The 54,182-nt window shown below is 60.0% G+C and carries 37 protein-coding genes and 1 pseudogene; 22 read left to right on the top strand and 16 right to left on the bottom strand.

Annotated features, from left to right (window positions below; all coding sequences use genetic code 11):
- On the bottom strand, positions 1–2,017 hold a 2,017-nt coding region (secA, locus tag VFU66_RS10235; RefSeq protein ID WP_326446149.1), incomplete at its 3' end, for a preprotein translocase subunit SecA.
- 139 nt (positions 2,018–2,156) lie between these two features.
- Entirely contained in the window at positions 2,157–2,990 is an 834-nt protein-coding gene (locus tag VFU66_RS10230; RefSeq protein WP_326446146.1) for a rhamnogalacturonan acetylesterase, read from the bottom strand.
- Between the two features lie 357 nt (positions 2,991–3,347).
- Here VFU66_RS10230 and VFU66_RS10225 point away from each other — a divergent pair, with 357 nt between their 5' ends.
- The 4 genes from VFU66_RS10225 (at position 3,348) to VFU66_RS10210 (ending at position 17,850) form a co-directional block, all read left to right on the top strand.
- Complete coding sequence (locus VFU66_RS10225) at positions 3,348–5,042, top strand: molybdopterin-dependent oxidoreductase (protein ID WP_326446145.1); 1,695 nt, start codon at positions 3,348–3,350, stop codon at positions 5,040–5,042.
- A 185-nt stretch (positions 5,043–5,227) separates the two neighbouring features.
- Complete coding sequence (locus VFU66_RS10220; protein ID WP_326446144.1) at positions 5,228–5,839, top strand: HPP family protein; 612 nt, start codon at positions 5,228–5,230, stop codon at positions 5,837–5,839.
- Between the two features lie 472 nt (positions 5,840–6,311).
- Positions 6,312–17,207, top strand: a complete 10,896-nt coding sequence (locus VFU66_RS10215; protein ID WP_326446143.1) for a pectinesterase family protein — start codon at positions 6,312–6,314, stop codon at positions 17,205–17,207.
- Positions 17,208–17,319: 112 nt separating this feature from the next.
- Positions 17,320–17,850 (top strand): PEP-CTERM sorting domain-containing protein, encoded by a 531-nt coding sequence (locus VFU66_RS10210; RefSeq protein WP_326446142.1) that lies wholly within the window; start codon positions 17,320–17,322, stop codon positions 17,848–17,850.
- A gap of 237 nt (positions 17,851–18,087) precedes the next feature.
- On the opposite strand, the gene VFU66_RS10205 is transcribed toward VFU66_RS10210, so the two are convergent.
- Genes VFU66_RS10205 through VFU66_RS10195 form a run of 3 tightly spaced genes read right to left on the bottom strand, consistent with a single transcriptional unit; the run spans position 18,088 to position 19,617 of the window.
- Positions 18,088–18,432 carry a DUF488 domain-containing protein gene (locus VFU66_RS10205; RefSeq protein WP_326446148.1) on the bottom strand — a complete coding sequence of 115 codons (345 nt, stop codon included), beginning with the start codon at positions 18,430–18,432 and terminating at the stop codon, positions 18,088–18,090.
- Between the two features lie 28 nt (positions 18,433–18,460).
- A complete protein-coding gene (locus VFU66_RS10200) occupies positions 18,461–19,180 on the bottom strand; it encodes an FAD-dependent oxidoreductase (RefSeq protein ID WP_326446141.1) in 720 nt (239 codons plus the stop codon).
- 29 nt (positions 19,181–19,209) lie between these two features.
- The gene (locus tag VFU66_RS10195; RefSeq protein ID WP_326446140.1) at positions 19,210–19,617 is read right to left on the bottom strand and encodes a cupin domain-containing protein; all 408 of its coding nucleotides are present in this window, start codon (positions 19,615–19,617) and stop codon (positions 19,210–19,212) included.
- Between the two features lie 259 nt (positions 19,618–19,876).
- On the opposite strand from VFU66_RS10195, the gene VFU66_RS10190 reads away from it, so the two are divergent.
- The 9 genes from VFU66_RS10190 to guaA all read left to right on the top strand — a co-directional run bounded on the left by VFU66_RS10190 (position 19,877) and on the right by guaA (position 32,800).
- Positions 19,877–21,280, top strand: coding sequence for a dipeptidase (locus tag VFU66_RS10190; RefSeq protein WP_326446139.1), 1,404 nt, complete (start codon positions 19,877–19,879; stop codon positions 21,278–21,280).
- Positions 21,280–21,870, top strand: a complete 591-nt coding sequence (gene mobA / locus VFU66_RS10185) for a molybdenum cofactor guanylyltransferase (protein ID WP_326446138.1) — start codon at positions 21,280–21,282, stop codon at positions 21,868–21,870. The genes VFU66_RS10190 and mobA overlap by 1 nt, the downstream gene beginning before the upstream one ends.
- A 25-nt stretch (positions 21,871–21,895) precedes the next feature.
- Entirely contained in the window at positions 21,896–22,813 is a 918-nt protein-coding gene (locus tag VFU66_RS10180; RefSeq protein WP_326446137.1) for an ABC transporter ATP-binding protein, read from the top strand.
- 433 nt (positions 22,814–23,246) lie between these two features.
- Complete coding sequence (locus tag VFU66_RS10175; RefSeq protein ID WP_326446136.1) at positions 23,247–24,644, top strand: sugar transferase; 1,398 nt, start codon at positions 23,247–23,249, stop codon at positions 24,642–24,644.
- A gap of 157 nt (positions 24,645–24,801) precedes the next feature.
- On the top strand, positions 24,802–26,478 hold the full coding sequence (locus VFU66_RS10170) for an NAD+ synthase (RefSeq protein WP_326446135.1): 1,677 nt from the start codon (positions 24,802–24,804) through the stop codon (positions 26,476–26,478).
- Positions 26,479–26,519: 41 nt separating this feature from the next.
- The gene (locus VFU66_RS10165; protein ID WP_326446134.1) at positions 26,520–27,563 is read left to right on the top strand and encodes a DsbA family protein; all 1,044 of its coding nucleotides are present in this window, start codon (positions 26,520–26,522) and stop codon (positions 27,561–27,563) included.
- Between the two features lie 122 nt (positions 27,564–27,685).
- On the top strand, positions 27,686–30,271 hold the full coding sequence (gene leuS / locus VFU66_RS10160; RefSeq protein WP_326446133.1) for a leucine--tRNA ligase: 2,586 nt from the start codon (positions 27,686–27,688) through the stop codon (positions 30,269–30,271).
- Positions 30,271–31,215, top strand: a complete 945-nt coding sequence (locus tag VFU66_RS10155) for a hypothetical protein (RefSeq protein ID WP_326446132.1) — start codon at positions 30,271–30,273, stop codon at positions 31,213–31,215. Before leuS ends, VFU66_RS10155 begins: the two co-directional genes overlap by 1 nt.
- A 25-nt stretch (positions 31,216–31,240) precedes the next feature.
- Entirely contained in the window at positions 31,241–32,800 is a 1,560-nt protein-coding gene (gene guaA / locus VFU66_RS10150; RefSeq protein WP_326446131.1) for a glutamine-hydrolyzing GMP synthase, read from the top strand.
- A gap of 199 nt (positions 32,801–32,999) precedes the next feature.
- Here the strand turns inward: guaA and VFU66_RS10145 are convergent, their stop codons facing one another.
- Positions 33,000–34,256, bottom strand: coding sequence for a TraB/TrbI/VirB10 family type IV secretion system protein (locus VFU66_RS10145; RefSeq protein ID WP_326446130.1), 1,257 nt, complete (start codon positions 34,254–34,256; stop codon positions 33,000–33,002).
- A gap of 228 nt (positions 34,257–34,484) precedes the next feature.
- Positions 34,485–35,495, bottom strand: a complete 1,011-nt coding sequence (locus VFU66_RS10140; protein ID WP_326446129.1) for a tagatose 1,6-diphosphate aldolase — start codon at positions 35,493–35,495, stop codon at positions 34,485–34,487.
- Positions 35,496–35,804: 309 nt separating this feature from the next.
- On the opposite strand from VFU66_RS10140, the gene VFU66_RS10135 reads away from it, so the two are divergent.
- The 3 genes from VFU66_RS10135 to VFU66_RS10125 all read left to right on the top strand — a co-directional run bounded on the left by VFU66_RS10135 (position 35,805) and on the right by VFU66_RS10125 (position 38,073).
- A complete protein-coding gene (locus VFU66_RS10135; protein ID WP_326446128.1) occupies positions 35,805–36,239 on the top strand; it encodes a YciI family protein in 435 nt (144 codons plus the stop codon).
- Between the two features lie 106 nt (positions 36,240–36,345).
- A complete protein-coding gene (locus VFU66_RS10130) occupies positions 36,346–36,702 on the top strand; it encodes a YciI family protein (protein ID WP_326446127.1) in 357 nt (118 codons plus the stop codon).
- Positions 36,703–36,801: 99 nt separating this feature from the next.
- Positions 36,802–38,073 carry an RNA polymerase sigma factor gene (locus VFU66_RS10125; protein WP_326446126.1) on the top strand — a complete coding sequence of 424 codons (1,272 nt, stop codon included), beginning with the start codon at positions 36,802–36,804 and terminating at the stop codon, positions 38,071–38,073.
- Between the two features lie 52 nt (positions 38,074–38,125).
- Here VFU66_RS10125 and VFU66_RS10120 read toward each other — a convergent pair whose 3' ends face one another.
- The 4 genes from VFU66_RS10120 to VFU66_RS10105 all read right to left on the bottom strand — a co-directional run bounded on the left by VFU66_RS10120 (position 38,126) and on the right by VFU66_RS10105 (position 40,698).
- Positions 38,126–38,539 (bottom strand): VOC family protein, encoded by a 414-nt coding sequence (locus VFU66_RS10120; RefSeq protein WP_326446125.1) that lies wholly within the window; start codon positions 38,537–38,539, stop codon positions 38,126–38,128.
- Between the two features lie 93 nt (positions 38,540–38,632).
- The gene (locus tag VFU66_RS10115) at positions 38,633–38,941 is read right to left on the bottom strand and encodes a MoaD/ThiS family protein (RefSeq protein WP_326446124.1); all 309 of its coding nucleotides are present in this window, start codon (positions 38,939–38,941) and stop codon (positions 38,633–38,635) included.
- 105 nt (positions 38,942–39,046) lie between these two features.
- Positions 39,047–40,162, bottom strand: a complete 1,116-nt coding sequence (locus tag VFU66_RS10110; RefSeq protein ID WP_326446123.1) for a WD40/YVTN/BNR-like repeat-containing protein — start codon at positions 40,160–40,162, stop codon at positions 39,047–39,049.
- Positions 40,159–40,698: a winged helix-turn-helix transcriptional regulator gene (locus VFU66_RS10105; protein WP_326446122.1), complete on the bottom strand. Its 540-nt coding sequence runs from the start codon at positions 40,696–40,698 to the stop codon at positions 40,159–40,161. Before VFU66_RS10105 ends, VFU66_RS10110 begins: the two co-directional genes overlap by 4 nt.
- 54 nt (positions 40,699–40,752) lie before the next feature.
- Between VFU66_RS10105 and VFU66_RS10100 the strand changes: the two genes are divergently transcribed.
- Positions 40,753–41,406 carry a dihydrofolate reductase family protein gene (locus tag VFU66_RS10100; protein WP_326446121.1) on the top strand — a complete coding sequence of 218 codons (654 nt, stop codon included), beginning with the start codon at positions 40,753–40,755 and terminating at the stop codon, positions 41,404–41,406.
- 53 nt (positions 41,407–41,459) lie between these two features.
- Positions 41,460–41,849 (top strand): nuclear transport factor 2 family protein, encoded by a 390-nt coding sequence (locus VFU66_RS10095; RefSeq protein WP_326446120.1) that lies wholly within the window; start codon positions 41,460–41,462, stop codon positions 41,847–41,849.
- Between the two features lie 192 nt (positions 41,850–42,041).
- On the opposite strand, the gene VFU66_RS10090 is transcribed toward VFU66_RS10095, so the two are convergent.
- The gene (locus VFU66_RS10090; RefSeq protein ID WP_326446119.1) at positions 42,042–42,302 is read right to left on the bottom strand and encodes a tetratricopeptide repeat protein; all 261 of its coding nucleotides are present in this window, start codon (positions 42,300–42,302) and stop codon (positions 42,042–42,044) included.
- A gap of 431 nt (positions 42,303–42,733) precedes the next feature.
- Here VFU66_RS10090 and VFU66_RS10085 point away from each other — a divergent pair, with 431 nt between their 5' ends.
- Both VFU66_RS10085 and VFU66_RS10080 read left to right on the top strand, forming a co-directional pair.
- Complete coding sequence (locus tag VFU66_RS10085; protein ID WP_326446118.1) at positions 42,734–44,434, top strand: CRTAC1 family protein; 1,701 nt, start codon at positions 42,734–42,736, stop codon at positions 44,432–44,434.
- Positions 44,435–44,531: 97 nt separating this feature from the next.
- The gene (locus VFU66_RS10080) at positions 44,532–48,236 is read left to right on the top strand and encodes a TonB-dependent receptor (protein WP_326446117.1); all 3,705 of its coding nucleotides are present in this window, start codon (positions 44,532–44,534) and stop codon (positions 48,234–48,236) included.
- Between the two features lie 120 nt (positions 48,237–48,356).
- On the opposite strand, the pseudogene VFU66_RS10075 reads toward VFU66_RS10080, so the two are convergent.
- Both VFU66_RS10075 and VFU66_RS10070 read right to left on the bottom strand, forming a co-directional pair.
- Positions 48,357–48,449 (bottom strand): annotated as a pseudogene (locus VFU66_RS10075) (IS1595 family transposase); the annotation flags it as partial.
- A 62-nt stretch (positions 48,450–48,511) separates the two neighbouring features.
- Positions 48,512–50,920, bottom strand: a complete 2,409-nt coding sequence (locus tag VFU66_RS10070; protein ID WP_326446116.1) for a phosphoketolase family protein — start codon at positions 50,918–50,920, stop codon at positions 48,512–48,514.
- Positions 50,921–51,142: 222 nt separating this feature from the next.
- Here VFU66_RS10070 and VFU66_RS10065 point away from each other — a divergent pair, with 222 nt between their 5' ends.
- Positions 51,143–52,336, top strand: a complete 1,194-nt coding sequence (locus VFU66_RS10065) for an acetate/propionate family kinase (RefSeq protein WP_326446115.1) — start codon at positions 51,143–51,145, stop codon at positions 52,334–52,336.
- A 44-nt stretch (positions 52,337–52,380) separates the two neighbouring features.
- Here VFU66_RS10065 and VFU66_RS10060 read toward each other — a convergent pair whose 3' ends face one another.
- Positions 52,381–53,319 (bottom strand): universal stress protein, encoded by a 939-nt coding sequence (locus VFU66_RS10060; protein ID WP_326446114.1) that lies wholly within the window; start codon positions 53,317–53,319, stop codon positions 52,381–52,383.
- A 180-nt stretch (positions 53,320–53,499) separates the two neighbouring features.
- Positions 53,500–53,811 carry a hypothetical protein gene (locus VFU66_RS15770; RefSeq protein ID WP_414649407.1) on the bottom strand — a complete coding sequence of 104 codons (312 nt, stop codon included), beginning with the start codon at positions 53,809–53,811 and terminating at the stop codon, positions 53,500–53,502.
- Between VFU66_RS15770 and VFU66_RS10055 the strand changes: the two genes are divergently transcribed.
- Positions 53,810–54,001, top strand: coding sequence for an ATP dependent DNA ligase (locus VFU66_RS10055; protein ID WP_326446147.1), 192 nt, complete (start codon positions 53,810–53,812; stop codon positions 53,999–54,001). The genes VFU66_RS15770 and VFU66_RS10055 overlap by 2 nt on opposite strands.
- The last annotated feature ends 181 nt before the right edge of the window (positions 54,002–54,182 follow it).

Below are 54,182 nucleotides of genomic sequence, written 5' to 3'. Positions count from 1 at the left end.
AGTTCTGGCTCTCGACTGCCTCCTGTGCCGAAGCGATGCGCTTCGAGATCATGCGGCTCTCGATGGGAACGCCTTCTTCCATGCCGAGGCGCTGGGGTAGGGTCGAGACCCACTCGCGGGCGAAGATGCGCATGAGGTCGTCTTCGAGGGAGAGGAAGAAGCGCGAGGAGCCGGGGTCGCCCTGACGTCCGGCGCGTCCGCGAAGCTGGTTGTCGACGCGGCGTGACTCGTGTCGCTCGGTGCCGAGGATGTGGAGGCCGCCGGCTTCGATGACGGCATCGTGTTCTTTTTTCGCGGCGGCTTCGTGGGCGGAGATGGTCGAGTCCCACTGGGCCTGCGTGGTTTCAAACTCCTGGCTGGCGTAGTAGAAGCGGACCATGCCGGGGCCGGCGACGGGCGAGATGGCTCCTTCGGCGGCGGAGACGGCGCGGGCCTGGGATTTTTTGACCAGCTCCTGACGGGCCATGAACTCGCTGTTGCCGCCGAGGAGGATGTCGGTGCCGCGGCCTGCCATGTTGGTGGCGATGGTGACCATGCCGAGGCGGCCGGCCTGCGCGACGATCTCGGCTTCCTTCTCGTGGAACTTGGCGTTCAAGACGACGTGGCGGACGCCTTTGCGCTTGAGGATTTCGGAGAGCAGCTCGGATTTTTCGATGCTGGTGGTGCCGACCAGGACGGGCTGCTTGTCGGCGTGGAACTTGGCGATTTCGTCGGCGACCGCGAAGTACTTTTCCTTCGACGTGCGGTAGACGACGTCGGGGTTTTCTTTGCGGAGCAGCTTGCGGTTGGTGGGGATGACGACGATGTCGAGCCGATAGATGCTGCCGAACTCGGCGGCTTCGGTCTCGGCGGTGCCGGTCATGCCGCTAAGCTTTTTGTACATGCGGAAGTAGTTCTGGAAGGTGATGGTGGCGAGCGTCTGGTCTTCCTTGCGGATTGTGACGCCTTCCTTGGCTTCGACGGCCTGGTGGAGGCCGTCGGACCAGCGGCGTCCGGGCATGAGGCGGCCGGTGAACTCGTCGACGATGATGACTTCGCCGTCTTTGACGACGTACTCGACGTCGCGCTTGTAGAGGGCGTGGGCCTTGACGGCGACTTCGACGTGGTGCTTGAGGTCCCAGTTTTCGGGGTCGGCGATGTTGCCGATGCCGAGGAGCTTTTCGATTTTTTCCCAGCCCTCGTCGGTGATGGTGATGGCGCGGGCCTTCTCGTCGACGACATAGTCGCCGGACCAGGTTTTGGTGTCGATGGTTTCGACGAGCTCGCCTTCTTCGAGATTGGGGATGATGACGTTGACGCGGGTGTACTTGTCGGTGGTCTGGTCGGTGGGGCCGGAGATGATGAGCGGGGTGCGGGCTTCGTCGATGAGGATGGAGTCGACTTCGTCGACGATGCAGAAGTAGTGGCCGCGCTGGACCTGATCTTTGAGCTCGAACTTCATGTTGTCGCGCAGATAGTCGAAGCCGAACTCGTTGTTGGTGCCGTAGGTGATGTCGGCGGCGTAGGCCTCGCGGCGCTGCTCGTCGGAGAGGTCGTGGACGATGACGCCGACGGTGAGGCCGAGGAAGCCGTGGATCTTGCCCATCCATTCGGCGTCGCGTTTGGCGAGGTAGTCGTTGACGGTGACGACGTGGACGCCGCGGCCTGCGAGCGCGTTGAGATAGCAGGGCAGCGTGGCGACGAGGGTCTTGCCTTCGCCGGTCTTCATCTCGGCGATGCGTCCGCCGTGGAGGACGATGCCGCCGATCATCTGCACGTCGAAGTGGCGCATGCCGACGGTGCGGCGGCCTGCCTCGCGGACGACGGCAAAGGCTTCGGGCAGGATGTCGTCGAGCGCGGCGGTTTCGGCGGCGAGGCGGAGCTTGTCTGCGTCGGGATCTTCGGGGTCGAGGTTCTCGGCGGCGACGGCGTCGGCGACGCGCTGGCGGAACTCGACGGTTTTGGCGCGGAGTTGGTCGTCGGAGAGCGCCTGCATGGCAGGCTCAAGATCGTTGATCTTTCTGACGGTCGGCAGCATCCGCTTGACGATGCGGTCGTTGGGGGTGCCGAAGATCTTATGGAATGGGTTCTTTATCAACTCAGGCGTCCTTCGGGGTGCGTTTGCCCCAAAGACTAGTGTAAATGTTCTGGCGGCGCCGTGGGTGGCGGGGAAGGCCTTACTCTGGTTTCAGATACGCGGCGAGCGGAGAGTGGGCGTTGCGCAGGGCGATGGCTACGGACTGGGCGTTGAGTTCGGCACCCTGGGAGCTGGTGTGGGTGTGGTCGATGGGGAAGAGGAGCGCGGTTTTTTCGGGGCCGGTGGCTTCGAGGCGGTCGGCTTCGACGGTGGCCATGTCGACGTAGGCTACGTGCTCTTGCTGGGCGAGCTGTTTGAGGCCGGCGTCGTAGCCCATGTCGCGCTCGATGTGCTGGCGACCGTCGGGGCCGGGCTTCCAGATGTTGCGGATGGTGAGCGAAAGCAGGATGGGTGTGGCTCCTTTGGAGCGCGCGTCGGCGATGTATTTGCGGATGTACCAGCCGTAGGTGTGGACGGTTTCGGTGCGGCCGTTGGGGAGGGTGACGTCTTTGGTTTCGTCGCCGAGACCGTGGAGCGAGCCGCGCGCTTTGGGGCCGTCGAGCGCGCCGCCGTCGTTGTGGCCCATCTGGATGAGGACATAGTCGCCGGGCTTGATCTGAGCCAGCACGCGGTCCCAGGAGCCTTCGGTGATGAAGGTGCGGCTGGAGCGTCCGGCGCGGGCGCGGTTGGCGACGTTGATGCGTGTGGTGTCGAAGTAGTGGGCGAAGTGGTCGCCCCAGCCAAGGTCGGCCTGGTTGCGTGCGGTGGAGTCGCCGACGATGAAGACGGTGGGGAGCGCGGGGTTGAGCGGGGTGGATGGCGCGACGGATGTTTGCGCGGGTGTGGGCGGCGGCGCGAGCGGATTTTGGGCCCGGGCAGCGGCGGTGAGGGCGGCGACGAACAGGACGAGGAGTGTGAGGTGCAGGCGGCGCATGGGCGTAGGGTAGCACCATCGTATTTCAACTGGGAAATAAATTCTGATGTGGTCGTGGGTAGAGTCTTGGGTTAGGTGATGAGGTTGTGGCGCCTGGAGGAAATGCGGGGGGCTCTCCGCTGCGGCGGCAAAAAGCGCCGCCTTCGGTCGAGATGACGTGTGTTTGGCGGTGTGGCAAACAGGGCCGGCTCCGGTCGAGATGGCGTGCGTTTGGTGGTGCGGCAAACAGGGCCGAGTCCGGTTGAGATGGCGTGCGTTTGGGGTGACGTTGGAGCCCAACCTTAGGCGCGATGAAGCTGCGCCGAAGATTGGGCACTCGGCTGTGTCTGGAGTCATAGGCCGAGGGGAGTGGGGTTGGTGCATACTGGCAGGGAGGTGATGTGGATGATCTCCTTCGACAGTGCGCATCGTGCGGTGCATTATCCGCCGGATCGGCGGTTTCGGATCTGGATACGGCCTTCTGTTCTGGCTATCCTGATTGCCTGCGTTGCGGTACCGGTGGTGGCGGCGTGGGTGCAGGCTGTGATCGTCGGTATTCCTCACCTGAAAGAGCTGCCACAGTTCATGGAAGGCACGATGAGCGGGCCGCACGGGTTTCCGGGCTGGGTGCGGTGGACGCACTTTTTTAATTTTCTCTTTCTGACGATGCTGATTCGTAGTGGCATCTCGATCCTGATGGACCATCCGCGGCTTTATTTCAATGACGACTGCACGCCGGGGTCGGAGTGGATACGGTTTACGCCGCTGCGGGTGCCGACGGACCGCGTGTGGACGGCGAAGGACGATGCGCGGTACATCTCGCCGATTGTGGGGCTGCCGGGGTACAGGCATACGGTGGGCGTGGCGCGGTCGTGGCACTTCATTACGGTGTATGGATTCATCATCACCGGAATAGTTTTTGTGATTTGCCTGTTCACGACCGATCAGTGGATGCGGCTGATTCCGACGCGGTGGGACACGGTGGCCGATGCGTGGAAGACGTTTGTCTGTTACGCGAGCTTTCATCTGCCGCCGGAGCCGAACGGATTTTATGGCTATAACGCGCTACAGCAGATTGCGTATGCGGCGACGGTGTTTGTGATGGCTCCGCTGTCGATTCTGACCGGGCTGGCGATGTCGCCTGCGCTGGTGAACCGGTTCCAGTGGTACGCGAAGCTGTTCGGCGGCAGGCAGTCGGCGCGGTCGATTCACTTCATTATGATGAACGGTTTCTTCGCGTTCATTGTGGTGCATGTGACGCTGATTGCGATGACGGGATTCCGGCGCAACATGAACCACATTGTGATGGGCACGGACGACCTTCGTTCGATCGGAATGATTCTGGGGTTCGTTGGGATTGCCGTGGTGGTGGGCTTGTGGATTGTGGCGCACTATGTTTCGTGGAAGTATCCGCGCAGCTTCCAGAATGCACAGAAGGCGGTGACGTATCCGCTGATGCTGGCGACGCTGAACCGGTTTCATCCGGCGGAGAAGTACACGCGCGATCAGATCTCGCCGCACTTCTGGCCGAACGGCAAGATGCCGGTGCGCGAGGACTGGAAGGCGCTGGCGGCGAGCAGGTTTGCCGATTATCGGCTGAAGGTCGGCGGGCTGGTGGAGAATCCGGTGGAGCTTTCGCTTGAAGACCTGCGCGAGATGGGCATGGAGAGCTTTATTACGATGCACCATTGCATTCAGGGGTGGTCGGGGATTGCGGAGTGGCGCGGCGTGCCGATTCGCAAGCTGGTGGAGCGTGTGCGGCCGAAGCCTGAGGCGCAGGTGTTGGCGTTTTTTTCGTTCGGCTATTCGCTGTATGGGAAGGAGTACTACGATACGCAGAGTTTGGAGAATGTGCTGAAGGCGGAGTGCATTCTGGCGCTGGAGATGAACGGTGCGCCGCTGACGGAGACGTACGGCTCGCCGGTGCGGCTGCGGGTGGAGAACCAGTTGGGCTACAAGATGGTGAAGTGGATTGAGCGGATTGAGTTTGTGGCAAGTGAGAAGAACCTGGGCAAAGGCGAGGGCGGGAGTAATGAGGATGATGAGTATTTTGATCTGCTGCCGAATATCTGAGAAGGGTTTCTCGCGGATGGCGTCGCGGATGAGCGCATGATTCCGCAGACTTGCGAGCGGAATACGGGATTCTTCCGCTTCGCAAGCTCAGGGTCAGAATGACAGCGCAGTGAGCAACGACAGCCATGGGAAATGTTTTTAACCGCAGTGGTGGAAAAATGCTCTGAAGAGGCGGGCGCTCATTGATGGAGCAGGAACAGCAGCGGCGGCCACCGCGCATTGGCTCGGAGCACATGTCTACGGCGCTCAGGCATATGCGCCTGGCGTGGCTGCTCGATCATTTTCCGCCCCTGCTGATCTGGACGGCGTACGTGTTCGTCAATGGGTTTGTGACGATTGGGCTGCTGGCGCTGCTGGCCGTGGTGAGCGAGACGCCGTTTGTGTTTCCGTCGCTGGGGCCGACGGCGTATCTGTTTTTCTTTGCTCCGCTGGGTGAGTCGTCTACGCCGCGCAATGCGATTCTGGGGCACGCGATTGGGCTGGTGTGCGGGTATGGAGCGTTCTGGGCAGCGGGGCTGGAACATGGCGCTCCGAACTTTCACGATGGCGTGTACTGGCCGAGGATCTTGTCGGCGGCGCTGTCGCTGGCGTTTACCGGGGCGTTTATGGTGTTGTTTCGCGTGAACCATCCGCCGGCAGGCGCGACGACACTGATTGTGGCGCTGGGGATTCTTTCGATGCCGTATCACCTGGTGGTGATTGAGGTGGCTGTGGTGTTGCTGACGGTACAGGCGTTTGTGATTAATCGGTTGGCGGGGCTGCCTTATCCGGTGTGGCAGCGCGGCGGGGCGGGTTGAGGGTGCGTTGAACCCATCTTAGGCGCGATGAAGCTGCGCCGAAGATGGGACATCCGGCCTTATGTGGTCGGTTTTGGAAATTGGTCAGTCCATGGAAGATGCAGCTCTGGTGGGGGCGGTTCTGCGGCGGCGGATGGGCGAGATGATTTGTCCTGGGTGGATTCTGCGAGTATCCCGGCATTTATCCGTTTTTACATGACGGACGGGGTTGGAGATTACGTTTTCTTTTTTGCTTGACAATGAAGTGGTTGCCCACTTAGGGTACTTTTGCTTCTGCAAAGTGACGAGATGTATCCGCGAAATGGATGGACCAGTGGTGTCTTCCTGAGAGACCGCTGTCTGGGTCGATGTGCCTGTTGGCGCGGCCCGGAGCAGGTGTTGCGGAGCGGAGGCGTGGCCGGAATCGGGGCGAAGCGGCTGTCCCGGTTTGTACCGTGATGGATTTCGTTGACGTGAAAGTGAGATTGACTCGATGAAGAAGTTGACCGCGCTGCGTGTGTGCCTGAGTGTTTCAGCGACTTTGCTAGCTGTTGCGATGGGTGGGTTTGCGGCGGATGCGTCTGCGCAGACTGCTCCGGTGGCGTTGCCCAATACGATGAGCACGATGGCGGGAGGCGGGGCGACGACGACTGTGGGCGCTCCGTGCGAGGCGGGCAGCCCGTATACGGCGACGGATGCGGTGGGCGATGGGTGTCCGGGAAGGCTGGCTTCGTTTGGCAGCGATGGGCGCGGCGGCCTGGTGGTGGATGGGCAGGGGAATGTCTTTGTCGGGGATGTGACGAACGAGCGGGTGCGGGAGATCAGTGCGCGCAGCGGGGTGGTGACGACGCTGGCGGGCGGTGCGGCGGCGTGCGGCGTGGCGAATGGGCAGCAGGATAAGTTTGGCGATGGATGTCCGCTGGCACAGACGGGCGGGTTCAACTCGCCACGCGGCGTTGGGATTGATGCGTATGGGAATGTGTTTAACGCGGGCTATAACGACCATGCGGTGAATATCTTTTGCCGGGCGGCTTCGCCGCTGTGCCCGAACGTGGCCGGGTCGAAGCTGGTGGGGTACATGTACCGGATTGCCGGGTGCGTGGCGGGTACGGGTTCGGGCGGTACGGCTGCGGCGGGGACGACGGCGGGCACGAGCGGTGATGGGACGGCTGCGAGTCCGTTTGGGAATCTGGCGGCGGATGTGGCGGCGTGGGGGACGGGCAGCGCTGGGTATGGGACGTGCTCGACTGCGCTGGGTGGGTTGAACGGCGCGCGCGGGATAGCGGCGGACCGCTACGGCAATGTGTATATCGCGGACACGGGGAATAATCGGTATCGCGTGGTGGTGGGACCGGCTTCGTATAACGGCGTGGCGAATCCGCTGGCGAGCGTGATTGCGCTGGACCCGGCGTATGGCTCGGTGACAGCGGCGACGGCGGCGGGAAGGATTTATCCGATTCTCGGCGGATTTACTGCTCCGGCGCAGGGTGCGGCGTGCGCGGGTACGGGCGGGGGGACGGCTCTGGATACGCGGGGCGATGGGTGCCCGTTTTATCAGACGACGGCGGGAAGCGGGCCGCAGGGCATTGCGGTGGATGCGTTTGGCAATGTGATCTTTGGCGATAACGGCAGCGTGCTGGTACGCGTGCTCTACATGGGCGGCGCGGCGATGGCGAATGCGATTACGGTGAATAATCCGGCGGTGACGACGCCGGTGGTGGGGTCGGTGTATGTGCTTGCGGGTGGTGGAAGCACGGGAGTGGGGCCGGCTCCGACGCGCGGGACGAGCACGATTGTGGACTCGAACATCTTCAAGATTGCGATTGGTCCGAATGGGAACCTGTTCATCGGGGATGGCTCGCAGGTTCTGTTCTACGACATGGCGACGGGATTTGTGCGCAAACTGTTTGCGGCCGGGCCGGTGTGCTCGGCGGCGCTGAATGCGATTGGCGATGGATGCCCGGCGAGTCAGGCGGCGTGGAGCGGCGGCTCGGGGTTGGGTGTGGGGCTTGATCCGGAGGGGAACCTCTATGTCACGGACACCGAGGCGAGTGTGCTGGTGCGGAAGATCTCGGCGGCGAGCCTGGTGCCGATTGCGACCGGTTCGAGTTTGACCCAGACGGTGACGCTGCATGGAGCAGTGGGAACGAGCGGCATGACGGCTGCGCTGGCGGGGGCTTCGCCGGATATTTCTGTTGGGAGTGTGAGTTGCGGCGCGGCGGCGGCGGATTTGACGATGGACTGCACGGTGCCGGTGACGTTTGCTCCGCATACGGCTGGGACGAGGGCAGCGACGCTGGTGGTGAGTGCGGCGGGCGGTTCGGCGAACCTGGCGCTGGCTGGTACGGCGATGGGGCCGGCGCTGGCGGTGGATTCAAGCGCGACTGCGACGACGACGCTTGGCTCGGGGATGAAGCCGGTCTCGGTTGCGGTGGATGGCGCGAGCAATGTGTATACGTTCGACGCGGCGGCGGGGAAGTTGACGGTCATCAGGGGCGGCGTGAGTACGCAGTTGGCAGCGACGCTGCCGGCGAATCCGGCGCAGATTGCGGTGGATACGGCGGGCAATATCTATGCTGTCGGGACGGGCGGCGGGGCGATTACGAAACTGACGCTGACCGGGCCCGGTACATATTCGGCGAGCACGATCAGCTATGCGCCGCCGGTGACTCCCGCGGCTCCGCAGGCGATTGCGGTGGATGGGCAGGGAGATCTTTACGTTGCCGACAAGACGAACGGGGCGGTGTATGAGATTGCGGCGGAGACTGCTGCGGTGTTCTCCGAGCCGATGACGGTGGTGGCGACGGGGCTTTCGAACCCGGTGGCGCTGGCGCTGGATGGGCAGGGAAATCTTTATATTGCCGACCAGGGGGCGGGGGCGGTGGATAAGGTCTCGGGCGCGGATGGTTCGCAGACGACGGTGATGAGCGGCGTGGCGCCGGTGGGCGTGGCGGGCGATGCGGCGGGCGATGTTTATGTTCAGGACAGCGGCACGGGGTCGGTGATTGAGGTGCCGGTCTCGGGGCCGAAGACGACGGTGTTGAGCGGGCTGACTGCGCCGACGGGGATTGCGGTGGATGGCAACGGCGTGCTGTACAGCGCGGACACGAACGCTGGCGGTGTGGTGGCGGTGCTGCGCAATCAGACTGCGTTTGATTTTGGCACGAGCATTACGGCGGCGTTCAACGGCACGGTGAGCAATGTGGGCAATGCCGCGGCGACGGGCTTCAGCCAGACGGACACAACGGACTTTCAGGTTGCGTCTTCGGGCGCGAATGGATGCGCGCTGGGCGCGACGTCGGTTGCGGTGGGAAGCTCGTGCACGGTGACGGCGAGTTTCACGCCTTCGGCAAGCGGGACTGGGCCGGTGTCGGATGTGCTGGGGCTGACTCCGGCGGCTTCGAGCACTGGATTGCTGACACTGACGGCGACGAAGACTGGTACGGTGACGACGACTACGACAGCGATCTCCGGACAGACGCCGGGGAGCCCGGTGTTTGCGGCGAGTGGGACGGAGGTCAGCTTTACGGTGACGGTAACGCCGAGTTCGGGATCGGTCTCGGGCACGAATGTTGAGGTGGTGGTGGATGGCGGGAGCCCGGTGCCGTATGTGCTCTCGGGGAACAGCGTGACGGTGGCGCTGAGCGGTTTGAGCGCGGGCAGTCACACGGTGACGGCGACGTATCCGACGCAGGCGGGGATTGTGGGGTCGGTGTCTTCGGCGACGGCGTTCTCGATTGCGCAGGCCGCGACTGCGGTGACGTGGACTCCGGCTGCGACCTCGCAGCAGGTGAGCAGCGCGATGGGCGTGGGTGTGTTGAATGCGTCTTCGGGCGGAGTGGCGGGGACGTTTGTGTATACGGCTACGCCTGCGGGCGGCGCGGCGATGACGGTGGATGCTTCGACGTATCTGCCGATTGGCACCTATGCGCTGGGTGTGACGTTTGTGCCGGCGGATGCGGTGGATTATGCGGGATCGACGGCGTCGGTTGCGAACTATGCGGTGACGAAGGCGGACACGACGGCGGCGGTGGGCGCGTCGCAGAGCGTGGTTGCGGCGGACGGCTCGGGGAACTACGCGACGGTGCAGGATGCGGTGAATGCGCTTTCGCCGACGGCAGGCGGTGCGGTTTATATCAAACCGGGAACGTATACGGGGTTTGTGACGGTCCGGTATCCGTATGTGTCGCTGCGTGGGCTGGGCGGGAATCCGTCGAACGTGGTGCTGACGAATGAGTGGGGCGCGTTTTCGGCTCCGTTCCTGAGCGGGCAGGGGCCAGGTAATGGCGGCGCGCAGGGTGATCAGGGGTCGAGCACGATGGTGGTGGCGAAGGGCGCGGTGAGTGGGACGACGTATACGCCGAACGCCTTCTATATGGAGAACGTGTCGGTGGCGAATACGTATGACACCGATGCGACGAACTCGAATACGAATGCGGTGGTGGGTGGCGTGTGCACGGCGGGGCAGGCGGCGAACAATAATCAAGCGCTGTTCAATTCGGGGACGCTGTGTAACTCGCAGGCGCTGGCTCTGTGGATTACGGCTGACCAGGCGGTGCTGAACAATGTGCAGTTGTCGAGCCTACAGGACACGTTGTATGCGGGCAGCCAGGGCTGCGGCGCGGTGTGCCAGTCGGCACGGCAGTACTTCTGGCGCGGGCGGATCAATGGTGATGTGGACTATATCTTCGGCGATGCGGCGGCGGTGTTTGATCGCACGGTGTTCTATACGGCGTATCACGGAACGGTGACGGGGACGGACACGATTGAGGCGCAGAACAAGAAGGCGCAGACGGGGAGCGCGTCCGATTATCTGAGCGGTTATGTGTTGAATCATGCGTATCTGCTTTCGCAGAGTGCGGGCATGACGAACCTGTTGTACGGGCGACCGTATGGGCAGTACTCGACGTACATCATGCTGAACAGCTTTGTGGACCAGGTGAATCCGACGGGATGGATTGAGTTCTCGAACGATACGAACCTGCCTACGTCTACTTACGGCGAGTTCAACACGATGCCGTATACGGACCCGGCTACGGGCGCAGTGGATGCGAATGGGTTTATCTATGCGGGTGCGGGCGGAAGCTCGGGCGCGGGAGTGGCGGGTGCGCGGGAGACGGTTTCGACGAGTCCGGGCACGCCGATGGCGTCTAATGCGGTGAAGACGAGTCTGACGGCGGCGCAGGCTGCGTTGTACTATCCGGTGGCGTTTCTTTCGACGACGGTGCTTGTGCCGAGTTCTCCTTTCGCGGGATTTGCGGCGAGCTGGGATCCGACGGCGGCGCTGGCGGCGAATGTGAATGCGTTTGTGCCGAGCGGTAGCAGCATTACGATTGCGCCGGGAAGCAGCGTGACGATTCTGGTGCGGCCGCAGACTCCGGGTGCGGGTTTGGTGCCGACGGGGAGCTACACGATTCTTGATGGCGGCACGGTGATCAACTCGGGGACGCTTGATGCAACAGGTGAGGCGTACTTCACGACGAGTTCGCTGACTGTGGGGACGCATAACATTACGACGACGTATGGCGGCGATGCGAACTTCAATGGCTCGTCGAGCGCGACGCCGTTTGTGATTACGGTTGCCGGGTTGCCGACGACGACGACTTCGTTGACTGCGAGCACGGCGGTGGCTGCGCCGGGGCAGTCGGTGACGTTGACGGCGACGGTTGTAGCTGCGAGCGGAACGCCGACTGGCTCGGTGACGTTTGCGACAGGTGGGACGACGCTGGGTACGATGGCGCTGCCTGCGAATGGAGTGGCGACGCTGGCGACGACGGCGTTGCCGCTGGGCGTGGATACGATTACGGCGACGTATAGCGGCGATGCGGGATTTGGCGGCTCGTCGGGTTCGACGACGGTGACGGTCGCGGGGCAGATGAGCTTCAGCGTGCCTTCGCTGTCGTTTGCGGCGCAGACGGATGGGACGAGTTCGGCTGCGGTTGCGGTGACGCTGACGAACAACACGGGCGCGGCTGTGAGTAGCGTTTCGATTACGGCGAGCGCGGGGTTCAGCATTGCGAGCAATACGTGCGGGACTAGTCTGGCGGCTGGCGCAGGCTGCTCGGTGGGCGTGGTTTTCTCGCCGGTGGTGGGTCAGTCGGGAACGGTGAGTGGGAGTCTGGCGGTGACGACTTCGGGCGGGAATGCTTCGCTGCCGCTCTCGGGCGTGGTTGCGGAGCCTGCTGCTCCGGCGGTGGCGACGGGCGATACGCGCATCGTGACCGAGCCGAGTTTTCCGGCGGCGTGCCAGGTGTTGACGTCGAGCTTCCATGATGTGAGTGGGGATGTTCCTGCATCGGTCGAGGCGGTGAGCACGAACCTGGACCAGACGCGGTTGCAGAATGCGCTGAATGCGTGCGCGGGCACGAACCAGTCGGTTGAGCTGGCGATGGATGCGAGCGGCAACGATGCGTTTTTGACTGGGCCGATTACGATTCCGAGCGGCGTGACGTTGCTGGTCGATCCGGGTGTGACGCTGTACTTCTCGCGCAACGCGCAGGACTACGACAAGGTGGCGGGTGTGCATACGTGCGGCACGGTGAACTCGTCGAGCAACACGGCGAGTTGCCAGAACCTGATCAGCATCAGCAATGCGAACAACACGGGCATCATGGGCTACGGCAAGCTGGATGGTCGCGGCGGCGATGTGGTGCTGAACAGCTTCCCAACGGCGGGCTTTGAGGGGACGACGGCGGGCAAGACGTGGTGGAACCTGGCGACCGATGCGGATGCGCTGGGCGCGAGCCAGCAGAATCCGCGCGGGATTCAGATCTCGAAGTCCACCAACATTACGCTGTACAAGATCACGTTCAAGAACGCACCGAACTTTCACGTGGCCATCAATACGGTGAACGGCTTGACGGTGTGGGGCATGAAGATTGTGACGCCGTATAACGCGCGTAATACGGACGGCATCGATCCGGGCAATGCGACGAATGTGACGATTCGTGACTCGTGGATTTCGGACGGCGATGACAATGTGGCAGTGGGCGCGCCGAATGCGGCGTCGGCGAATATCTCGGTGGTGGATAACCACTTCTTCGCGGGACACGGCGAGTCGATTGGAAGTTATACGACCGGCGGAGTGACGAATGTGCTGTTCGATCACAACCAGATGTATGGCGACGCGGATGTGGACGGGAGCAATTCGACGGCGATACGGATTAAGTCTGCCAATGATCGCGGGAATGTGGTGCAGAACATTCAGTACTCGAACTCGTGCTTTGTGAATCACGGCACGCAGATTCAGTTCACGCCGCTTTACAACACCAATCCGGGCACGCTGACGCCGAACTACAAGAACATTCTGTTGCAGAATTTGCGGTTCTCGAATGCGGGTAAGGTGGCGACGGGATCGGTGACGCTGCTGGGCGCGAGCAATAACGGGACGGTGAATCCGCTGGTGGTGACGCTCGACAACGTGACGTTTGATACGCTGGGCAGCTCGAATTTGATTGCGCCGAGCAATGCGCAGGTCACGCTTGGGCCGGGGCAGGTTTCGAGCAATCTGGTCTCGCTGCTTGCTCCTTATAACGGCGCGAACGGCAACGTGATTACAGACAATCGCACGGTGCCGACGCTGGCTGCGCCGGACTGCACGTTCACGTTCCTCGCGCCGGAGTTAACGGGGCCGCAAGGGAGCAATGAGGTGGTGACGGCTGGGCAGATTCCGACGGCGGTCGTGATTTTGACGCCTGCGGTGGCGGGGGCGAGTTATCCGTTCCCCACGGGCACGGTGACGTTGACCGATGAGAACGGCGCGAACGTTACGGCAAACCTTCCGGGAACGACGGACACGGTCTTTATTCCTATTCCGAATGCGGGTCCGGGGACGCATACGTATACGGCGAGTTATTCGGGCGATGCGAAGTATGCGGCGATTGCGAGCTTTGGCAGCTATGGCGTGACGGTGAACGCGGGAAGTCTGGCAGCGACGACTACGGCGCTTTCGGGTGTGCCTTCGACTTCGACGTATGGTGCGGGATTTACGGCGACAGTGACGGTTGCGGGATCGGCTGCGCCTTCGGGTTCGGTGTCGCTGCTGGTGAATGGCACGATCTACGCTACGGTTCCGTTGAGCGGCGGCAGCGCGTCGTATGCGTTCAACCTGACTCCGGGGAGCTATACGATTGGCGCGGTGTATGGCGGCGATGGTGCGAATGCGGGGTCGGTCTCGGCTGTGAGTTCGGTGACGATTGGCGGGGCAGAGACGGCGACGACGCTTCAGGCTTCGGCGACGACGGGGACGGTGGGATCGCCGATCTCGTTGACGGCGACGGTGACGTCTGCCGTGGGGACGCCTGACGGTAAGGTGAGCTTCAGCTACACGACAGGTTCGAATGCGACGCCAACGCTGGTGGGCAATGCGACCTTGAACAGCAATGGTGTGGCTGTGTTGAGCGCGCTGTTGCCGGAGGGCGTGGACAGCGTGACGGCGACGTATGCAGGCAGCGCGAATTTTGGCGGATCGACGTCGGGTACTCCGGTTGCGATTACGATCAATCCTGCGCCGCAGGTGCCGGTGTCGGCTGCGCCGGTGGCGCTGCCGTATACGGTTTCGACGATTGCCGGCGGCGCGAGTTCTTCGACGGCGAATACGACGTGCGTGGGCACGACGGATGCGTTTGGCGATGGATGCCAGGCTACCGCTGTGCAGCTTTCCGGTTCGGGTGCGGACTTGCGTAGCGTTGCTGTCGATCCGTTTGGGAATGTGTATTTCACGGACGCGACGGCGAAGATGGTTCGTAAGATTTCGACTAATGGCGTGGTCTCGGATTTTGCCGGGTATGTCTCGGGCAGCTCGTGCGTGCCGACGGCGACAGTGGGTTGCGCGCCGACACAGGTGAAGCTCTCGGGCAAGCCGCGCGGCATTTATGCGGACCAGCTTGGCAACTTGTTTATTGCGGGATATGGCGATAACAAGGTGCAGGAGGTGAAGGCGGCTGATGGCCTGATGTATCTGATTGCGGGCACGGGCAGCGGGCCGGCGAATACGACCGATGCGGCAGGCGATGGCGGCCAGGCTGCGAGCGCGTTGCTGAAGGGACCGCGCGGTGTTTGGACCGATGCGGCAGGGAATATCTATATTGCGGACTCGGGCGACAACCGCGTGCGCGAGGTGTTCAATCCGGCTTCGGGGTTTGCTGAGGCCGGAGTGATCCAGACGATTGCCGGGACCGGCACGAACTCTTCGACTGGCGACAGCGGACTGGCGACGGCGGCGACGATCTCGAACCCGCAGGGCGTGGCGGTGGATGCGAATGGGAATGTGTTTATCGCGGAGTCGTCGCATGTGCGGGCGGTGTGCGTGACGTGCACTGCGGGGACGGGGCTTTACAGCCTGCTGAACAAGCTGGGCGTGGCTGCGCCGGTGAATGGAAATATCTATACGGTTGCGGGTACGTCGAGCACGTCGAACAGCACGCTGGCGGCTGGTTTGGCCACGACGGTGAACATGGGGCCGCAGAAGATTGCGTTTGATGCGGACGGGAATCTGTATATTGCGGACTCGGCCAATAACGTGGTGTGGTTTGAGGACACGCGCACTGGCTATACGCGAGTGATTGCAGGCGGAGGGTCGGCAACGACGTGCAGTGCGTCGGCGATCGGCGATGGGTGCAAGGGAACGCAGGCGGTGGTCGGCTCGGCTGGCGGCAATGGTTTTGGGCTGGCGCTGGACCACGAAGGAAGCCTGTATATCAGCGACTCGACGAACTGGAGGATTCGCAAGGTCTCGAATGATTTGCGCTTTGCTTCAACGGCGGTCGGCACGCCGGTGAGCCAGACGATTCAGATGCACTTTGTCGCGGGCGATTTGCCGGTGAGCACGACGCTGGCTTCAGCGAACTTCAGCCTGGCGGCTGCGGGTTGCGTGGTGAACGCGGCGGACAATACGGATGACTGCACGTACACGGCGACCTTCAACCCGTCTGCTGCAGGCGCGCGGACTGCGCCGCTTGCGGTTGCGACGGCGCTCGGACATCCTGCGAGCTTTGGGCTGACGGGCTTTGGTGTGGGTGCGGGTGCAACGCTTGATCCGGCGCAGCAGTTGACGGTTGGGCAGGGGATGCAGGTGAATGCGGCGGCGGTTGATGATGCGGGGAATGTCTACGTTGTCGATGGCGCGAGCAGGCAGGTGCTGAAGTTTGCGCCGGGAGCGAGTGGCGCTTCGGCTCCGTTTGTCAGCCTGGGAACGTTTACGAATCCGGCGGCGGTGGCGGTAGATGCGAGCGGCAATGTGTATGTGGCTGATGCAGCGACGGGTTCGGTGACGCAGATTGGGCCGTCGGGTGTTTCGGCGACGCTGGCCACGGGCTTTAGTTCGCCTGTGGGACTGGCGGTGGATGCGCTGGGCAATCTGTATGTCTCGGATGCAGCGGTGAAGACGGTGACGGAGATTGGCTCGAACATGGTGGCTTCGAGAGTGATTGCAAGCGGTTTGGCTGCGCCTGCGGGGCTTGCGGTGGATGCGGGCGGTAATGTCTTTGTTGCGGACACGACGGCGGGCGCGGTTTATCGCTACGATGCGCAGACGTTGACACGCAGCACGGCGACGACAGCGTCGAGCGCGCCGGTGGCGGTTGCTGTGGATGCGGCGGGCAATCTGCTGGTTGCTGACGGCGGCACGGGGACGATTGTTGCTGTGCCTGCGAGCAGCGGCAGTGGGGCGTTTACGGTGGCGACTGGCGTGGCGGCGAAGGCGCTGGCGCTGGATAGCGCGGGCAATGTCTACACTGGGTTGGCTGCGGGGCAGGTGCTGGAGCTGGAACGCACGCAGGTGGTGACGGCGTTTGCGTCGAGTATGGCAGCGCCGGTGACGGTGAACATGCTTTCGACCGGGAATGTCGCTGCGAGTTTGACGATGAACGATCCGGACCAGGTGAACTTTGCGCTTTCGCCGGTTGCTTCGTCGGACTGTGGCGTGGCTGGGCCCATCACGATTGCGGTAGGTGGCGTTTGCCAGTTCACGTCGAAGTTCACGCCTGCTTCTCATCTGGACTTTACCAACACGGTGACGTTTGCGGGTAATGTGGCCGGGCTTCAGATTGTGCAGACGGGGGACAACGCTCCGATTCCCGGCACGGTGGTGCTGGTGACGACGGCTACGCTGACCAAAGTGGATGGCGGGTATCAGGCGGTGGTCACGGTTACGAACAATGGCACGGGCACGGCGCAGAACGTGATGTTGACGAACGCGACGATCGCTTCGGTGACGGGGACGCCACTGCCGATTTCGCTGGGCTATATTGCGCCCAACGGTGGAACGGCGGTGGCGACGGTGACGTTCCTCGGTACGCCGGGAGCGTCGGGCACGCACGCGGCTGAACGCTACTTGGGGACGTATACGGGAGGGACGTTCGGCGGAAGCATCCGGGCGACGCTTCCGTAGACGTGCAGCCCGGCGTGAGCCGAGGCGAAACGCAAATTCCCTTCGGGAGTGACAACAAAAGAGTGGTTGGGATTGAACGAAACTGAGATGAAAGCAGGGAAATGAGATGACGATGAAAACAATGATCCTTACACTTGCACTTTTTGCGTTGACTGCCTTTGGACTGCCTGCGGCGAGTTTTGCGGACAGCATTCACCTGACGCTGTCTGCGCCGACGCTATCTGGCGCCCCGGGCGATACGGTTACGTTTGACGCGACGGTGACTGCTCCGCTGACGAATGCGGTGGCGGTGTTTTTGAATAGCGACAGTTTTAATTTAGATACGCCGCTGACGCTGGACGACAGCGACTTCTTCAACCTGCCGCTGAGCCTGAATCCGGGCGACAGCTATACCGGCGCACTTTTTACGGTGAGCATTCCGAATGGAGCGTCGTTAGGCGCGTACCTGGGGTCGTTTGCGATTCTTGGCGGCGCGGATGGTGGGGTTCAGGATTTGCTCGCTTCGGCATCGTTTACGGTGGATGCTGCGACGGCGACGAGCGCGGTGCCGGAGCCGGGGAGCTTTGTGTTGATGGCGATGGGGCTGGGAGCGATGGCGGTTATCGGCAAGAAGCGGCGCTGGATGTATGAGCGGCGCAGTTAGAGTCTGTGTGCGGGATGAGTTGTGGGTGAAGGGTTAGAAATACGGGGGTCTCTCCACTGCGGCGGCAAAAAGCGTCGCCTTCGGTCGAGATGACGTGCGTTTGTGGCCTGACAAACAACGATCCCCATGGTCGAGATGACGTGCGTCTTGTGTTGGGAGTGGCGCTGGACCCCACCTTAGGCGCGATGAAGCTGCGCCGAAGATGGGGCACCCGACGGCGCTTTCGGTTAGATACTTCTACCTGCTGAGGAGTTCCTGGAGGACGACGGCCTGGTTGTGCTGTTCGTCCTTTGCGCCGTAGACGAGGGTTGCGGGACCTTTTTCGAGGGCTTGTCTGAGCAGCGAGAGCTGGGGTTGGTTATGCCGGAGTTCGGCGCGGTAGCGGGCGCGGAACTCGGGCCAGCGCGCGGGGTCGTGGCCGAACCATTTGCGCAGCTCGGTGCTGGGGGCCACGTCTTTGAGCCACAGGTCGATGTGGGCTTCCTCTTTGGTGAGGCCGCGCGGCCAGACGCGATCGACGAGGATGCGCTTTCCGTCGGACCTGGCGGGCTGGTCGTAGACGCGCTTGAGTTTTACAGTCATGGTCACGGTCCCTCCTAGAGGAAAGGTCTCAGTAGCCGGAAAACTCTTCGGCGCGAACATTGGCAGAGTTGACACCGGCCTGCGTGAGCATGCTCTGCATGGCGCCGACCATCTGCGGGGGGCCGGAGATGTAGTAGATGGGAAGGCGCAGATCGCCGATGGTCTCGGCGAGCATAGCCTGGTTGATGAGGCCGGTTTTGCCGTGCCACGCCTGGGATGATTTCTCCATCTTCGTCATGGTGGCAACGAGGGTGAAGTTGGGATTGGCTTTCTGCGCCGTGTTGAAGTCCTGGAGAAAAGCGGCGTCCTCGGGGCGGTGGTTGGAATAGAAGAGGATGAGTCTTTGGGAGAGTCTGTCGCGTGTGGCCTGGAGGACGATGCTGCGGACCGGCGTGATGCCGATGCCGCCGGTGAGAAAGACGGCGGGGACGTTGGTGTCTTGGTGGAGCGTGAGCTCGCCCCATGGGGCGTCCATGACGAGCTCGGCGCCGAGGGGAATGATTTTGAGGCTGCGTTTGAAGGCGGTGTCGCGCATGCGGGTGGCGATGACGAGGTCGTCCTCGTAGGGCGCACTGGCGAACGAGAAGCTGCGTTTGTTGCCCTCGGCATCGGTCTCGGGCGGATTGGGGAGAACGAAGTCTCCGGCCTGACCGGGAACAAAGGTGAAGTCGGAGGGTTTGCTGAAGTGGAAGGCCATGGTGCCGGCGGCTACTTCCTTGCGTTGCTTTAATTTGATCGTGAGCGGCACGGATGCTCCTTACGGATGGATGGTTGAGGTTAGGTGCCGTAGCCTCTGTGCTTCATGGCGGCCAGTTCTTCGGTGCTAGGCCATGAGATGGTGAGCAGGAAGGCGGAGTCGCCTACAGCTTCGACATCGTGACGGATGGAGGCGGCGAGGGTGAAGAGATTGCCGGCGCCGAGCTCGTGGGGCTTGCCTGCAACGCTGAAGCGGACCTTGCCCTTGAGTACATGGACGGAGATGGTGCCGTCAGCGTGGTGTTCTTTAATATGGGCACCGTTTTCGAGCGTGATGAGGACGACGCGGAAATCGTGTTTCTTGAAGAGAGTTTTGGCGTGATGGCCGGATGGCCAGGGCTTCTTCTGCTCGGCCTCGGCGATCTCGTGGGTCAGGTCAAATTGCGCCATTTTGTCGATCATGGTGCCGTCGTCGAGGGATGTGGTCATATGTTGGGTCGCTCCTTTGTGATGTGCCAAGTTTACGCCTGCTTTCTGTTGGATGCGGTGCGCGGCGAGGATGGTGCTGAAGCTTCTTGTATCGGCTTGCTGAGAGGAGATACGGGAATCTCCCCACTGCGGCGGCAAAAGCGCCGCCTCCGGTCGAGATGACGTGGTTTTGTGGGGCGGCGCGAGATGATGGCAAGGTTTCATATACTTGTGTCTCGCGCGAGTAGCGGTTTGCGCGGGAAGTTTTGGGGAGTGATCGATGACGGCGAATAGTGTTGATGCGGCGGTGGGGTTTGTGCGGGAGAACCGTGCGCGGTTTGTGGAGGAGCTGAAGGCGCTGCTGAGGATTCCTTCGATCTCGACGCTGCCGGAACATGCGGGCGATGTACGGAGGGCGGCGGAGTTTGTGGCAGCAGAGTTGCGATGCATTGGGATGGAAAATGTCCGGCTGGTGGAGACGTCGACGGCGAAGCATCCGGGCGGGCATCCGCTGGTGTATGCGGACTGGCTTCATGCGGCCGGCAAACCGACTGTTCTTTGCTATGGGCACTACGATGTGCAGCCGCCTGATCCGCTGGACGAATGGAAGTCGCTGCCGTTTGAGCCGGAGGAGAGGGACGGGAACATCTACGCTCGTGGTGCGGTGGACGACAAGGGGCAGATGTGGATGCACGTGAAGGCTCTGGAGGCGTTGATGGCGGCCGGCGGCGGCAAGTTGCCGGTGAATGTGCGGGTGATTGTCGAAGGCGAGGAAGAGGTGGGCGGTGAGGGGATTGCCGCGTTTGTGCGCGAGCATGGCGACCAGTTGAAGGCGGATGTGGCGCTGGTTTCAGACACGGAGATGTTTGCGCCGGAGCTGCCGACGTTGTGCGTGGGGCTGCGCGGGATGATCTATACGGAGATTGAGGCGCGCGGGGCGCGGACGGACCTGCACTCGGGGATGTACGGCGGGGCGGCGCCGAATCCGTTTGTCGCGCTGGCTGAGGTGATTGCGAAGCTGAAGGACGCGGACGGGACGATTCTGATTCCCGGGTTTTATGACAACGTGAAGAAGCCGACGGATGCGGAGTTGAAGGCGTGGAAGGCGCTGCCGTTTGATGAGGAACACTACCGGGAGACGGAGGTTGGGTCAGTTTCGCTGACGGGCGAGCCGGGCTACAGCGTGCTGGAGCGAACGTGGGCGCGGCCTACTCTGGACGTGCATGGGATGCCTGGCGGGTTTACCGGCGCGGGTGCGAAGACGGTGATTCCGGCGCGGGCACTGGCCAAGGTGAGTATGCGGCTGGTCCCGGACATGACGCCTGCGGAGGCTTTCGCCAAGTATAAGTCGTATGTGGAGTCGATCTGCCCGAAGGGGATTGTGCTGGAGGTGCGGCTGATTCACTCGGGCGACCCGATTGTGGTGAGTACGGACAACGCCTATGTGCGGGCCGCGACCGGGGCGATGCGCGAGGTCTTCGGCACGGAGACGGTGTTTGTGCGCGGAGGCGGGTCGATCCCGATTGTGGGGGACTTTGAGCGGGAGTTGAAGACGCCGACCGTGATGATGGGCTTCGGGCTGCCGGACGACAATCTTCATGCACCGAATGAGAAGTTTCATCTGGCGAATTTTTATCGGGGGATTGAGTCGATTGTGCGGTTCCTTGCAAGTATGGGGGCTTGATGGGCGCGCGGGTGCAGGCGGTGGGTGGGTATGTGCTGGCAGGCGGCAAAAGTTTGCGCATGGGGCGGGACAAGGCGCTGCTGGTGCTGGAGGGCGAGCCGCTGGTGGCTCGATGTCTCCGTAAGTTGCACGAGGTTTGCGCCGAGGTAGCGATTGCAGGGGGAGCTGAGGAGTTGGCGCGGTTCGGGCGGGTTGTCACCGATGCGGCGCCGGGGTGCGGACCGCTGGGCGGGATTGTTGCGGCACTTGCGGAGAGCCGGTTCGAGTGGAACGTGTTTGTGCCGGTGGATGTGCCGTTTGTGCCGGTGTTGTGCCTGAATGAGTTGATCGCAGCGGCGATGGATTCTGGGGAGGCGGTGATGGCTCGGGTGGATGGGAAGCTGCAACCGCTGTGTGGGGTTTATCCGAAGACGATGCTGCTGGCGTTGCAGCGGGAGCTTGCTGAAGGGCGATGGAAGGTGGCGCAGGCTGTTGCGGCCGCCGGGCCAGTGCGGATGGTGGACTTTGCTGATGCAGAATGGTTTCGCAATGTGAATACGCTGGAAGAGTTTGTGGCTGCGCAGGGGAACGTAGACACGGCGATGGGTTAGGCTGGAGGCAGGCGGGATTGCGGCGATGGCGGAACCGGACGATCAGGTCAAACAGAATGGTGTAGACGGTGCCGCTGCGCCGCTGCTGGATGACGTGTCGGCTGAGGTGGCTCCTGTGGTCGAGGAGTTTATGGAGCAGGCGGCGCAGCAGAATGAGGCTGCCGCCGATGCCGTGCCAGAGGTTCGGAACAAGCCGAGGTCGTACATTTCCTTCGAGCATGTCTATAAATCCTTTGGCGACTTTGTGGTGCTCGAAGATGTAAGTTTTTGCGTAAATCCTGGCGAGACGCTGTGCATTCTGGGACGGAGCGGCGTGGGTAAGTCCGTTTCGCTGCAGATGATTATGGGATTTTTGAAGCCGGACAGAGGCATGATTCGCGTCGCAGGTGAAAACATTTGCGGTTATAGCGAGCGAGAGATGCAGGAGATCCGCCGCAAAGTGACGATGGTCTTTCAGAACGGGGCGCTGTTCGACTCGATTTCTGTCGGCGAGAATGTGGCGTTTCCGATGCGCGAGCGCGGGGACATGGAGGAAGACCAGATTTTGCAGGTAGTGAAGGGGCTGCTGGAGATGGTGGGCGTGGCGGGGATGGAGGACCTGCTGCCTTCGGACCTTTCTACGGGGATGAAGCGTTCGGTGGCGATTGCGCGGGCGCTGGCAGCGCAGCCGGAGGCGGTGCTGTACGACGAGCCGACGACGATGGTCGATCCACTGATGGCGCATTTGCTGGGCAATCTGATCGAGCGGTTGAAGCAGCAGCTTCATCTGACGAGCATCGTGGTGACGCACGATATGCGCCTGGCCAAGAAGCTGGCCGACCGGGTAGCGTTTCTGAGCGCGGGGAGGGTGGTTTTCTTCGGGACGATGAAGGAGATGGAGAAGAGCGAGGACCCGACGGTGCAGGAGTTTCTAACGCTGGACGAGCTGGTGATGCCCGTTTAGGGACAGTTACTACCCAAAAGCCGTAGCCGGGTGGCGCGGGGATTGAACAGTTTGGTACGTCGTTTGCGTCATGGTTTAGGTTTCGGTGTCATGTTAGAGTGGAAACACGGTATTCTTTCCGCAGCAAGAGTCCGGGCTCCCTGAAGATTTGCACCTCCCCTGAGTCAAAAGAGAACTTCAGGAAACAAAACCCTCCACAGTGTGTTCGTTATTTGTAGCAATGTAAATTTTTGACGGTAGGGTGAACCCCGGGAATTTTCTGGCATCTTACCGTGTTGAGAAGCCCAGGGAATTTTGTGTAGAGAGGCGTTCGCTCATGGCGACACCCGATTACCTGCAACAAGTCATTGTTTCAGGCCGAGCGCGAACTGCGAGAGACAGAAGGGCCGCCAGTCATAGTCTGGGCTGGTTCCGTCGCCCATCTGTAACGAGCATGGTGTGGGCTTCGCTGGATATTCTCACGGTGGTGGCGGCTGCGATTCTCGCGTTGCGTCTCCGGACGGTGTTGCCGGATGAAGTGCCGGCGCTGTATGTGGTTCCCCACCTGATTCAGTCCTCTCCTCGGATGCTGTTCTTTTATATTGGCTGGTTTGCGGTGTGCCTGGTGTTCTTTACGCGGTCGTATGGGCTGTATGGGCCGATCCAGAACCGGAGCGGCCTGCATGAGCAGCGCATGACGATGCAGGCTACGCTGACCTCGGGACTGCTACTGTGTGGGACGCTGTATCTTTCGAGCGGAGAAGATATTTCGCGGGTTGTGATTGCGCTGGTGGTGGTGTTGTCGGCGATGCTGCTGTGCGTGCGGCGGGCGCTATGGCGGCGGCTGGCTTATCGGCGTTTCCGGGACGGTATTGAGACGCGCAATGTGCTGATTGTGGGGGCGGGGCGCGTGGGATATGCGCTTCGAAATCACCTGGAGTCGTTGCAGCATCTTGGATTCCGCTTCAAGGGTTTTGTGGCGCTGACGGAGCGTGAGGCGGAGTCGGGCGACGCGGAGGTGATTGGCGATGTGCGGAATTGCCTTTCGCTGGCGCGGTCGCTGTTTGTAGATGAGATCTTTTTCTCGGTGCCGGCGGAGAAGAAGCTGGTCATCAAGATGGTGGAGGAGGCGCGCGCGGCGGGCATTGACGTGCGCGTGGTTCCGGATATGTACGACGGCCTGGCGTGGAATGCGCAGGTGGAGTACATCGGCCAGTTCCCGACGATCCCGCTACACCGGAAGGACTTTCCGATGGGCGCGTTTCTGCTGAAGAGGGCGCTGGATACGACGCTTTCGGCGCTGGCCCTGGTGGTGCTCTCGCCGGTGATGGCGGCGATTGCGATTGCGGTGAAGATGGACTCGGACGGGCCGATGTTTTACAAGGCGCAGCGGATTGGTCGGAAGGGTCGCACGTTTACCTGCTACAAGTTCCGCACGATGGTGCAGGACGCCGACCGGCTGAAGGCCGAACTGGAGCACATGAACGAGCGGGACGGCATCCTGTTCAAGATTGCGAAGGACCCCAGGATTACGCGGCTGGGAGGCTTTTTGCGGAAGTATTCGCTGGATGAGCTGCCGCAGTTTTACAACGTGCTGCGCGGTGACATGAGCCTGGTGGGACCGCGGCCTCCGATGGCGGCCGAGGTGGAGCAGTACGATCTGGCGCATCTGCGGCGGCTGGATGTGCTGCCGGGGATTACGGGGCTGTGGCAGGTGGAGGCGCGGCAGGATCCTTCGTTCGACAGCTATATCTCGCTGGACACGGCGTATGTGGAAAACTGGAGCCTGTTGATGGATCTGCGGATTCTGGCGCGCACGGTGGGCGTGGTGGTGAGCGGGACCGGGTCTTAGTTTGGTGTTCCGAAGTTCGCGGCATCATCCGAAATCCTCAACCGCAGGTCCTTCGACTTCGCTTCTCGCGATAAAACCGCGAGAAGCTGCGCTCAGGATGACAACGCTATTCTCTTGCGAACTTCAGGGACAGGCATCAAGGCGGTAGACTGGAAGCGTGAAGATTGCGCTTGCACAGATGAACCCGACGGTGGGGGACTTCGCCGGGAATACGAAGAAGATTCTTGAGTTTGCATCGCGCGCGGAAGCTGAGGGCGCAGGGTTAGTGGTGTTTCCGGAGCTTGCGGTGTGCGGGTATCCTCCGGCTGACCTGCTGGAGAAGGCTGCGTTTGTGGCGCGCGCGGGACGGGCGGTGGACGAGATCGCCCAGTGGACCGCTGTACCGGGGCGTCCGGCGGTGCTGTGCGGGGCGGTGATGCCGTCGTCGTCGTCCGTGGGCAAGCAGGTACGGAATGTGGCTGTACTGCTCGACAGGGGGAAGATTGCGTTTGTGCAGCAGAAGATGCTGCTGCCGTTCTACGACGTGTTCGATGAGCAGCGCTACTTCGAGCCAGCGGCGGAGCAGGCGCTGACATGCGTCGGCGGAGAGCCACTGGCGATTACGATCTGCGAGGATGCGTGGAACGATAAGGGATTCTGGCCACGGCCGATGTATCGCGTCGATCCGGTGGAAGTGCTGATGAAGGAGTGGGCGAGTCAGTCGAAGGGGTTGTCTGCGAGGCCGCGCGTGATTGTGAACATCTCGGCTTCGCCTTATTGGCAGGGCAAGCAGCAGGTGCGCGAGAAGATGCTGGCGGCGCTGGCGGAACGGCATGGCGCCACGGTGGCGATGGTGAACCAGATGGGCGGCAACGACAGCCTGGTGTTCGATGGGGCTTCGCTGGTGATTCGCCCCGATGGGGCGGTGGCGGCGCGCGGGGCTGCATTTGCGGAAGACCTGATTGTCTTCGACACGGAGCGGCTTGAGGCGTTGCCGGAGGTTGCGCGTGACGAAGTGGCCGACATGTGGAAGGCACTGGTGCTGGGCACGCGAGATTATGTGAGGAAGTGCGGCTTTAGCAAGGCGCTGGTGGGTTTGAGCGGAGGGATTGATTCGGCGCTGGTGGCGGCGGTGGCGGTCGAGGCGCTGGGCGCGGAGAATGTGGTGGGCGTGGGGATGCCAAGCGAGTACTCGTCGCTGGGGTCGATTGAGGACGCGCGCAGGCTGGCGAAGCACCTGGGGATCCGATTTGAGCTGCTGCCGATTCACGATGTCTTTGCGCAATACAGGGAGGTGTTGGCGCCGCTGTTTGAAGGCACGGCGTTCGGGCTGGCGGAGGAGAATCTGCAGTCGCGGATTCGTGGCGCGCTGCTGATGGCGATCTCGAACAAGTTCGGCGCGCTGGTGCTGACGACGGGCAACAAGAGTGAGATGTCCACGGGGTATTGCACGCTTTACGGCGACATGGTGGGTGCGCTGGCGGTGATTGGCGACGTGATGAAGACGAAGGTGTATGCGCTGAGCAGGCATGTGAACCGCACCGCGGAGGTGATTCCGTGGGCGACGATTGAGAAGCCTCCTTCGGCGGAACTGCGGCCGGAGCAGCGCGATACGGACTCGCTGCCGCCGTATGAGGTGCTGGACCCGATGCTGGAGGCGTATGTGGAGCGGTACTTGTCGGCGGAGCAGATTGCTGAGGAGCAGAATGTGGATGTTGCGCTGGTGCGGTCGGTGATCCAGTTGGTGGAGCGCAGTGAATACAAGCGGCAGCAGGCGGCTCCGGTGCTGAAGGTGACGAGGAAGGCCTTCGGCATGGGACGCCGGTGTCCCATTGCGGTCAAAGTTCAGGTTTAATAGAGAGGCCGCCCGTCGCGGGCCGCGGAGGAAGGGTACTTTTGAAGAATTCATTTTGGATGATCGCGGGTTTGACGTTGGCTTTTGGCGCTACGATGGTGGCCGGGGCCCAGACTAGTACAGGTGCGGCGGCGACAGCGGCGAAGCCTGCTCCTCCTTTGCAGTTGCAGAACCTTACGCCTGAAGGGCCGCCGAAGGACCCGTTCCCGCCGGCAAACCCGAAGTACTTTACCGCGACTTCGCCGACCACCGAGACGGTGAATGCATTTCTGAAGGCTCTGTGGGGCTACGATGTGAACCGCATCTGGCGCGTGGAGGCGATTCAGAAGACACAGGCTCCGGATGTGGCGAAGGTGATTGTGTTTGTCTCCGCGAAGACGGCGAACGCGAAGGTGCAGACGACGGAGTTCTTTGTGACTCCGGACGGCAAGCACGCGATTGCCGGCGACACGGTGATCCCGTTCGGCGCGACGCCTTTTGCAGACGCGCGTAAGGCGCTGGAAGCGCGCGCGGATGGAGCCTATCGCGGCTCGGCTGACAAGAATGGACTGATGCTGGTGGAGTTTGCCGATCTGGAGTGTCCGCATTGCAAGGACGCGCAGGGCACAATGAGCCAGTTGGCGAAGGACTATCCGAATGCGAGGATTGTCTTTCAGAGTTTTCCGTTGACGGAGATTCATCCCTATGCCTTCAAGGCGGCGGCTTATGGATACTGCGTCCAGAAGCAGAAGAACGATGCGTTCTTCGATTATGCGGACGGGGTGTTCAATACGCAGGCCAGCCTGAACGCGGAGACGGGAGATGAGACGCTGAAGAATGCCGTGGTCAAGGCCGGGCTGGACCCGGCTGCGATTGCGACGTGCGCGGACTCGCAGGCGACCAAGGACGAGGTGAATGCCTCGATCAAGCTGGCGCAGGACCTGGGCGTGGACCAGACGCCGATGCTGGCGGTGGACGGCCATCTGCTGCCACTGACGCAGGTTCCGTATGAGACGCTGAAGACGATCATCAATTATCAGGCGTCGATGGACGGCGTGAGCACGGGGGCTGCGGCTGCTTCGTCGGCTCCGGCTCTGACGAAATAACTGTTACGGACTTTGGCAAAGGCCGTCAGCCTGAAGTGAGGCTGACGGCCTTTTTACTGTCTGTCGGCAGGGTTCGGAGCGGTCTTCGCGGCGGAGTGAGCGGCTTTCTTTACAATGGGAGCATGTCCGAAATAAACGTGATGGAGAGCGAGCGGCAAGGGCGGTATAGTCCTGCGGAGATCGAACTGAAGTGGCAGGCGCGGTGGGACGCCGATGCTGCTCTTTATGCCGCTGAAGAACATAGCGCCGACAAACCGAAGTTTTATTGCATTGAGATGCTGCCGTATCCGAGCGGGCAGTTGCACATGGGGCATGTGCGGAACTACTCGATTGGCGATGCGCTGGCGCGGCACATGTGGATGCGCGGATATAACGTGCTGCATCCGATGGGGTGGGACGCCTTCGGGTTGCCGGCGGAGAATGCGGCGCTCAAGAACAATACGCCTCCACGCGAGTGGACGCTGGCGAACATTGCGGCGATGCGTAAGCAGATGCAGCGGATCGGATTCAGCTACGACTGGGCGACTGAGGTCACGACGTGTCTGCCGGAGTACTACCGGTGGAACCAGTGGTTCTTTTTGAAGATGTACGAGGCCGGGCTGGCGTACCGGAAGAAGAGCAAGGTGAACTGGTGTCCGGAGTGCCAGACGGTGCTGGCCAATGAGCAGGTGATCGACGGCCGGTGCTGGCGGCATGAGGACACGGTCGTTGAACAGCGCGACCTGACGCAATGGTTTTTGCGCATTACGAAGTATGCCGATGAGCTGCTCGATGGCCTGGACAAACTGGAGGGCTGGCCGGAGAAGGTCCGCACGATGCAGCGGAACTGGATTGGGCGCAGCGAGGGGACGTTGGTTGACTTTGCCGTCGAGGGCCGCGGGAAAGCAACCGCAGGTCCTTCGACTACGGCGACAAAAGATGCTGCCTCCGCTCAGGACGACAAGTCGAATGTGATTACGGTGTTTACGACGCGCGTGGATACGATCTTTGGCGCGACTTCGGTGCAGCTTGCTCCTGAGCACGCGGTGGCGAAGGCGTTCGCTAGTGAGGATGCTGCGCTGGCGGCGAAGATTGAGGAACTGCTTGAACAACAGAAGCGCGCGCGAGAGGCTGGCGATGTGGGCGCGATTGAGAAGCACGGTGTGCCAACGGGTCGGTTTGCGGTGAATCCGTTTAATGGCGAGCGGGTGCCGATCTGGGTGGCGAACTACATTCTGGCCGACTATGGAACGGGCGCGATTATGAGCGTGCCTGCGCATGATGAGCGCGACTTCGAGTTTGCGGAAAAGTACGGGCTTGAGGTGCGCCGCGTCATTGCCGCCAAGGGAGAAGAGGCTCCGCTGCCTTTCACGGCTGAGGATGATGCTTCGCTTGTCGATTCGGGCCAGTGGACAGGGCTTGGTTGTGAAGATGCGCAGCGGAAGATGGCTGCGTTTGCGAAGGCGAATGGGTTTGGCACGGCGACAGTGACGTATCGACTGAAGGACTGGGGGGTGAGCCGCCAGCGGTACTGGGGCACGCCGATTCCGATGGTGTATTGCACGAAGGGTCATGCGGGTGTGGAGCCGGGCGGCGTGGTTGCCGTGCCGGAGAGCGCGCTGCCGGTGGTGCTGCCGGAGCAGGTGGAGATTACGCAGCAGGGCGGCTCTCCGCTGGGCAGGATTGCGGAGTTTGTGGAGACGACGTGCCCGGTATGCGGCGGCGCGGCGCGGCGTGAGACGGACACGATGGACACGTTCGTCGATTCGAGCTGGTACTTCTATCGCTATACGGACGCGAAGAATGCGGCTGCGCCGTTCGACAGCGCGAAGGCGAACTACTGGTTTCCGATTGACCAGTACATTGGCGGTGTGGAACACGCGATTCTGCACCTTATCTACTCGCGGTTCTGGACGAAGGTGATGCGCGACCTCGGACTGATTAAGAACGATGAGCCTGCGGAGCGGCTATTTACGCAGGGCATGGTGATTAAGGACGGCGCGAAGATGTCGAAGTCGAAGGGCAATGTAGTTTCGCCCGACAGCATGATTTCGCGCTATGGTGCGGATGCGACGCGGGTGTATGCGCTGTTTGCGGTGCCTCCGGACAAGGACCTGGAGTGGCAGGAGGATGGTGTTGCGGGGGTGAGCCGGTTTCTGGGTAGGGTGCATCGGCTGACGATGAAGTATGCGGGTGCGAACGCTTCGACTGCGGGGGATTCGACTGCGGGGCAGGAGTTGCTGCGCAAGCTGCATCAGACGATTGGGAAGATTACGCAGGACTTCAGCGGGCGGTGGCACTTCAACACTTCGATCGCCTCGATCATGATTCTGGTGAATGAGATTGCCGCGAGGGAGACGGCGATGGATGCGGGTGAGGTTTCGGGCGAGGTAATCACGCAGGTGTTTCGCGGACTGACATTGCTGCTGGCGCCGTTTGCGCCGTTCCTGGCGGCGGAGCTTTGGGAGCAGCTTGGCGGCGAGGGCGCGGTGTTTCGTGCGGCTTGGCCGGTAGTTGACGAAACACTGGCACGCGAAGACGAGATTGAGATTCCTGTGCAGATGAATGGCAAGCTGACGAATGTGGTAAAGGTGCCTGCGGGCAGCGACGAGGCTACGGTGAAGACCGCGGCGCTGGCGGATGCGAAGGTCGCGGCACGGATTGAAGGCAAGACGGTGGTGAAGGTGATCGTCGTGCCGGGCAAACTTGTGAACCTTGTGGTGAAGTAGTGGAGCAGTTGAAGCAGGACGAAGGCGTGGTGATCGCTGCCGGGACGGTGCGCGGGACGCAGTCGCTGGTGCATACGATGGCGCGGTGCTGGCGTCACAAGCGGTGGACGGCGCTGGAGGTGGCGTGGCGGTGGGCGTTTGGCGTGCCCACGCTGGTTGTGACGGCGTATGAGGCTGCGAGGATTCTGCGTGTGACGCCGGTGGACGTGACGGCGCTGCGAGAGATGTCGATTGTGGACATGATGGGTTCGGCGGAGACGCTGGCGAAGGCGATGGAGGTGTTGCTGCCGCCGGTGTTGCGTGTGCTGGCGTGGCTGGGGCCGGTGCTGGTAGCGGTGTGGGTGGTGGCGTCGTCGATTGGCCGGTCGGTGGTGCTCAAGCGTGTGGATGCGAGTCTGCACAAGCGGCTGGGCACGCTGATGGCGTTGCAGGCGTTGCGCGTTGTGGCGCTGCTTGGGAGCTTTGTCGTCTGGTTTGTGTGCATGAGGCATATAGCCGGAGCGACGGTGACTGGGCCGATGGCTGCCGGAGCTGAGCCCAATCTGGTGGGGTACTTCGCGCTGGTAATTGTGACCACTTTGGGGCTGTTCATGGCGTGGGCGGTGGCGAGCTGGGCGGTGTCGGTGGCTCCGTTGCTTTCTATGCTGCGCAATGCTGGCGCATGGGCGAGTTTGAAGGCGGCGTTCACGGTGGGGCCGCTGAGGTCGAAACTGGTCGAGATCAACCTGGTGATGGGGATTGTGAAGATTGCGCTGATTGTGCTGGCGATGGTGTTTTCGGCGACCCCGCTGCCGTTTGAAGCAGTGGCGACGCCGACGTTTATGGCGTGGTGGTGGGCAGGCGTGACGCTACTCTACTTTGTTGCGTCGGATTTTTTTCACGTGACGCGGCAGGTGGCGTATCTGGAGCTTTGGCGGGCGTATGAGGGCTCGTCGCTGAAGTAGCGCGGGCGCCATTTACACTGGATTCGTGGATACTTCAACGATTGTCATTCTGGATTTTGGGTCGCAGTATACGCAGTTGATTGCGCGGCGTATTCGCGAGTTCAATGTGTTTTCCGTCGTGCTGCCCTGCACGGCTCCGCTGGAGCAGGTGCGGGCTTTGCAGCCGAAGGGCGTGATTCTTTCGGGCGGGCCTTGTTCGGTGTACGATAAGGACGCTCCGGCAGCTGATCCTGCGGTGCTGGCGATGGGTGTGCCGGTCCTGGGCATCTGCTATGGATTGCAGTTTGTCGTGCATCATCTGGGTGGCAAGGTGGTGGCTGCCGCGGCGCGCGAGTATGGACACGCCGAGGTGGATGTGGTGGCCGAGACGCCGCTGTTTCGCGGACTGCCGGCGTCGCTCGATGTGTGGATGTCGCACGGCGACCATGCGGAGGAGTTACCTGCGGGATTCTCGTTGACGGCGAAGACAGCAAATGCTGTTGCGGGGATTGCGGATGAGGCGCGGCGAATCTGGGCGGTGCAGTTTCATCCTGAGGTGGCGCACACGCGACAGGGGATGGAGTTGCTGAAGAATTTCTGCCTGGAGATATGCGGGGCGAAGCAGGACTGGACGCCGGAGCACTTTATTCAATCGACGGTAGCGCGCGTGAAGGCGCAGGTGGGCGGGGGGCACGCGATCTGCGGGTTGAGCGGCGGCGTGGACTCGTCGGTGGCTGCGGTACTGGTGGCGCGGGCGATTGGCGACCGGCTGACGTGCATCTTCGTGAACAACGGAGTGCTGCGCAAAGACGAGTTCACCAAGGTGCAGAAGACGATGCGCGAGGGGTTGGGCCTGAACGTCGTCGCGGTGGATGCGGGCGAGCGGTTTCTGGCGAAGCTGGCGGGTGTGACCGATCCCGAAAAGAAACGGAAGGCGATTGGAAATGAGTTCATTGCGGTCTTCGACGATGAGGCAGCGAAGATATTTAAAGCCGAAAAGAGTGCGGGCGAAGAGGTTGCGTGGCTGGGGCAGGGGACGCTCTATCCGGATGTAATCGAGTCGTCGAGCGTGCATGGGCCTTCGCACACCATTAAGAGCCATCACAACGTTGGCGGCCTGCCTGCCGATATGAAGTTGAAGCTGATTGAGCCGCTACGCGATCTGTTCAAGGACGAAGTGCGGCGGATTGGGCGTGACCTGGGGATGCCGGCGGAGATTCTAGAGCGGCAGCCGTTTCCGGGGCCGGGGCTGGCCGTGCGGATACTGGGCGAGGTGACGGCGGAGCGTGTGGCGATTCTGCAGGAAGCCGACGCGATCGTGGTCGAGGAGATTAAGCGCGCGGGACTGTACCGCAAGGTGTGGCAGTCGTTTGCGGTGCTTCTGCCGGTAAAGTCCGTGGGCGTGATGGGCGACCAGAGGACCTATGCCAACACCTGCGCGATTCGCGCGGTGGAGAGCGAGGACGGCATGACGGCGGACTGGGCTCCGCTGCCGTATGAGGTGCTGCGGACGATTTCGAGCCGGATTATCAGCGAGGTGCGCGGCATCAACCGCGTGGTGTACGACATTACCTCGAAGCCGCCGGGGACGATTGAGTGGGAGTAACGGGCTAGGTCGTATCGACATATAAAGCCGCCAAGAGTGAAAGGCGATGAGGTCCGAAACCGGCAAAGTACGATGATGCTACAAGCAAGCCGCAGGTCCTTCGACTCCGCCTCTCGCAAAAAGTCGCGAGAGGCTGCGCTCAGGATGACACTCTCTTTCCTCATCAACGATTTGTGACCTTCTTATATGTCGATACAGCCTAGCGCGGAGCGGGCCTGGAACGATCAGGCTGTAGCACCTGGGAATGGCGAGCGACGGTCTGAACGACGATTCGAGTATCGCGGGGGAAGTTGATTTTCTTGCCACGTGCTATCCACCTGTCATAAAAGGCGAGAGCCGCGCCGTAGTAGCCGATGCCGGCGGCAGCATACGGCGATCGCCCGGAGATGGCGATGATCGTTCCAACCAGCCCAAGACCCGCCGCGCCGCCGGCAGCGCTTTTCCCGGGTTGAGCACCTGTATCGCCGCGGTCCTGGTCCAGCGGACGACTGGCGAGCAGCACGAGAAAGATGGGCACGCTCAGCTTATCTTGAGGCTTCGATTTCACCTGGCCCTCGGAGTTGAGTGCGAGCGCCTGCGCGGAGTCCGCGCCGGTCAGGGTTGCTTCAACATTCTGCGGTTTGCCGCCGGGAAGCGTGAGTTGGCGAAAGCTGAAGTTCAGAATTCCAGTACGACCGAAGTGGCGAGCAGGTTTTGCCCTTGTGACCGTGCCGACAAGGGTTGCACCCTGGGGGATTGCAATGGTGTGGTTGGCATTGTAGATGGGTTCGGCCACGGTAGCTTTGATGACCTGACCGGCGTTGGAACTCTCGGAGCTGAGAGCCTCGTCGAGGTAGGCCTGAATGATCCACACGCCGGGATCGTTGTTAACCGGACTTTTGGGTGGGACTGGTTGCTGCCAGAAGTGGCGTTTCGGCACGGGGGCGGTGGCGTCTAAAGGCGGAGCTGGCTGTGCTGGAACGGACAGCGGTGCGGCAGTCTCGATGGTCCATGCCGTACCCTCTTCGATTCGTTCCGGATGGTAAGGTAGCCGGTTATAGACAAACTGCTTGAAGCGATCTCCTTTGCCCGGATCGAGAAAGATGGCTGCATCGTCGCGAGCGATGGAGATGCCTCTATCGAACTCCTGGCGGAAGAATCCGCCTTTGGACGGGGGCGGGGCGACGGCGTGGTAGATGGGCGAACCGTCGGTGACGGGTCTGGAGGAGAAAGAAAGAGCGTCTCCATCGGCAAGGATGATTCGGTTGAAACTGACGACTGGAATGTGGAAGGGCGTGAAGTCACCGCCGAGGCGCGCATGGATTCGGCGGTCATGGTTTGCACCTAGACCGGTGACGATGCCGGTGACGACAGTCTTTTTGGGAAGAATGAGTTTGTTGTCGGCGTAGACGGGATAGATGAGTTCGGCGCGAATTGGCTGGCCAATGCGCATGGGGAGATGGTTATCGATTTGCACTGGCAGCGGAGTTCCGGCAGGCAGCGTTACGGAGGCCGTTTGGCAAGGTGCGGCCATTGCGGCGATGAGTAGTAACGATAGAAAGATACTTTGCCGGTGCATCGGTTTAGATCATCGGTTTATTAGACTCGCCGAAACGAAGTCCGCGAAGCACAACACAATATTTCCCGGTGGAAGAAAGAGCCGTGGCAGTTGCCACGGCTCTTTCTTCTGGTATGACGCTGAATGCTAGGCAAGGTCATCCATGTTCTTGGCGCCGAACTTGAGCTGCCAGGGGCTGGCGGCTTTGAGAGCCCGGTTGACGTTCTCGATGTTCTCGACGCCGGTGGTGTTGAGCCAGTCCTCGAACGCCTTTGCGCCGTGCTTGGCGTAGATGGCAATGCCGTCCTTCCAGGTAGCGCGGCCGCAAAGGACGCCGTTGTACTTGGTGCCGGACTCGGCGGCGAGTTCGAGGGTCTCGATGAAGACCGGGTTCGAAACGCCAGCCGAGAGGTAGATGAAGGGCTTGTGCGTCATCGACTCGGCATCGCGGAAGTGCTGCAGGGCCTCGGCGCGGGTGTAGGCTTTTTCGCCTTTGAAGGCGCGGGTGCCTTCGACGAACTCCATGACGATTGGAACTTCGACTTTGAGGACATCGACGTTGTAGCGGGCCTTGCCGAACTCGGCCATGGTTCCGGAGACGATCTCGGGCTTCTTCTTCGCGTAGGCCACGGATTTTTCATCGCCGCCCTCGGCGTCGTAGCCGACGAACTCGAGAAAGAAGGGGATGTCGTGCGCGAGGCACTCGTCGCCGATGCGCTCGATCCACGCCTGCTTGTGATCGTTGATCGCAGACTTCTCGTAGGGGGTGTAGTAGAGCAGGATCTTGATGCAGTCGGCGCCGGCTTCCTTGAGGCGGCGGACGCTCCAGAGGTCGAGCAGGTCAGGGAGGCGGCCTGCGGTGTTGGCGTCGTAGCCGGTCTTCTCGTAGGCCAGCAAAAGACCCTTGCCGTTACGCTGCTTGGAGGCGGGCAGGCCGAACTCGGGATCGAGCAGGATGGCCGAGGCGTGTTTGGTCAGGACGCTGGTGACGAGAGTTTTGAAAACTTCAAGGTCGTGGGCGTCGGCGGCGGCGCCACGCTCCTTGGCGAGGGACTTCTGCAGGGAACCGCGCTGGTCCATGGCGGCGGCTGCGATGACTCCGCGATGGTCGGAGACGGCTTTAAGTCCTGCGAGTTTTCCTGGGGTCAACTTCGACATGTGCGATGGTTCTCCTGTGCAGCTTTTTGGGTTTTTGAGGTTCACTTGTCATTTTACACAGTGGGGACGCGGGATTCAGGTCGGGCGCTTATTTCGTTAGGCGAATAGTTTCTGAATTGGTGGGTCAGAAAGAAAGGATGTCGCGGCAGGCAGGGTTCGCATCCTTTGTTCAGTCAAAGAGATTTTGGACTAGAAAAATCTTTGCGCGGTTGTCGATTTTGTACCGTCTTGTGCGACGTACAGGTAGAAGCCGGTTTTATGGAGCATGTTTCCGCGACCGGGGACTTTTAAGAGAAGGAGCAAATTGCGATGCGATTCATGATGCTGATGATTCCGGGCGGAGGATACGAGACGGCGGACGCCTCGGCGATGCCGGATGCCAAGGCTGTCGAGGCCATGATGAAGTACAACGAGCAGTTGCAGAAGGCAGGCGTGTTGTTGACGCTCGACGGGTTGCAGCCTCCCTCGGCTGGCGCTCGGGTTTCGTTCAAGGGCGGAAGGCCGAGGGTGACGGACGGGCCGTTTGCCGAATCGAAGGAAGCGGTGGGCGGCTACTGGATGATCCAGGTGAAGTCGCGCGAAGAGGCGATTGAATGGGCAAAACGTTGCCCGGCAGGCGAGCACGAGGTCATCGAGATCCGGCAGGTGCATGAGATGGCCGACTTTCCGGAGGATGTGCAGCAGGCCGCGCGTGGCTTTGAAGAGATGCAGTCGCACGCGCGAACTTCTTCACAAAAAAGTTAGTGGCCTGTGTCGATTTTTGGCCGTTCCGTTCGACGTATGGGTAGAGGCGGCTTGACGAGCTGCTTCTCTAAGAAGAACTGCAATTCAACGAAACCAGGAGAAGACGATGCGATTTTTGTGTGTGTATAAGCCGAGCAAAGCCGAAGGTGCTCCTCCGACCGAGACGGAGATGGCGGAGATGGGCAAGCTGATCGAGGACATGACCAGGGAGGGTGTGCTGCTGGCGACCGAAGGCTGCATGCCGAGCGCGCTCGGTGCACGTGTGCGCATGAACGGCGACGAATTCAAGGTGACGGACGGGCCGTTTGCCGAGGCGAAGGAGCTGATCGGAGGTCTTGCGTTGATCAACGTGAAGTCGAAGGAAGAAGCGATTGCGCAGACGAAGCGATTTCTGAAGATTGCCGGCGACGGGGAGTGTGAGATTCGCCAGCTTTGTGAGGTTCCGGCGTTGCAGCTTGCCTGAAGGAGAGGGCTGCGCTTCGATGCATAGAGGCGCAGCTGGCTTCTCCCGGTGCATGCCGTGCTTGCGTGTGTCTGTGCAGCCGTGATGTGATCGATAGCTGTGGCGGCTACTGATGTACATCGCGCGATAGAGGCTGTGTGGAAGATCGAGTCAGCCCGGCTGATCGCGGGGCTGGCGCGGCGGGTGCCTGATGTGGGGCTGGCCGAGGACCTAGCGCAGGAGGCACTGGTTGCCGCGTTCGAGCAGTGGCCGAAGACGGGCATTCCAGACAACCCTGCTGCGTGGCTGATGACGACGGCGAAGCGTCGCGCGATCGATATGTTTCGCCGCAATCGGCGCGCGGACGAGAAACATGGCGAACTGGCGCGTGATGCTGAGGCGTTGCAGGAGCGCGCGGTGGCAGAGTTGGATGCTGCGATGGACGACAATATCGGCGACGATCTGCTACGGCTGGTTTTTACGGCATGCCATCCGGTACTGAAGCAGGATGCGCAGGTGGCGCTGACGCTGAAGATGCTTGGAGGATTGACGACGGACGAGATTGCTCGTGCCTATCTGGTGCCGGAGGCGACGGTGGCGCAGCGGATTGTGCGGGCGAAGCGCTCGCTGGCGAAGGAGCGAGTTCCGTTTGAGGTGCCGCGCGGCGCCGAGTTGCGTGCGCGGCTCGCGGCGGTGCTGGAGGTGATTTACCTCATCTTCAACGAAGGCTATTCCGCGACGGCTGGCGACGACTGGATGCGGCCTACGCTGTGCGAAGATGCGTTGCGGCTGGGGCGCGTTGTTGCCGGATTGATGCCGGAGGAGCCGGAGGTGCATGGGCTGGTCGCGCTGATGGAGATTCAGGCTTCTCGGCTGCGCGCGCGGACCGGCGCGTCGGGCGAGCCGGTGCTGCTGCTCGATCAGAAGCGCGCGCTGTGGGACGGAATTTTGATCCAGCGTGGGCTGACTGCACTGGAGCGTGTGGAGAGCCTGGGTGGCACGAGCGGCGTGTATGCGCTGCAGGCAGCGATTGCGGCTTGTCATGCGCGGGCGCGCGAGGCTGATGAGACCGATTGGACTCGAATTGCAGGACTCTATGTGCGGCTTTCTGAAGTGATGCCTTCGCCCGTGGTTGAGCTGAATCGAGCAGTGGCGATTGCGATGGCGTTCGGGCCGGAGATGGGATTGGTGGTGGTGGATGCGTTGGTGCGCGAGGGGGCGCTTGCAAACTATCATCTGCTGCCGACTGTGCGTGGAGACCTGCTGGTAAAGCTTGGGCGTAGGGACGAAGCTCGCGAGGAGTTTGAGCGGGCAGCGTCGCTGACGCGCAACGCGCGCGAGCAGGAGTTACTGATGAAGCGGGCGCGGGAGTGCTCTACAAATAAAAATTGAGCGGCCCAGGGCGTTCTGATGGCGTGCTGTGGGCCGCTTGTTGTGAATGCCGCTATTTCTTCGGGGTGTGGTTGAACATCCAATTCACGCCGAACTGGTCGGTGATCATGCCGAAGTAGTCTCCCCAGAACATGTCCTGCACAGGCATGATGACCTGACCTTTTTCGCCGAGTGAGGCGAAGAGTTTGTCTACTTCTTCGCGGCTGTCGCAGTCCACGCTGATGGCGAAGTTGTTGCCCTGAGTGAGCGGCATACCGGGAGGGCAGTCAGATGCCATGATGATGGCGTTGCCTTTGGAGAGGCGCGAGTGGAGGACCATGTCCGCTGTCTTTGGATCCTTCGGCATGTCGGCCGGGCCTTGTGAGAAAGGCATGATTTGCACGTCGGCTCCGAGACACTTGGCGTAGAACTCCATTGCCTGGCGGGCGTTTCCGGAGAAGTTGAGGTAGTTGTAGAAATTCTTCATTGAGTGCTCCGCTTTTGAAATTGGATTGACGTTCTTCGACAGAGACTAAACAAGGCATCCTGACAACGTTTCGTCAGTATGGTTTGCGAATCTTCAGCCGCCTGCGATGGCTCCGATGATGAGCAACGGCTCTTTTGCTGTGGTGACTTCATCGGGCAGAGGGTCGTCGGGTGATTGGTGGGAGATGTCTTCTTCGCAGGCGAAGAAGCGCAGGAAGTCGCGGCGCTTCAGCGTGACGTGATCGCGGATGGTGCCCTGAAGCGTCGGGTAGCGAGCTTCGAGCGCGTCGAGCACGGAGCGCAGCGTGATGGGCGCGGCGACTTCGAGCACGACTTCCCCCTTCACCCCCGCGAGTGTGCGGAGATGCTGGGGGAGTTCGACGCGGATGGTTGAGGTAGTCATGTTCAATTGGTGCTCCACAGTGGTGTCGCAGCGAAGAGCAAATTACAGGGGTTCTTCGCTGCGCTCAGAATGACGACAAAAGAGCCTGTGAATGAAGTTGAAACGTTATGCCAGGGTTTGCACCTCGACGGACAACACTGCGGGCAGGTCGCGGACGATCGGGGCCCAGGTGTTGCCGGCGTCGGCCGAGGCGTAGACCTGACCGCCGGTGGTGCCGAAGTAGACGCCGCAGGAGTCGAGTTTATCGACGGCCATGGCGTCGCGCAGGACGTTGACGTAGCAGTCCTGTTGCGGAAGGCCCTTGGTGAGCGGCTCCCACTCGTTGCCTCCGCTGCGGCTGCGAAAGACCTGCAGTTTGCCGTCGAGAGGGAAGTGCTCGGAGTCGGACTTGATGGGCACGACATAGATGGTCTCGGGCTCGTGCGCGTGGACATCGATGACGAAGCCGAAGTCGGTGGGCAGGTTGCCGCTGACCTTCGTCCACTGATCGCCTGCGTTGTCGGTGCGCATGATGTCCCAGTGCTTCTGCATGAAGAGCGTGTTGGGGCGCGAAGGGTGCATGGCGATGTGGTGGACGCAGTGGCCGACTTCGGCGTTGGGGTCGGGGATGTATTTGGAGTAGAGGCCCTGGTTGATGGGCTTCCATGTGGCGCCGCCGTCGTCGGTGCGGAAGGCCCCCGCGGCGGAGATGGCGATGTAGATGCGCTTGGGGTCGGCGGGGTCGAGGATGATGGTATGCAGACACATGCCACCTGCGCCCGGCTGCCACTTGGGACCGGTGCCGTGCTCGCGCAGGCCGGGAAGTTCGGCCCAACTCTTGCCGCCGTCTTTGGTCTCGAAGATGGCCGCGTCTTCAATGCCTGCGTAGACGTGGTCGGGATTGGTGAGCGAAGGCTCGAAGTGCCAGACGCGCTTAAACTCCCATGGGTGCGGCGTGCCGTCGTACCACTGATGTGTGCCGGGGTTGTGGGCGTAGGCGAACTTGTTATCGACCGCCTCCCATGTCTGGCCGCCGTCGTCGGATCGCTGCACGACCTGGCCAAACCATCCGCTGGACTGCGAGGCGTAGATGCGGTTGGGGTCGGCGGGCGAGCCTTTCATGTGGTAGATCTCCCAGCCCGCGAAGTGCGGACCGGAGACCTGCCAGTCTTTGCGTTTGCCGTCTGAGGTGAGGATGAACGCGCCTTTGCGCGTGCCGACCAGAACTCGTACTTTGCTCATCGTTTGCTCCTTTTTGATTTGGGGGCCCGGGATGGTGCGGTGCTGCGAAATGGCGGTAGAAGCGGTGTGGGGTCGCGCTCGGCCCAGCGGCGGCGGGTCTCGGCAAGGACGGCTGCGCGATTCTGGCCCATCTGGGCCATCAGTTCACAGGGCGCGCCGGTCTTCTCGTGCTTTGCGCTCCACAACAGTAGTTCCAGCAGGACAGGCGCGAGGTCGATGCCTTTTTCGGTGAGCCGGTAGTGGACCCTGCGCGCGTCTGCTTTTTCTGATTCTGATGAGACGATTCCGGCTGCTTTAAGTTTTTTGAGCCGGGTGGAAAGAATGTTGGTGGCGATGCCTTCGCCGGAGTTCTGAAACTGCTTGAAGGTGGTATAACCACGCACCATCAGGTCTCGGATGATGAGTAGCGACCAGCGATCGCCGAACTTTTCGAGCGCGACGCTGACCGGGCAGCCAGAGCGCGGCTCGGATTTTGATTCTGAGGACACTGTGGTAAGGTAGCGGAAGTCGCTTGCTGTTTGCAAGTGAAAAGGCATATAGCTTCATCCGCTTCAATGTGATTGCCAAGTCAGTTTTAGAGAGAGGTGTTTGTGGGTAAGGTCAGAGTGGCTGCGTTTTCGATTTCACTGGACGGATTTGGAGCTGGGCCTTTGCAGGACCTCAATAACCCGTTAGGCGTGCGTGGTCTTGAACTGCACCAGTGGGTCTTTGGCACGGAGGTATTCCAGAAGATGCATGGCCAGAGCAGCGGCGGTGCTCTGGGTGTGGACAACAGCTTTGCAGCCAAGTCGTTCGAGAATCTTGGCGCGTGGATTCTGGGTCGTAACATGTTTGGGCCGATGCGCGGGCCTTGGGACGGCGATGCGTGGAAGGGATGGTGGGGCGACACTCCGCCATACCATACGCCGGTGTTTGTACTGACACATTATGCGAGAGACCCGCTGGTGATGAACGGAGGAACGACATTCTACTTCGTGACAGATGGGATCGAGTCGGCGATGAAGCAGGCGAAAGATGCCGCTGCTGGCAAAGATGTCCGTATTGGTGGAGGAGTCTCGACTGTTCGCCAATACCTGACGGCAGGGCAGATCGATGAGATGCATCTGGCGCTGTCGTCTGTTCTTCTGGGCGAAGGAGAGCATTTGTTTGCTGGGATGAATCTCGCCGAGCTGGGTTTCGTGCCAGAGAAGGCCGTAGCCGGAGAAAACGCAACGCATCTCGTGCTCAGGAAGAAATCGAGATAGAAAGCCAGGAGTTGGTTTGAACCGGAGATGGTATTCGGCTTTAAACTGCAAGGATGGAGCCGACGCTGGTTACAGACCCTGCGCTGAATGATGTTCTGCACGAGCTGATCGACCGCGAACCGATCTTTCACCGTCCCGAGCATGGGACGACGCGCGCCGATTTTGAGAGCATGATGGCGGCCAACTTTTGGGAGGTTGGCGCCTCGGGACGCCGATATAGCCGCGAGTTTGTGCTGGACGAGCTGGACCGACGTCGCGAACGTCCGACCGAGCGCGATCCGTGGGTGACAAGCGATTTCTGGTGCCGCGAGCTTGGCCCGGATGTGTATCTGCTGACTTACACGCTGCTACAGGGCGAGCGGAAGACGAGCCGCGCGACCATCTGGCAGCGCACGGCAGCCGGATGGAAGATTGTTTTTCATCAGGGCACAATTTGCGATTGATGAGTTGAAACGTCTTTTCCGGGGTTAGCACATCTCTATCGGCTGCGCTTGCTTTATCTCAGCTATGGATTGGCTGGGTTGTCTTGCGAGGTCTGGGACGGTTGATCATTGAACTTGCGCCAGCCCTGGAGCTGTTTTGCGTTTTGTTTGTCAGGGGCTTCGCGCAGGTGGTTGTATGCAGCCATTGCCTTATCAGAATCTTCCGTCCGTTTCAGCCTGTAGTGCCGGATTGATGCGCGCCATTCTTGCGTTGCTGTCGAGGTCGTCGGGTTTAAGTTTGGCGGCGTGGTCGAGTGGTGCGACCGCTTCTTCAGGGTGGCCGACTGCGAGTTCTACTGTACCGAGCCAGGTGAGGGCTTCGACGTTGTCGGGATTCAGAGTGGGTTTCTGCGTCAGATCGCTGATGGCTTCCTGCTGACGGTTTTCCTGTGAGAGGAAGATGCCAAGAAACATGTGCGCGGAACTGATTTTGGGATCAAGGCGGATCGCCGGCTTCCGTTGCGGCCAAGAACCAGATCGAGGTGGGCCTCGGCCATCTGGTCCGTTGTGCATGGCGAGCACCCCGCGATGGAATGACGCTTTGACAGGGGTTCCCTGCGCTGATGCAAGGACGGCGGTGGAGATCATAAGGACGAAGCTGACGATGAAGCGAACTATGCCGTGAGACTCAGGGACAAATTTCACAACCGTGCGAACTGCTTGTAGCCAGCGCAAAGCCGCACTGAGCGGAGAGGTAAAAGGGCAGATACGGGGTCGAGTTCTCGCCTCGCTTCCATCTTCACCAAGGTGTATCTTGGATGCCAGGTGGGGCGGAGTTGAATCGATTCGTGAATGGGAAAGCAGCAGTATGCGCACTTGCATGTGCTCTTAGTGTGTCGGCAGGCATGGCACAGGCTCCGGCGTCGGCCCATTCACGCAACAAGCAACCATCAGCGGAACTGGTGCCTGGAAGATTTGTTGATGTCACCAGCGCCAGCGGCGTTCAGTTCACCGGAGTTGCTTCGCACACTTCTAAAAAATATCTAATTGAGACGATGGGATCGGGCGTTGCCGTGTTCGACTCCAACAACGATGGCCTGCTCGACATTTTCTTCGTGAATGGCGCTCCGCTTGCGGACCCGACTCCGAAGGGCACGATTCCAGCAAAGCAGAGCGAGAAGGACTGGAATAGGCTCTACCGCCAGAAGAAGGACGGAACGTTTGAGGATGTCACCGTGCAAGCGGGACTTCAGGGTTCAGGCTACGACATGGGCGTTGCCGTGGGAGATTACGACAACGACGGCTATGAGGACATCTACGTCACCGGATACGGCGGCAACCATCTGTACCACAACAACGGCAACGGCACATTTGCCGATGTGACGAAGCAGTCCGGCACGGGCGGCGGCGGATGGTCAACGAGCGCCGCATGGGTCGATCTGGACAACGATGGGCTGCTCGACCTGGTGGTGTTGCGCTATATGCAGTGGGACTTTGACGACATCTATTGCGGAGAGCATCGTGAGGGCTATCGCGCCTATTGCCACCCGGATGTCTTCAAGCCCATCTCCGCGCTGGTGTATCACAACGACGGCAATGGGCATTTTACCGAGGTGGCACAGAAGATCGGCATGGGTGTGCCGGGCAAGGGGCTGGGGCTGGCGATTGCCGACTTCAATCACGACGGCAAGATGGACGTTGCAGTGGCAAACGACTCGATGGTCGAGTTCCTGTATCAGAACAAGGGGGACGGTACGTTTGAGGAGGCTGGGTTGACCTCAGAGATGGCGGTGGACGGAGATGGGCGGACGTTTGCCGGCATGGGGATCGACGCACAGGACTACAACAACGATGGCTTGCCCGACCTGGTGATTACGGACCTTGCGAATCAGAAGTACGCGCTCTATCGCAACAACGGCGATGACAGCTTCACGTATGACAGCTACGTTTCAGGCATTGCGGGCATTACGTTGCTGCACTCGGGGTGGGGCGTCAGCTTTCTGGACTACGACAACGACGGCTGGAAAGACCTGCTGATCGCACAGGGACATGATCTGGATACGGTGCAACTGAACTATCCCCAACTGCGCTATAAGGAGCCGATGCTGCTGGTCCGTAATACCGGCGAGGGATTTGTCGATGTGTCGCGGCAGTCGGGGAGCGTTTTCGAGGAACCGTGGGTGGCGCGTGGCATGGCCGTCGGCGATCTGTTCAATGATGGGCACGTGGATGCGGTTGTCACCACGAACGGCGGGCCTGCTCACATTCTGCGCAATGAGACCGAAACGAAGAACCACTGGCTGGACATTAATCTGGTCGGACACAAGAGCAATCGGGATGGTATTGGCGCGGAGATTCAACTGACGACGTCGAAGGGAAGCCAGTACTGGACGGTCTCGACGGCGGGAAGCTATCTTTCATCGAACGATAAGCGCGCCCACTTTGGGCTAGGCACGGATGCTGTAGCGAAAGAGATTGTGGTGCGTTGGCCGAGCGGCATCGTCCAGAAAATGGAGAATGTGCGCGGCGACCGCGTTCTGACGATTGACGAGCCAAATCAGTCTTCGTCGGGGGCAGAGGCGCGAGGTAGTAAAAAGTCACACTGAGATGGACAAAGACGCTCGAACAGCGCATTCAGTCCGACCGCAGCATGCTTCAGGAGGAGACGTGAGAGGGAATGGCAGGCTTGGCGTTGAGCAGAGAATGTTCGCACGCGGGTTCGTGCTGGCCGTGCTTCTGCTTATCACCGGCCTCGCCGCGGCGCAGACGAATGAAGGCCAGTTGGCTGGCGACATCGTGGACAATACCGGTGCTCGGGTTGCCAACGCGAGCGTAACAGCGAAGAACGAAGCTACGGGATCCACGTACTACACCATCTCGACCGGTAGTGGAAGCTATCGTTTTCCGTCGATTGTGCTGGGCCGATACACCGTGACGGTGACAGCGGCGGGCTTCCAATCGTCAGTCAGCACGGGCGTGCCTGTTCAGGTGGGGAGCGTGGCGAGCCTGAATGTTCATCTGCGTGTCGGCTCGGCAACGGAGACCATCACCGTGCGCTCGGACACTCCGACGGTTGAAACGCAGTCGTCCGACATTGGCGGCACGGTGACGACACGGCAGATTCTCGATCTGCCGCTGGCGCTGGGCGGAGTCGGTGCGCTGCGTGCGCCAGAAGCTTTTGTCTTTCTGGTTCCCGGCACTACAGGGCCAGGCACGAACAACGACAAGACGGGCATCTTCGCCTCCAAGCTGGGCGGTGGCCAGGACTTCGGCAACGAGGTGCTGCTGGACGGCGCCAGCCAGACTCGTTCAGAGAACGGTTCGTCGTTCGATGAGGAATCGCCTTCGGTCGAGGCCATCTCGGAGTTTAAGGTGACGACGTCTACGCCGGCGGCGGAGTTCGGACGTACCACCGGAGGTATCGAAAACTTCGTGACAAAAAGCGGGACCAACAGCTTTCATGGCGCAGCGTTCGATATTTTCCGCAACGAAGATCTGAACGCCAATACGTGGTTCAACAACGGGTATAAGGCGTATCACCAGTTGCAGAACGATGGGCAGGAGGCGCTCTTCAATCGCGGCAACGATAAGAAGAATGATTACGGAGCAAGTCTGGGTGGACCAGTCTTCGTCCCGCGCGTCTACAGCGGCAAAGACAGGAGCTTCTTCTTTTTCTCGTGGGAGCAATTCAGGCAGAAACTGGGAGGGCAGGCAACGAGCACGGTGCCCACGGTGGCGGAACGCGGCGGGGATTTCTCCGACCGCCTGATCGGCGGCCCGACGCCGTACACGAATCCGTGCGATGGGACGCAGATACTGAATGGACAGATCTTCGATCCGGCCACAGAGCACGTTGCGAACGGGACACTCTGCCGGACGGCGTTCCCGGGCAACAAGATTCCCACGGGCCGCTTTACGACGGTGGCGAAGAACATTGCGGCGTATTATCCAGCGCCGACGAACGGTGCGCTGGTGAACAATTACACGTTGGTGTCATCCTCGACGGTGGTGAACACGACCTATACGATTCGCCTCGATGAGGTGATCAACGACAGTAACAAGATCTATGGATCGTACAGCTCGCGCGAAAATACTCACAACAACCCAGCCAACCTGACGCTGCCCTCGCCGGTCGATCCCATCACGCAGATACAAGACTTCACCACGCACTTTGGGCGCGGATGCTGGGACCATATCTTTTCTCCGCGCATGTTGAACCATCTCAATCTCGGCTTCAACAGAAGCAATTCGATCAACAGCTCGGTGGCGGCGAGGACGGGCATCGACTTTGCCAAGCAGCTTGGCATTGGCAATATCCAGACGGGATTTCCGCGGATTAATGTCGATGGCTATATCCCGTTGAGCAAGAACCAGTCGAACGATAGCATCGATAACGGCGTGAGGGTGAATGATTCGGTGAGCTATCAGCATGGGCGGCACAACTTCAAGATGGGCGTGGATTACCGCTATCAGCAGTACTCGGCGATCGCCAGGGACGGCATGAATGGGGCGTTCTACTTCACCGCAGACCAGACGAAGGTGTCGAAGACCGGCGGCAATGCGGGCACAGGGAACGGCTATGCGAGTCTTCTGCTGGGTGCGGTCTATGCCGGCGGAGCCAACATTCCTTTTCACCAGGCGCGCTGGATCTCCAGCTACTGGGCAGGTTTTGTGCAGGATGACTTCAAGGTAACTAACTCGCTGGTGCTCAATCTGGGAGTTCGCTACAGCGTGGACCAGCCCCGCCGCGAGGCGGACAACGACACCTCGAACTTCAGCACGACGGCAATTGATCCGAAGAGCGGCACACCGGGTGCGCTTGTCTTTGCATCGAACTGCGGCGGCTGCAACAAGCGGTGGGCCGACACCTGGTACAAAGACATCGCACCTCGCATCGGGTTTGCGTATGCGCCTGCGTGGTGGAACGGCAAGCTGGCGGTTCGCGGAGGATTCGCCACGCTTTACGCGCCTTTACAGTACAGCGACTTTGGCGCGGATATGCGCACGGGCTATACCGCAATGGTCGCCTTTTTCTCGAATGGGTTCGACCCGGCATTTCAGATCGACAGCGGCCTGCCTGCGTATAAGGCGGGGATCAATCTCGATCCCGGGCAGCTCGACAGCGGCAACGCCAGCAGCCCGAATGACGTCGGCAGCTTCATCAAACCTGCGTATGGACGGCCCGGCCAGGTCAACCAGTGGAACATCGGGGTGCAGCAAGAGGTGGCGAAGGACCTGATTGTCGGCATCGGCTATCTGGGCTCGTCGGGGGCGCACCTGAAGTCGCAGGAAGAGAACATCAACAACATTGCGAAGTCGAACTTTGCGCTGGGCGATATTCTGAGGCGTGCGTACAGCGTCAGTGCTCCAGTTGCGCCTGGCTCGAAGCTGCCCTATGCGAAGTTCAATTCGGGTGCTCCCTACCAGCAATCGCTGCGGCCGTTTCCGCAATACGGCTCCATTGCAACGGACTGTTGTTTGCAAAATGTAGGCCACTCCAGCTACGAGGCGCTGATCGCCTCGGTCGAGCGTCGGTTTTCGCAGGGGCTCAATCTACAGGCGTCGTACACATGGGCCAAGACTATTACCAACGCCGATTCCATCATCAATTTCACGAATGGCGTTGCGCAGGAACAGGATCCGTTCGATTCCAAAAGCCAAAAGTCTATCTCGAACCAGGACATCCCGCACACGTTTGTCGTGAGCTATATCTACGAGTTGCCTTTCGGCAGGAACCGTAGGTTTTTGAACTCCGGCAATCGATTCCTTATCGCACTGATCAGCGGCTTTCGCATTGGCGGCGTACAGCGGTACATGTCGGGCGAGCCGACATCATTTGGGTGCGCCACGAGCATACCGGGCTGGGACAACTGTATCGACTTCACCCGCGTGCCCGGGTCGCACTTCGAGAGCGCGGCGCGCCGCTCGGGCAGGCTCGATCCGTTCCGTATCTTGAAAAATAATGGAACAGTCCCCGGGCCTGATCCAAACGTGGACAGCGAGTTCAATGGAGTGCTCAGCACGGATAGCCCAGGCTATAACGCGCTACAGTCGTCGCCAGCCTTCTTTGACCAGAACCAGGCATCGAACCGCATCCATCACGCCATACATGCGGGCCCTGACAAGTGCGCGGACTGTGATAACGGAGGCTTTGCGTTTGGAGACATACCTCGCGTCACCGGCGAGGTGCGGAATTATCCGTATATCAATGAAGATTTCAGCGTGATCAAAGAGACATCGATCAGCGAATCTTCGAGCCTGGTCCTGAAGTTGGAGCTGCTCAACGCCATCAACCGCCATGTCTTTGCCACGCCGGACCTGAATCCGGGGGACCAGTCCTTCGGGGTTCTGGTGTCCACGATCGATGCTCCGCGCAACGTGCAGATTACGGCGCGGTTCCAGTTCTAGTTTCTATATAGGTGCAGCCCGGCGCAGACCGATGCGAGATGCAGAGGGGCTTAGGAAGCAGAGCGTGTTAGAGGGGGGCTTGCTGAGGAAGTTTGGCAGGGCTTGATAGAGGTTCTGGCTGCGGTGGTTGAAGCGAAACTCTGTTTCTTTCAGGCGCAGATAGAAGGTGGGTTTGGAGATGCCGCAGAACTTGGTCAATCCTTTGAGTTCCGAAAAGAAGGTCTTCGCTCGACCAGGATGCTAGACACCGTCAGAGAGGTTTGGATCGAGCGCTATTATGCTGAGGGCCATTTCCAGTTCCTGATCTCGGGCTTGTCCTGGCCCTCTGTGTATGCGTAGTGAATGCTCTCGATGATCTGTCCTTTGAGCCACTCCTTGAGTTGAGCGCCTGGTCCCTGTAGCTTCGGAACGCGGTCTATGATGTCGATGGCCAAATTAAAACGATCGACCTGGTTGCGGATTGCCAATTCTAGTGGTGTGTTGATGTTGCCTTTCTCCTTGTACCCACGAACATGAATATTCGCATGGTTCGTTCTGCGATATGTGAACTTGTGAATTAGCCATGGATACCCATGGAAGTTGAAGATGACCGGCTTGTCCTGGGTGAAGAGAGAATCGAAGTCGCGATCGGAGAGTCCGTGCGAATGCTCAGTGTCCGGCTGTAGGCGATATAGATCGACAACATTGACGAAACGAATTTTTAGATCTGGCATGTGCTTCCGAAGGATAGCAACGGCAGCCAGAGCCTCCTGGGTCAGAATATCGCCCGCACTTGCGACGACAACGTCCGGCTCCAACCCAGCGTCGTTGCTGGCCCACTCCCAAATGCCGATACCCTTTGTGCAATGAATAATTGCAGCCTCCATATCGAGATAGACAAGGTGTGGTTGCTTGTCTGAAACAATCACATTTACGTAGTTTTCGCTGCGCAAACAGTGATCCGCCACACTGAGAAGACAGTTTGCATCGGGAGGGAGGTAGATACGGGTGATATCTGCGCTCTTGTTGCTGACTACATCCAGGAAGCCGGGATCCTCATGCGTGAAGCCGTTATGATCCTGCCGCCAGACGAGTGAGGTAATCAGAAGGTTGAGCGATGAGATTGGAGCCCGCCAATCGAGTTCGAGTTTCGACTTTTCCAGCCACTTTGCATGCTGGTTGTACATTGAGTCGATAATGTGAACGAACGCTTCATAGGTATTCAAGAGCCCGTGGCGGCCTGTCAGAATATAGCCCTCGAGCCAACCTTCAAGCGTGTGCTCGCTGAGCATCTCCATCACGCGTCCGTCGGGAGCGATCTGCGTGCCGTCAGCATCCTCCGGTTTAATGGTCGCTAGCCAAGTCTTGAGAGTTGTCTCATAGACGTCCTGTAGACGGTTCGATGCATTTTCGTCCGGGCTGAAGAGCCGGAAGTTCGTCATGTTGCGACGCATTAAATCGCGTAAAAACATGCCTAGAGTTTCGGTAGGTGAAATCTCCTTCGTCCCCGGATGATCGGTTGCTATGGCATAGTCGCAAAAGTCTGGAAGATCGAGTGCCTTTTTCAGCTTGCCGCCGTTTGCATGAAGATTGGCACTCATGCGACGGTCACCGATGGGAGCAAGCTCCTTCAGTTCGGAAACAAGTGAACCGCGCTCGTCGAAGAGTTCCTCCGGCCGATAACTGCGCATCCACTGCTCGACGATCCTCAGATGCTCCGGATTAGATTTCACGCCTAACACCGGAACCTGATGTGAGCGCCAGAAGTCTTCGACCTTGTGTCCATCAACCTCCTTTGGTCCCGTCCATCCTTTAGGGGTGCGCAGGATGATCATCGGCCAGCGCGGACGCTCTGGCTTGCCTGTCTTCCTCGCCTTCTCTTGAATGGAGCGAATCTGCAGGACACAATCCTCGACGGCGGCGGCCATCTTCTGGTGCATCAACTCTGGATCGTCACCCTCGACGAGGTGAGGCATCCAACCGTAGCCTCTGAAAAGCTCCTCAAGTTCTTCTGAAGAAATCCGTGCCAGAATAGTGGGGTTGTTGATCTTATAGCCATTCAAATGCAGGATTGGCAGCACGGCGCCATCGCGGATAGGGTTGAGAAATTTATTGGAATGCCAGGAAGTTGCGAGGGGACCGGTCTCGGCCTCGCCGTCTCCAACCACAACATTCACGATCAGGTCAGGGTTATCGAAGGCTGCGCCGAACGCGTGCGATAGGCTATAGCCCAGTTCGCCGCCTTCATGAATTGACCCTGGAACCTCAGGGGTGCAATGGCTTCCAAGCTGTCCTGGAAAAGAAAAGGCGCGGAAGAGCTTTAGCAGGCCTTCTTCGTTCTGGCTTTTTTCAGGATAGACCTCCGAATAGGTCCCTTCCAGATAGCAGTTTGAAATCATAGCCGGTGCTCCATGGCCTGGGCCTGAGATATAGATCATATTCAGGTCATACTTGCGGATCACGCGATTGAGGTGAACCCACGCAAAGCTCTGGCCCGGATCAGAGCCCCAGTGCCCAAGCAGCCGATTCTTGAAGTGTTGAGGTTGCAGTGGCTCTTTGAGCAGAGGATTGTCGCGAAGATAGATCATTCCTGCACAGAGATAGTTACAGGCACGCCAGTACGCGTCCATCCTCTGAAGTTCCTGTGCGCTCAAGGGCTGATCGCCAACTGCCGATGGTGAATCACTGTCCCGTAGCAATGCCATACTAGTTACGCTCCTGTATTGGGATTGCCCATCTCACGATATAGCTGAACTATCCTTATGAGGATGCTAACCGGAAAATCGATAGTTAACCTTGGCATACTTCGTCTAGATGACTTGTGACGACTGTCACAATAAACAGAAAGCGCATTCTGCAACCTAAGTAAATAAAGACTTTGAGGATCTCCCAGATATCTAAAAGCTCCAGGAAAGCAGGTCTCCGTCGTGCCTGATTCAGTCATTCTGGTCATCAACACAGGATCTTCCTCGCTCAAGCTTGGACTCTATGCCGAGAGAAACGGCGAGGAGCAGCTTCTTCTTAGTGGACTGGCAGATGGTATTGGGCGGAGCGAAGGTAAACTTCAATTGCAAGAAGCGAATGGACGAACGCTCCAGTCCGAAAGCCGTCCGCTCGCAACACAGCAGGATGCGTTCCGCGAAGCAATACGCTGGATTGCAGAATCATTTCAGGGAAAACTCTGCGCAGTCGGACACCGTGTCGTGCATGGCGGGCCTCGTCTGCTCGCTCATCAGCGGATCTCGCCCGCAGTTCTCCAGGAGCTGCGCGCATGCGCCCATTTCGCACCACTCCACATTCCTACGGCGCTCGCGCTTATCGAAGAGGCGGAGCGAGCCTATCCGGGAGTTCCACAGTTTGCCTGCTTCGACACCGCTTTCCATAACACCATGTCGGAGACTGCGACTCGATTTGCTCTTCCGATAGAGCTATTCAATGAGGGTATTCGGCGCTATGGCTTTCATGGTCTTTCCTATGAATCCATCATCTACCAGCTTGGACCGGATCTTCCGGATCGGACCGTCATCGCTCACCTGGGAAATGGAGCGAGTCTTGCTGCCATCAAGAGAGGCCAGTCCGTCGATACGACGATGGGCCTCACCCCAACGGGCGGAATTCCTATGGCGACCCGTAGCGGCGATCTTGACCCTGGCGTGCTTCTCTATCTCTTACGAGCGAAGCACGTGAACGCAGATTCGCTCGAAACGCTACTGAATCACGATGCTGGCCTGAAAGCACTCTCGGGCGGCAGGTCAGACATGCGCGACCTTGAAGCCGCAGCCAATGGAGGGGATCAAGCGGCGCAACTGGCCATCGAAATATTCTGCACTGCCATTCGGAAAACGGTCGCTGCATACGCGGCTGTACTTGGAGGACTGGATATGCTTGTATTTGCCGGAGGGATTGGCGAGCATAGCTGCCGCGTGCGGCACGATGTTTGCCAGGGTCTCGACTTCCTCGGCATGACCGTTGATGATCTTGGCAATCAATCGCACCGTAGGATGATCTCGACGCAGGAAAGTAGGGTTAGGGTCTGCATTGTCGCCAGTGAAGAAGACCGCATGATCGCCCGTCATGGTCGTGCGATCATGCGGGATACTGGCGTTGGAGGTTACCACTGACGCAATTGATGCACTCTGTATCGTTCCGGAGCTGCAACCTGCCGTTAGGCTAAGTGGCTGCGGACTACGAGAACACTGCATCTTAGATTGCGGATTATATGTGACAGCGTTGACCAGGGAAGATGATCAGACAAGGCTGCTCGATGCCGCAGTCCAACAATCACCATGCTGGCTAGCTCTGACTTTGCGACGTCGAGGATGACCTGAGCGGGCGCACCATATTCAACTCTGATCTTGGGTACACAGAAAAAATCCGCATGGGCGGGCAGTAACTGCTGAAGTTTCTGACGCAGGCTGTTTTCGAGGACTTCGGAATCCAGACCCGGAATACGGGGAATGTTCTCAACTACGTGAAGTAGCGTAAGTTGACTATCGATGTGTTGGGCGAGCGCTGTGGCATACTGTGCTGGCCGAAGTCCGGTCGTTTCAAGATCAGTAGCAAGCAGGATGGAGCGAAATGGATGGTGCTCCGCATAACAGTTTGGCCCCGTGACGAGTACAGGGCATGAAGCTTTGCGTAGTATGGCCTCTGCCACTGATCCGAGCGCCAATCGCTCAATTCCGGAGGCGCCGTGCGAACCGACGACAATCAAATCAACCTTTTCGTTGTTGGCAACCTGTTCGATCAGTTCTACGGCTCCTGCGTACGCTACAGTTGTCTTTGTTCTCAGTCGATGCAGTCCTGGCTCATGGGAGATAAACTCCTTCATGTTCTCTCTCGCTCGATCGAGTGTCCCTTGGAAGACCTCCGGCGATACTGGGAAGGCCTCGGGGTTATCCACATATGGTGGAACCGCGTTGACGAGAAAGACCTCCGAATCGCAACGTTGGCCGATCGCGACAGCTGCTGCGAGTGCCTGGGTGGCCGGTTTAGAGAAGTCCGTTCCAACCAGAATTTTTGAAAAGCGAACATTGCTCGTGGCGAGGTGAACGTCTTGATGATTGTGGGTGTGGTTTTCTATGGATCCGGCGACAGAAAGCATGGTGCACCTCTTGGGCTACGTTGTAGGGCGAAAGCTGAAGCCAAACACAGCTTAGTTGTGTCCCTCAAGAAACGCAGTGATACGGATCACAATCGAATCATCGGAGAAGCAAAATGCCCGGTTCTGACGATCGGTTCATGACAGCGGTCTTTCGTCGAATGAGTCCCCGTTTGCGAAGAGTTACCGTTCCGGAATAAGAAAACGGCGTTTAACTCTGAAACTATCAGGTAGATCCACTTTGACATTCGAGCCCAATGCCCATCTAGTGTATCCAGATGAGAGGAATAAGGCCGAGAGCTGCAAACACCAGCAGAAGACGTAGACTCTATAGCCCGGTCTCGCGATTAGCAAATCCAAAAGCATAAATCCCTTGACTATGTTATTGCTGACGGTAGCAATGAGCATCCCGGCTGCTGCCAGCGATAATGTTGCGAGCGTTCTGGTGTCTTGGGTGAGGCTTAGTACGAATGGATATACATCAGTGAAACCCATGATCGCGGCAAGACCAAACACACCGCTTGTTAATCTTCCGCCTGCAAGAAATGTTACCTTTTTCGCACCGAGGCGGGTCGCCCAAGTTTCCTTTCAGGAATGGGCCGACGACGGAAAACTGCGTCAACCCGTTTTTCTCGGGCTGCGCAACGACAAGGTTCCAGAAGACGTGCTCTTGCCGGAGGTTTGAATGAGAAGAATAAAGACTCTGCGTCCAGCTTCCGAGAGCCCCGCGGTTGTCATTTCACATCCGGAAAAGGTGTACTGGCCCGAGGAAGGTTATACAAAGCTGGATCTCGCCAACTTCTATGTGACGATCTTCCCCAAACTGTCTCCCTATGTGAACGACCGCATACTTTCCCTTGAGCGAT

Origin of the sequence: Edaphobacter sp. (genome assembly GCF_035763405.1) — a bacterium.
In the GTDB taxonomy this organism is placed as follows: domain Bacteria; phylum Acidobacteriota; class Terriglobia; order Terriglobales; family Acidobacteriaceae; genus Edaphobacter.
The sequence above is the reverse complement of the archived record's forward strand: the minus strand, read 5'-3'. Positions and strand labels throughout refer to the sequence as shown.

Coding starts and splice junctions, on each gene's coding strand:
- VFU66_RS10230 (WP_326446146.1), bottom strand. CDS start 2,990: ATGCGCCGCCTGCACCTCACACTCCTCGTCCTGTTCGTCGCCGCCCTC.
- VFU66_RS10220 (WP_326446144.1), top strand. CDS start 5,228: ATGGAGCAGGAACAGCAGCGGCGGCCACCGCGCATTGGCTCGGAGCAC.
- VFU66_RS10215 (WP_326446143.1), top strand. CDS start 6,312: ATGAAGAAGTTGACCGCGCTGCGTGTGTGCCTGAGTGTTTCAGCGACT.
- VFU66_RS10210 (WP_326446142.1), top strand. CDS start 17,320: ATGAAAACAATGATCCTTACACTTGCACTTTTTGCGTTGACTGCCTTT.
- VFU66_RS10205 (WP_326446148.1), bottom strand. CDS start 18,432: ATGACTGTAAAACTCAAGCGCGTCTACGACCAGCCCGCCAGGTCCGAC.
- VFU66_RS10195 (WP_326446140.1), bottom strand. CDS start 19,617: ATGACCACATCCCTCGACGACGGCACCATGATCGACAAAATGGCGCAA.
- VFU66_RS10190 (WP_326446139.1), top strand. CDS start 19,877: ATGACGGCGAATAGTGTTGATGCGGCGGTGGGGTTTGTGCGGGAGAAC.
- mobA (WP_326446138.1), top strand. CDS start 21,280: ATGGGCGCGCGGGTGCAGGCGGTGGGTGGGTATGTGCTGGCAGGCGGC.
- VFU66_RS10180 (WP_326446137.1), top strand. CDS start 21,896: ATGGCGGAACCGGACGATCAGGTCAAACAGAATGGTGTAGACGGTGCC.
- VFU66_RS10175 (WP_326446136.1), top strand. CDS start 23,247: ATGGTGTGGGCTTCGCTGGATATTCTCACGGTGGTGGCGGCTGCGATT.
- leuS (WP_326446133.1), top strand. CDS start 27,686: ATGTCCGAAATAAACGTGATGGAGAGCGAGCGGCAAGGGCGGTATAGT.
- VFU66_RS10140 (WP_326446129.1), bottom strand. CDS start 35,495: ATGTCGAAGTTGACCCCAGGAAAACTCGCAGGACTTAAAGCCGTCTCC.
- VFU66_RS10135 (WP_326446128.1), top strand. CDS start 35,805: ATGCGATTCATGATGCTGATGATTCCGGGCGGAGGATACGAGACGGCG.
- VFU66_RS10130 (WP_326446127.1), top strand. CDS start 36,346: ATGCGATTTTTGTGTGTGTATAAGCCGAGCAAAGCCGAAGGTGCTCCT.
- VFU66_RS10120 (WP_326446125.1), bottom strand. CDS start 38,539: ATGAAGAATTTCTACAACTACCTCAACTTCTCCGGAAACGCCCGCCAG.
- VFU66_RS10115 (WP_326446124.1), bottom strand. CDS start 38,941: ATGACTACCTCAACCATCCGCGTCGAACTCCCCCAGCATCTCCGCACA.
- VFU66_RS10110 (WP_326446123.1), bottom strand. CDS start 40,162: ATGAGCAAAGTACGAGTTCTGGTCGGCACGCGCAAAGGCGCGTTCATC.
- VFU66_RS10105 (WP_326446122.1), bottom strand. CDS start 40,698: ATGCCTTTTCACTTGCAAACAGCAAGCGACTTCCGCTACCTTACCACA.
- VFU66_RS10095 (WP_326446120.1), top strand. CDS start 41,460: ATGGAGCCGACGCTGGTTACAGACCCTGCGCTGAATGATGTTCTGCAC.
- VFU66_RS10090 (WP_326446119.1), bottom strand. CDS start 42,302: ATGTTTCTTGGCATCTTCCTCTCACAGGAAAACCGTCAGCAGGAAGCC.
- VFU66_RS10085 (WP_326446118.1), top strand. CDS start 42,734: ATGGCACAGGCTCCGGCGTCGGCCCATTCACGCAACAAGCAACCATCA.
- VFU66_RS10080 (WP_326446117.1), top strand. CDS start 44,532: ATGTTCGCACGCGGGTTCGTGCTGGCCGTGCTTCTGCTTATCACCGGC.
- VFU66_RS10070 (WP_326446116.1), bottom strand. CDS start 50,920: ATGGCATTGCTACGGGACAGTGATTCACCATCGGCAGTTGGCGATCAG.
- VFU66_RS10060 (WP_326446114.1), bottom strand. CDS start 53,319: ATGCTTTCTGTCGCCGGATCCATAGAAAACCACACCCACAATCATCAA.
- VFU66_RS10055 (WP_326446147.1), top strand. CDS start 53,810: ATGATCGCGGCAAGACCAAACACACCGCTTGTTAATCTTCCGCCTGCA.
- VFU66_RS15770 (WP_414649407.1), bottom strand. CDS start 53,811: ATGGGTTTCACTGATGTATATCCATTCGTACTAAGCCTCACCCAAGAC.